49 protein-coding genes and 1 pseudogene (2 of these 50 running past the window's edge) are annotated in these 56,908 nt (G+C 70.4%); 24 read left to right on the top strand and 26 right to left on the bottom strand.

Annotated elements, in window-relative coordinates; translation table 11 throughout:
• On the top strand, positions 1-356 hold the 3' portion of the coding sequence (locus NE236_RS21665; RefSeq protein WP_252843877.1) for an amidohydrolase. The gene continues 901 nt to the left of window position 1, outside the view; 356 of the gene's 1,257 nt are visible here — the last part of the coding sequence; the start codon falls outside the window, past its left edge; its stop codon occupies positions 354-356.
• A 119-nt stretch (positions 357-475) separates the two neighbouring features.
• On the opposite strand, the gene NE236_RS21660 is transcribed toward NE236_RS21665, so the two are convergent.
• Positions 476-1,243: an IclR family transcriptional regulator gene (locus NE236_RS21660; protein ID WP_252843876.1), complete on the bottom strand. Its 768-nt coding sequence runs from the start codon at positions 1,241-1,243 to the stop codon at positions 476-478.
• A 91-nt stretch (positions 1,244-1,334) separates the two neighbouring features.
• On the opposite strand from NE236_RS21660, the gene hutH reads away from it, so the two are divergent.
• The 5 genes from hutH to NE236_RS21635 all read left to right on the top strand — a co-directional run bounded on the left by hutH (position 1,335) and on the right by NE236_RS21635 (position 8,430).
• Complete coding sequence (hutH, locus tag NE236_RS21655; protein ID WP_252843875.1) at positions 1,335-2,888, top strand: histidine ammonia-lyase; 1,554 nt, start codon at positions 1,335-1,337, stop codon at positions 2,886-2,888.
• A 177-nt stretch (positions 2,889-3,065) separates the two neighbouring features.
• Positions 3,066-4,718 carry a urocanate hydratase gene (gene hutU / locus NE236_RS21650; RefSeq protein WP_252843874.1) on the top strand — a complete coding sequence of 551 codons (1,653 nt, stop codon included), beginning with the start codon at positions 3,066-3,068 and terminating at the stop codon, positions 4,716-4,718.
• A 75-nt stretch (positions 4,719-4,793) separates the two neighbouring features.
• Positions 4,794-5,993 carry an allantoate amidohydrolase gene (locus tag NE236_RS21645; RefSeq protein WP_252843873.1) on the top strand — a complete coding sequence of 400 codons (1,200 nt, stop codon included), beginning with the start codon at positions 4,794-4,796 and terminating at the stop codon, positions 5,991-5,993.
• Positions 5,990-7,315: a formimidoylglutamate deiminase gene (locus NE236_RS21640; RefSeq protein ID WP_252843872.1), complete on the top strand. Its 1,326-nt coding sequence runs from the start codon at positions 5,990-5,992 to the stop codon at positions 7,313-7,315. Before NE236_RS21645 ends, NE236_RS21640 begins: the two co-directional genes overlap by 4 nt.
• Positions 7,316-7,374: 59 nt before the next feature.
• Positions 7,375-8,430, top strand: coding sequence for a PDDEXK nuclease domain-containing protein (locus NE236_RS21635; protein ID WP_252843871.1), 1,056 nt, complete (start codon positions 7,375-7,377; stop codon positions 8,428-8,430).
• A 27-nt stretch (positions 8,431-8,457) separates the two neighbouring features.
• Here the strand turns inward: NE236_RS21635 and NE236_RS21630 are convergent, their stop codons facing one another.
• Positions 8,458-9,324, bottom strand: a complete 867-nt coding sequence (locus NE236_RS21630; protein WP_252843870.1) for an NAD(P)H-binding protein — start codon at positions 9,322-9,324, stop codon at positions 8,458-8,460.
• A 94-nt stretch (positions 9,325-9,418) separates the two neighbouring features.
• Between NE236_RS21630 and NE236_RS21625 the strand changes: the two genes are divergently transcribed.
• Both NE236_RS21625 and NE236_RS21620 read left to right on the top strand, forming a co-directional pair.
• Positions 9,419-10,000: a TetR/AcrR family transcriptional regulator gene (locus NE236_RS21625; protein ID WP_252843869.1), complete on the top strand. Its 582-nt coding sequence runs from the start codon at positions 9,419-9,421 to the stop codon at positions 9,998-10,000.
• A 195-nt stretch (positions 10,001-10,195) separates the two neighbouring features.
• Complete coding sequence (locus NE236_RS21620; protein WP_252843868.1) at positions 10,196-10,594, top strand: nuclear transport factor 2 family protein; 399 nt, start codon at positions 10,196-10,198, stop codon at positions 10,592-10,594.
• Positions 10,595-10,710: 116 nt separating this feature from the next.
• On the opposite strand, the gene NE236_RS21615 is transcribed toward NE236_RS21620, so the two are convergent.
• On the bottom strand, positions 10,711-10,941 hold the full coding sequence (locus tag NE236_RS21615) for an FAD-dependent monooxygenase (RefSeq protein WP_252843867.1): 231 nt from the start codon (positions 10,939-10,941) through the stop codon (positions 10,711-10,713).
• Positions 10,942-11,235: 294 nt separating this feature from the next.
• Between NE236_RS21615 and NE236_RS21610 the strand changes: the two genes are divergently transcribed.
• Both NE236_RS21610 and NE236_RS21605 read left to right on the top strand, forming a co-directional pair.
• Entirely contained in the window at positions 11,236-11,856 is a 621-nt protein-coding gene (locus NE236_RS21610) for a matrixin family metalloprotease (RefSeq protein ID WP_252843866.1), read from the top strand.
• 18 nt (positions 11,857-11,874) lie between these two features.
• Positions 11,875-12,468: a hypothetical protein gene (locus NE236_RS21605; protein ID WP_252843865.1), complete on the top strand. Its 594-nt coding sequence runs from the start codon at positions 11,875-11,877 to the stop codon at positions 12,466-12,468.
• A gap of 288 nt (positions 12,469-12,756) precedes the next feature.
• On the opposite strand, the gene NE236_RS21600 is transcribed toward NE236_RS21605, so the two are convergent.
• Both NE236_RS21600 and NE236_RS21595 read right to left on the bottom strand, forming a co-directional pair.
• The gene (locus tag NE236_RS21600; protein WP_252843864.1) at positions 12,757-13,803 is read right to left on the bottom strand and encodes a nuclear transport factor 2 family protein; all 1,047 of its coding nucleotides are present in this window, start codon (positions 13,801-13,803) and stop codon (positions 12,757-12,759) included.
• Between the two features lie 160 nt (positions 13,804-13,963).
• Entirely contained in the window at positions 13,964-14,764 is an 801-nt protein-coding gene (locus NE236_RS21595; protein ID WP_252843863.1) for an alpha/beta fold hydrolase, read from the bottom strand.
• Between the two features lie 279 nt (positions 14,765-15,043).
• On the opposite strand from NE236_RS21595, the gene NE236_RS21590 reads away from it, so the two are divergent.
• From NE236_RS21590 to NE236_RS21570, 5 genes are all read left to right on the top strand, one after another.
• A complete protein-coding gene (locus NE236_RS21590) occupies positions 15,044-15,991 on the top strand; it encodes a GlxA family transcriptional regulator (RefSeq protein ID WP_252843862.1) in 948 nt (315 codons plus the stop codon).
• A 575-nt stretch (positions 15,992-16,566) separates the two neighbouring features.
• Positions 16,567-16,782 carry a DUF4190 domain-containing protein gene (locus NE236_RS21585; protein WP_252843861.1) on the top strand — a complete coding sequence of 72 codons (216 nt, stop codon included), beginning with the start codon at positions 16,567-16,569 and terminating at the stop codon, positions 16,780-16,782.
• A 56-nt stretch (positions 16,783-16,838) separates the two neighbouring features.
• A complete protein-coding gene (locus NE236_RS21580) occupies positions 16,839-17,426 on the top strand; it encodes a TetR/AcrR family transcriptional regulator (protein ID WP_252843860.1) in 588 nt (195 codons plus the stop codon).
• Positions 17,427-17,511: 85 nt separating this feature from the next.
• The gene (hutI, locus tag NE236_RS21575; protein WP_372494405.1) at positions 17,512-18,684 is read left to right on the top strand and encodes an imidazolonepropionase; all 1,173 of its coding nucleotides are present in this window, start codon (positions 17,512-17,514) and stop codon (positions 18,682-18,684) included.
• Between the two features lie 326 nt (positions 18,685-19,010).
• Positions 19,011-19,598, top strand: a complete 588-nt coding sequence (locus tag NE236_RS21570; protein WP_308209136.1) for a LuxR C-terminal-related transcriptional regulator — start codon at positions 19,011-19,013, stop codon at positions 19,596-19,598.
• Between the two features lie 240 nt (positions 19,599-19,838).
• Here the strand turns inward: NE236_RS21570 and NE236_RS21565 are convergent.
• The 7 genes and pseudogenes from NE236_RS21565 to NE236_RS21535 form a co-directional block, all read right to left on the bottom strand.
• Positions 19,839-20,660 (bottom strand): annotated as a pseudogene (locus tag NE236_RS21565) (ATP-binding cassette domain-containing protein); the annotation flags it as partial.
• 656 nt (positions 20,661-21,316) lie between these two features.
• Positions 21,317-22,954 carry an ATP-binding cassette domain-containing protein gene (locus tag NE236_RS21560; RefSeq protein ID WP_252843858.1) on the bottom strand — a complete coding sequence of 546 codons (1,638 nt, stop codon included), beginning with the start codon at positions 22,952-22,954 and terminating at the stop codon, positions 21,317-21,319.
• A gap of 55 nt (positions 22,955-23,009) precedes the next feature.
• Positions 23,010-23,123 (bottom strand): SapB/AmfS family lanthipeptide, encoded by a 114-nt coding sequence (locus NE236_RS21555; RefSeq protein ID WP_252806780.1) that lies wholly within the window; start codon positions 23,121-23,123, stop codon positions 23,010-23,012.
• Positions 23,124-23,129: 6 nt separating this feature from the next.
• A complete protein-coding gene (lanKC, locus tag NE236_RS21550; RefSeq protein WP_252843857.1) occupies positions 23,130-25,691 on the bottom strand; it encodes a class III lanthionine synthetase LanKC in 2,562 nt (853 codons plus the stop codon).
• 314 nt (positions 25,692-26,005) lie between these two features.
• On the bottom strand, positions 26,006-26,497 hold the full coding sequence (locus NE236_RS21545; RefSeq protein WP_252843856.1) for a flavin reductase family protein: 492 nt from the start codon (positions 26,495-26,497) through the stop codon (positions 26,006-26,008).
• Positions 26,498-26,540: 43 nt separating this feature from the next.
• Positions 26,541-28,250, bottom strand: coding sequence for a signal peptide peptidase SppA (gene sppA / locus NE236_RS21540; RefSeq protein WP_252843855.1), 1,710 nt, complete (start codon positions 28,248-28,250; stop codon positions 26,541-26,543).
• A 92-nt stretch (positions 28,251-28,342) separates the two neighbouring features.
• Positions 28,343-30,328 (bottom strand): glycosyl hydrolase family 18 protein, encoded by a 1,986-nt coding sequence (locus NE236_RS21535; protein ID WP_252843854.1) that lies wholly within the window; start codon positions 30,326-30,328, stop codon positions 28,343-28,345.
• Positions 30,329-30,516: 188 nt separating this feature from the next.
• Between NE236_RS21535 and NE236_RS21530 the strand changes: the two genes are divergently transcribed.
• Together NE236_RS21530 and NE236_RS21525 are read left to right on the top strand one after the other, a co-directional pair.
• Positions 30,517-31,350, top strand: coding sequence for an NUDIX domain-containing protein (locus tag NE236_RS21530; RefSeq protein WP_252843853.1), 834 nt, complete (start codon positions 30,517-30,519; stop codon positions 31,348-31,350).
• A gap of 305 nt (positions 31,351-31,655) precedes the next feature.
• Complete coding sequence (locus NE236_RS21525) at positions 31,656-32,072, top strand: PIN domain-containing protein (RefSeq protein WP_252843852.1); 417 nt, start codon at positions 31,656-31,658, stop codon at positions 32,070-32,072.
• Between the two features lie 123 nt (positions 32,073-32,195).
• Here the strand turns inward: NE236_RS21525 and NE236_RS21520 are convergent, their stop codons facing one another.
• Positions 32,196-32,918 (bottom strand): SDR family oxidoreductase, encoded by a 723-nt coding sequence (locus NE236_RS21520; protein ID WP_252843851.1) that lies wholly within the window; start codon positions 32,916-32,918, stop codon positions 32,196-32,198.
• A gap of 339 nt (positions 32,919-33,257) precedes the next feature.
• On the opposite strand from NE236_RS21520, the gene NE236_RS21510 reads away from it, so the two are divergent.
• The gene (locus tag NE236_RS21510) at positions 33,258-33,728 is read left to right on the top strand and encodes a zinc ribbon domain-containing protein (protein ID WP_308209135.1); all 471 of its coding nucleotides are present in this window, start codon (positions 33,258-33,260) and stop codon (positions 33,726-33,728) included.
• Positions 33,729-33,785: 57 nt separating this feature from the next.
• Here NE236_RS21510 and NE236_RS21505 read toward each other — a convergent pair whose 3' ends face one another.
• From NE236_RS21505 to glgB, 3 genes are all read right to left on the bottom strand, one after another.
• Positions 33,786-35,714: a Xaa-Pro dipeptidyl-peptidase gene (locus NE236_RS21505; RefSeq protein ID WP_252843850.1), complete on the bottom strand. Its 1,929-nt coding sequence runs from the start codon at positions 35,712-35,714 to the stop codon at positions 33,786-33,788.
• Positions 35,715-35,851: 137 nt separating this feature from the next.
• Positions 35,852-36,517, bottom strand: a complete 666-nt coding sequence (locus tag NE236_RS21500) for a TMEM175 family protein (protein ID WP_252843849.1) — start codon at positions 36,515-36,517, stop codon at positions 35,852-35,854.
• A 140-nt stretch (positions 36,518-36,657) separates the two neighbouring features.
• Positions 36,658-38,859: a 1,4-alpha-glucan branching protein GlgB gene (gene glgB / locus NE236_RS21495; RefSeq protein ID WP_252843848.1), complete on the bottom strand. Its 2,202-nt coding sequence runs from the start codon at positions 38,857-38,859 to the stop codon at positions 36,658-36,660.
• A gap of 230 nt (positions 38,860-39,089) precedes the next feature.
• Here glgB and NE236_RS21490 point away from each other — a divergent pair, with 230 nt between their 5' ends.
• Complete coding sequence (locus NE236_RS21490) at positions 39,090-39,986, top strand: esterase/lipase family protein (RefSeq protein ID WP_252843847.1); 897 nt, start codon at positions 39,090-39,092, stop codon at positions 39,984-39,986.
• An 87-nt stretch (positions 39,987-40,073) separates the two neighbouring features.
• On the opposite strand, the gene NE236_RS21485 is transcribed toward NE236_RS21490, so the two are convergent.
• Together NE236_RS21485 and NE236_RS21480 are read right to left on the bottom strand one after the other, a co-directional pair.
• Positions 40,074-40,877 carry an AfsR/SARP family transcriptional regulator gene (locus tag NE236_RS21485; RefSeq protein WP_252843846.1) on the bottom strand — a complete coding sequence of 268 codons (804 nt, stop codon included), beginning with the start codon at positions 40,875-40,877 and terminating at the stop codon, positions 40,074-40,076.
• A 110-nt stretch (positions 40,878-40,987) separates the two neighbouring features.
• On the bottom strand, positions 40,988-41,746 hold the full coding sequence (locus tag NE236_RS21480; RefSeq protein WP_252843845.1) for a GntR family transcriptional regulator: 759 nt from the start codon (positions 41,744-41,746) through the stop codon (positions 40,988-40,990).
• Between the two features lie 113 nt (positions 41,747-41,859).
• Between NE236_RS21480 and NE236_RS21475 the strand changes: the two genes are divergently transcribed.
• Positions 41,860-42,078 carry a hypothetical protein gene (locus NE236_RS21475; RefSeq protein WP_252843844.1) on the top strand — a complete coding sequence of 73 codons (219 nt, stop codon included), beginning with the start codon at positions 41,860-41,862 and terminating at the stop codon, positions 42,076-42,078.
• A gap of 428 nt (positions 42,079-42,506) precedes the next feature.
• Here NE236_RS21475 and NE236_RS21470 read toward each other — a convergent pair whose 3' ends face one another.
• Genes NE236_RS21470 through NE236_RS21460 form a run of 3 tightly spaced genes read right to left on the bottom strand, consistent with a single transcriptional unit; the run spans position 42,507 to position 47,669 of the window.
• Positions 42,507-43,889 (bottom strand): maltokinase N-terminal cap-like domain-containing protein, encoded by a 1,383-nt coding sequence (locus NE236_RS21470; RefSeq protein ID WP_308209134.1) that lies wholly within the window; start codon positions 43,887-43,889, stop codon positions 42,507-42,509.
• Between the two features lie 37 nt (positions 43,890-43,926).
• On the bottom strand, positions 43,927-45,666 hold the full coding sequence (gene treS / locus NE236_RS21465) for a maltose alpha-D-glucosyltransferase (protein WP_252843843.1): 1,740 nt from the start codon (positions 45,664-45,666) through the stop codon (positions 43,927-43,929).
• Entirely contained in the window at positions 45,663-47,669 is a 2,007-nt protein-coding gene (locus NE236_RS21460) for an alpha-1,4-glucan--maltose-1-phosphate maltosyltransferase (protein ID WP_252843842.1), read from the bottom strand. Before NE236_RS21460 ends, treS begins: the two co-directional genes overlap by 4 nt.
• A gap of 462 nt (positions 47,670-48,131) precedes the next feature.
• Between NE236_RS21460 and glgP the strand changes: the two genes are divergently transcribed.
• Together glgP and NE236_RS21450 are read left to right on the top strand one after the other, a co-directional pair.
• Positions 48,132-50,729: an alpha-glucan family phosphorylase gene (glgP, locus tag NE236_RS21455; RefSeq protein WP_252843841.1), complete on the top strand. Its 2,598-nt coding sequence runs from the start codon at positions 48,132-48,134 to the stop codon at positions 50,727-50,729.
• 130 nt (positions 50,730-50,859) lie between these two features.
• A complete protein-coding gene (locus NE236_RS21450; RefSeq protein WP_252843840.1) occupies positions 50,860-51,441 on the top strand; it encodes an HdeD family acid-resistance protein in 582 nt (193 codons plus the stop codon).
• 10 nt (positions 51,442-51,451) lie between these two features.
• On the opposite strand, the gene NE236_RS21445 is transcribed toward NE236_RS21450, so the two are convergent.
• The 3 genes from NE236_RS21445 to NE236_RS21435 form a co-directional block, all read right to left on the bottom strand.
• Entirely contained in the window at positions 51,452-52,825 is a 1,374-nt protein-coding gene (locus tag NE236_RS21445) for an FAD-binding oxidoreductase (RefSeq protein ID WP_252843839.1), read from the bottom strand.
• A 374-nt stretch (positions 52,826-53,199) separates the two neighbouring features.
• The gene (locus NE236_RS21440; RefSeq protein WP_252843838.1) at positions 53,200-53,304 is read right to left on the bottom strand and encodes a DUF397 domain-containing protein; all 105 of its coding nucleotides are present in this window, start codon (positions 53,302-53,304) and stop codon (positions 53,200-53,202) included.
• A complete protein-coding gene (locus NE236_RS21435; protein WP_252843837.1) occupies positions 53,301-54,080 on the bottom strand; it encodes a helix-turn-helix domain-containing protein in 780 nt (259 codons plus the stop codon). The genes NE236_RS21440 and NE236_RS21435 overlap by 4 nt, the downstream gene beginning before the upstream one ends.
• A 137-nt stretch (positions 54,081-54,217) precedes the next feature.
• Between NE236_RS21435 and NE236_RS21430 the strand changes: the two genes are divergently transcribed.
• A complete protein-coding gene (locus tag NE236_RS21430; protein WP_252843836.1) occupies positions 54,218-54,499 on the top strand; it encodes a hypothetical protein in 282 nt (93 codons plus the stop codon).
• On the top strand, positions 54,496-54,672 hold the full coding sequence (locus tag NE236_RS21425; protein ID WP_252843835.1) for a hypothetical protein: 177 nt from the start codon (positions 54,496-54,498) through the stop codon (positions 54,670-54,672). The genes NE236_RS21430 and NE236_RS21425 overlap by 4 nt, the downstream gene beginning before the upstream one ends.
• Before the next feature lie 328 nt (positions 54,673-55,000).
• On the opposite strand, the gene NE236_RS21420 is transcribed toward NE236_RS21425, so the two are convergent.
• The gene (locus tag NE236_RS21420; RefSeq protein ID WP_252843834.1) at positions 55,001-55,804 is read right to left on the bottom strand and encodes an SWIM zinc finger family protein; all 804 of its coding nucleotides are present in this window, start codon (positions 55,802-55,804) and stop codon (positions 55,001-55,003) included.
• Positions 55,804-56,908: the 3' end of a DEAD/DEAH box helicase gene (locus NE236_RS21415; RefSeq protein ID WP_252843833.1), read on the bottom strand. 1,889 nt of this gene lie beyond the right edge of the window; 1,105 of the gene's 2,994 nt are visible here — the last part of the coding sequence; its start codon lies beyond the right edge, outside the window — the gene reads right to left on this strand; its stop codon occupies positions 55,804-55,806. The genes NE236_RS21420 and NE236_RS21415 overlap by 1 nt, the downstream gene beginning before the upstream one ends.

The raw sequence follows: 56,908 nt of genomic DNA, 5'->3' as shown, positions 1-56,908 counted from the left end.
ACGACGCGCTGAAGTCCGTGGAGATCACCTACGGTGTCAAGGCGGAACTGGAGACCGAAAGCGTCGTCTGTCCCGTCGTGAACGAGTCGGCGAGCGTGCAGATGCTCCGGTCCGCGGTCGAGTGGACGGGGGCCGAGGAATACCCCGCTGAGGTGAGCCTGGGTGGGGAGACGTTCGGCGACTACCTGAACGAGGGGGTCGCGGGCGCCTTCGCCCGCCTGGGTGTGCGTCCCCTGGGATCCACGGAGGCGCTCGACCTGCACCGCGGCGACTTCGACGCTGACGAGGGAGCCATCAAGGTCGGCGTCGAACTCCTGGCGGCCACGGCGCTGACCGCGCACGGAGTGCTGGTCTGACCGTCGGCCGGCAGGCCGGTTAGCGATCAACGATCGCGCGCAATCGAAGGGCCCGGCTCATGCCGGGCCCTTCTTTTGGTGCGCCCGATGTGAGCGGTGCCGGGCATGGTCGACGGTGATCAGCCGGGGGCGTGGCCACCGAGGCGGCGGGTGAGCTCTGCCGCGGCCTCCCGTACGCGGGCGGCGAGGTCCGGCCACTCCGCCTCGTCGCGGGTCTCTCGGCGGAACGTCACGGTGATCGCGGCGGCCGGGCGGCCGACGTGGTCGAAGCTGCACGCGGCGATGCTGGCGAAGCCCTCGGTCACGTGCCCGTCCTCGAACGCCCAGCCGCGCCGCGCGTCCTCGGCGAGCAGCCGCCGCAGCTCGCGCAGCGACCGCGGCCCGGCTCCGGTGCGGTCGACGAACTCTCCGGGGAACAGCGCCCGCACCTGCGCGGCGGGAAGGTGGGCCAGCATCGACCGGCCGCTGGCGGTGAGGTACGCCGGCAGCCGTACGCCCACGTCCGTGACGAGCGTCGCGTGGTGCCGGGGCTGCTCCTTCAGCAGGTAGAGCGTCTCCGCGCCGTGCAGCACTCCGAGCTGGCCGATCTCGCCGAGCCGGTCCACCAGGCGGACGAGCAGCGGCCGGGCCAGGCGTTCGAGCGGCCCCTGCCGCAGGTACGCCGAGCCGATCTCGAACGCCGTCACGCCCAGGCCCCACAGCCGGTCCTCGGGAAGGTAGGTGACGAAACCGTCCTCGGCCATCGCGGTGAGCAGGTGGTACGTGCTCGACCGCGGCAGGGAGAGCTCCCGGGCGATGGCGGACGCGGCGAGCGGCCGGGCCGAGGACGCCAGCAGGCGCAGGACGGCCAGCGCGCGCCGCGCCGCGGGGACCTGCTCGGCGGCCATTCCCACCTCCCTCAGGTCAGAGTCTCGCATTCCAGACACCACCACCGGCCCCGGCCCCCCGGCACGCCGACCGGTCGAGTCCAATAGAAGTATGGAAACGACCAATGGTGTGGGTGTCGACGTCGGGGTGGGGCCGCTCGCCTTCGACGAGGTCGTGGCCGTCGCCCGCCACGGCGCGCGGGTCGCGCTGACCGATGAGGCCCTCAAGGCGATCGCCACCGCGCGGGCGCACGTCGACGAGCTCGCCGCCCGGCCGACGCCCGCGTACGGCATCTCGACCGGCTTCGGCGCGCTGGCCACCCGGCACATCCATGAGGACCTGCGGGCGAAACTCCAGCTCAACATCGTCCGCTCGCACGCCGCCGGCTCCGGGCCGGAGGTGGAGGCGGAGGTCGTCCGGGCGATGATGCTGCTGCGTCTCAGCACGCTCGCCACCGGGCGTACGGGCGTGCGGCCGGTGACCGCCGAGACCCTCGCCGCCCTGCTCAACGCCGGGATCACGCCCGTCGTGTACGAGTACGGCAGCCTCGGCTGCTCCGGCGACCTGGCGCCGCTCTCGCACGTGGCCCTCGCCCTGATCGGCGAGGGCGAGGTCCGCGACGCCGAGGGGCGGCTGCGTCCCGCCGCCGAGGTGCTCGCCGAGGCGGGCATCGCGCCGCTGAACCTCGTCGCCAAGGAGGGCCTCGCCCTGCTCAACGGCACCGACGGCATGCTCGGCATGCTCGTGCTGGCCATCGAGGACCTGCGCCTGCTCCTCAAGGCGGCCGACGTCGCCGCCGCGATGAGCGTCGAGGCGCAGCTCGGCACCGACCGGGTCTTCGCCGCCGACCTTCAGGAGCTGCGGCCGCACCCGGGCCAGGGCGTCAGCGCCGCCAACCTGCGGGCGCTGCTCGCCGACTCGGCCATCATGGAGTCGCACCGGGGCCCCGACTGCACGCGCGTGCAGGACGCGTACTCGCTGCGCTGCTCACCGCAGGTGCACGGCGCCGCCCGCGACACCCTCGAGCACGCCGCCCTGGTCGCCTCGCGGGAGCTGGCCTCCGCCGTCGACAACCCGGTCGTGCTGCCGGACGGGCGGGTCGAGTCCAACGGCAACTTCCACGGCGCGCCCGTCGCGTACGTCCTGGACTTCCTCGCCATCCCGGTCGCGGACGTCGGCTCGATCTCCGAACGCCGGACCGACCGGATGCTCGACCCCGCCCGGTCGCACGGGCTGCCGGCGTTCCTCGCCGACGACCCCGGTGTGGACTCCGGTCACATGATCGCGCAGTACACCCAGGCGGGCATCGTCTCGGAGCTGAAGCGGCTCGCGGTCCCGTCCAGCGTCGACTCGATCCCCAGCTCCGCCATGCAGGAGGACCACGTCTCGATGGGCTGGAACGGGGCGCGCAAGCTGCGGCGGGCCGTCGACGGCCTCACCCGCGTCGTCGCCATCGAGATCCTCACCGCCGCCCGCGCGCTCGACCTGCGGGCCCCACTGCGCCCCGGCCCGGCCACCGGCGCCGTCGTCGCCGCCCTGCGCTCCCGGGTGCCCGCCCCCGGACCGGACCGCTACCTCGCCCCCGAGATCGCCGCCGCCGTCGACCTCGTCCGCGACGGCTCCCTCGTCGCCGCCGCCGAATCCGTCACCGGCCCGCTGGCCTAGGGGGTGTCCGGTGGATCTCCGTCCGGCTGCGCGGCGTCCAGAGCGCGCCTCGCGGCGTTGTCGTCGGTCGGCAGCCAACACCAGGCTGCCTCCCTCCTCCGCCTTGCGAGGCACACTCTGGACGCCGCTCGCTACGAACAAGATCCACCGGACACCCCCTCGAAGGAGATGCACACCATGGGTCCTCGCCCCGTCCGCGCCCCGCGCGGTACGACGCTCAGCGCCAAGGGCTGGCAGCAGGAGGCCGCCCTGCGCATGCTCATGAACAACCTCGACCCGGAGGTGGCCGAGCACCCCGACGAGCTCATCGTGTACGGGGGATCCGGCCGGGCGGCGCGCTCGTGGGACGCCTTCGACGCGATGGCCCGCTCGCTGCGCTCCCTCGAGGCCGACGAGACGCTGCTCGTGCAGTCCGGCAAGCCGGTCGGTGTCATGCGCACCCACGAGTGGGCGCCGCGCGTGCTCATCGCCAACTCCAACCTCGTGCCGCAGTGGGCGACGTGGGAGGAGTTCCGGCGGCTCGAGGCGCTCGGACTCACGATGTACGGCCAGATGACCGCCGGGTCGTGGATCTACATCGGCACCCAGGGCATCCTGCAGGGCACGTACGAGACGTTCGCGGCGGTGGCCGCCAAGCGGTTCGGCGGCTCCCTCGCCGGCACCATCACGCTCACCGCCGGGCTCGGCGGCATGGGCGGCGCGCAGCCGCTCGCCGTCACCATGAACGGCGGCGTCGCGATCTGCGTCGAGTGTGACCCCTCCCGCATCGACCGCCGTGTCGAGCACCGGTACTGCGACGTGCGCGTGGACGACCTCGACGAGGCGCTGCGGCTGGCCGTGGAGGCCCGCGACGCCCGGCGTCCGCTGTCCATCGGCCTGCTCGGCAACGCCGCCGACATCGTGCCGCGGCTGCTGGAGACGGGCGCGCCGATCGACGTCGTCACGGACCAGACGTCGGCGCACGACCCGCTGAGCTACCTGCCGCGCGGCGTCGCCTTCGAGGACATGGCCGACAAGCGTGCCAAGGACCCCGAGGGCTTCACCACCCGGGCACGCGAGTCGATGGCCACGCACGTCGAGGCCATGGTCGGCTTCCAGGACGCCGGCGCGGAGGTCTTCGACTACGGCAACTCCATCCGCGGTGAGGCGCAGCTCGCCGGGTACTCCCGCGCGTTCGACTTCCCCGGCTTCGTCCCCGCCTACATCCGGCCGCTGTTCTGCGAGGGCAAGGGCCCGTTCCGCTGGGCGGCGCTGTCCGGTGACCCGAAGGACATCGCCCGTACGGACAAGGCGATCCTCGACCTGTTCCCCGAGAACGAGCCCCTCTCCCGCTGGATCCGCATGGCGCAGGAGAAGGTGCACTTCCAGGGCCTGCCCGCGCGGATCTGCTGGCTCGGCTACGGCGAACGCGACCGGGCCGGCCTGGAGTTCAACAAGCTGGTCGAGACCGGTGAGATCAGCGCCCCGATCGTCATCGGCCGCGACCACCTCGACTCCGGCAGCGTCGCCTCGCCGTACCGCGAGACCGAGGGCATGGCCGACGGCTCCGACGCGATCGCCGACTGGCCACTGCTGAACGCCCTGGTCAACGCCTCGTCGGGCGCGTCGTGGGTGTCGATCCACCACGGCGGCGGCGTCGGCATCGGCCGGTCCATCCACGCCGGGCAGGTGTCGGTCGCCGACGGCACACCGCTCGCGGCGCAGAAGCTGGAGCGGGTGCTGACCAACGACCCGGGGATGGGCGTCATCCGGCACGTCGACGCCGGGTACGACCGCGCCGCCGACGTCGCGGCCGAGCGCGGCGTCCGCGTCCCGATGAACGAGCAGTAGACCGATCCCTGCGCTCCGCTCGCCTCCCGTCGGCATGGGATGGTGAGCGGAGCGGCGCCTGCGTGAGGAGAGGCAATGCGCTATGAAGCGATGTGGCGGGACCTGCTCCCGATCGGGCATGTCTCCGGGGGTGGCCACCGGCGGTTCTCCTGGACGGCGGCCGACCGGGAGTGCCGCGCCTGGTTCACCGAGGAGGCGCACCGCCGGGGGCTGACCCTCGAGCAGGACCGCAACGGCAACCTCTTCGCCTGGTGGGACGTTCCCGGAGGCGCCGCTCGCCGGGACGCCGTGCTGACCGGCAGCCACCTGGACTCGGTGCCCGACGGCGGTGCGTTCGACGGGCCGCTCGGCGTCGTGTCGGCGCTCGCCGCGATCGACCTCCTGCGCGAGCGCGGCGTGGCCCCGGCCCGGCCGCTCGGCGTCGCCGTCTTCGCCGAGGAGGAGGGCGCCCGGTTCGGTGTCGCCTGCCTCGGCTCCCGCCTGCTGACCGGCGCCATCGACCCGGTACGGGCACGTGGCCTGCGCGACGGCGACGGCGTGACGTGGGCCGACGCCATGGCCGCCGACGGACACGACCCCGAGGCGATCGGACCCGACCCCGATCTCCTCGCCGGCATCGGCTGCTTCGTCGAGCTCCACGTCGAGCAGGGCCGGGCCCTCCAGACGCCCGTCGGGGTGGCGAGCGCGATCTGGCCGCACGGGCGCTGGCGGTTCGACTTCACCGGCCAGGGCAACCACGCGGGCACCACGCTCTTGCCGGACCGCCGGGACCCCATGCTGCCGTTCGCGCACACCGTGCTGGCCGCCCGCGACGCCGCCGCCCGGCACGAGGCGGTCGCGACCATGGGCAAGGTCCGCGTCACTCCGAACGGCGTCAACGCGATCCCGTCCGCCGTCCAGGCCTGGCTCGACACCAGGGCGCCGGACGACGCCGCCGTCCGCGCGACCGTCGCGGACATCCGCGCCGCCGCCGAGAAGGCCGCCGGCGAGCACGGCGTCGGGGTGACCCTGGCCGAGGAGTCCTACACCGAGGTCGTGGACTTCCGCACCGAACTGCGCGACCGGCTCGTCACGACGCTCGGCGGAGCGCCCGTCCTGCCGACCGGCGCCGGGCACGACGCGGGCATCCTGTCGGCGCACGTCCCCACCGCGATGCTGTTCGTCCGTAACCCCACGGGCGTCTCGCACGCGCCCGAGGAGCACGCCGAGACCGGCGACTGCCTCGCCGGGGTCGAGGCGCTCGCCGCCGTCCTGGAGAATCTGATCACCTCATGAGACTGCACGCCGAACACGCCTGGCTCGGCGACCGCGTCGCCGCCGACGTCCTCATCGAGATCGCGGGGGAGCGGCTCGTCCGGGTCACCCCCGGAGTGCCCGCGCCGCCGGACGCCGAACGCCTGCCCGGCCTCACGCTGCCCGGCATGGCCGACGTGCACTCCCACGCGTTCCACCGGGCGCTGCGCGGACGGGTACAGGCGGGCCGGGGCGACTTCTGGACCTGGCGCACCCACATGTACGAGGTCGCGGCGCGGCTCGACCCCGACTCCTACCTCGCGCTGGCCAGGGCGGTGTACGCCGAGATGGCCCTGGCCGGGATCAGCTGCGTCGGCGAGTTCCACTACCTCCACCACGGCCCGGGCGGCACCCCGTACGCCGACCCGAACGCCTTCGGCGAGGCCCTGCTGCAGGCCGCCCGCGAGGCAGGCATCCGGATCACGTTGCTCGACGCCTGCTACCTGACCGGCGGCATCGGCAAGGACCTGGAAGGCCCGCAGCTGCGCTTCGGCGACGGCACCGCCGACGCGTGGGCCGAACGAGTCTCGGAGCTGCGCGCCGACGACCACGCGCGGATCGGCGCGGCCATCCACTCCGTACGGGCCGTCCCCGGCGACCAGATCCGGACCGTCGCCCAGTGGGCCCGGCAGCGCCGCGCGCCGCTGCACGTCCACCTGTCCGAGCAGCCCGCCGAGAACGAGGCGTGCCTGGAGACGTACGGCGTGACGCCCACCCGGCTGCTGGCCGACCAACGCGCGCTCGGCGGCCGGACCGTCGCCGTCCACGCCACCCACCTCACCGCCGACGACATCGGCCTGCTCGGCGCCAGCCAGAGCGGCGTGTGCATGTGCCCGACCACCGAACGCGACCTCGCCGACGGCATCGGGCCCGCACGTGAGCTGGTCGCGGCCGGGTCTCCGCTCTCGCTCGGCTCCGACCAGCACGCGATGATCGACCTGTTCGAGGAGGCCCGCGCGGTCGAACTCGACGAACGCCTCCACACCCGCAGGCGCGGCAACTGGACGGCCGGCGAGCTCCTGGCCGCCGCGACCTGCAACGGCCACTCGGCGCTCGGCTGGCCCGAGGCGGGCCGCATCGAACCCGGCTCGTACGCCGACCTGGTGACCGTCGACCTGGACTCCGTACGCCTGGCCGGCGCCGCCCCCGGCCACCTCGCCGAGTCGGTCGTCTTCGCCGCCTCCCCGGCCGACGTCCGCCACGTCATGGTCTCCGGAAAGCAGATCGTCCGCGACGGCCACCACTGCCTCATCGACGACGTCCCCCGCGCCCTGACCGCCGCGATCGCCGGCGTGACCCGCTGACTCGCTCGTTCTTTCGAATCGCCGAGCGAGATGTCAGCGCGGATCACTACGGTGTGTACATGTCTCGTCGCGTATCGACAACGAACGGCCCGATTCCAGACGGCTACCTCGACCTGCTCGACGACATCAAGCGCGAGATCACGACGGCCCGCCTCCGCACGGCCTTGGCCGTCAACGCGGAGATGATCGAGCTTTACTGGCGCATCGGGCGCCTGATCCTCGACCGCCAACGCGACAAGGGCTGGGGAGCCAAGGTGGTGCAACGTCTCTCCGTGGACCTGAAGACCGCGTACCCGCACCTTCGCGGGTTCTCGCCGACGAACCTTCGCTACATGCGGGCGTTCGCCGCTGCGTGGCCGGAGATCTTCCAACAGGCTGTTGGAAGAATTCCGTGGGGCCATATCGTTGTGCTCCTCGACCAGGTCGATGACCGCACAGACCGGGACTTCTACGCCGCCCGGGTCGTCGAGGAGGGCTGGTCGCGGAACATCCTCATCAACATGATCAAGGCGCGGGTCCATGAGCGCGTCGGTGCGGGGCCGACGACGTTCGCCGAGACCGTGCCGCTGGAGCAGCGTGAGGCCGTCCAGCAGATGGTCCGCGACCCGTACATCATCGACTGGATCGGCGACGCGCCCAAGCACGAGCGCGACCTCGAAGACCGGCTCGTCGCGCACATCGCCAACTTCCTGCAGGAACTCGGCACGGGGTTCGCGTTCGTCGGGCGGCAGTACTGCCTGCTGGTCGATGGCGACGAGTTCTTCTGCGACCTCCTCTTCTACAACTTCCGTCTGCGCCGCTTCGTCGTCATCGAGCTGAAGATCGGCAAGTTCCTTCCGGAGGCCGCCGGCAAGCTGACGTTCTACGTCAACGCCATCGATCAGCAGCTTCGCGACCCGGTGCATGACGAGCCGACGATCGGCATCCTTCTCGTCGCCCAGCGGAATGACGCCGTCGTCGACCTGACTCTGAAGACCATGTGCTCGCCGCTGGCGGTGAGCACGTATGAGTACGGCGCACTGCCGGCGGAGGTCCGGGCAGCGTTGCCCACGGAGGCTCAGCTGGCGCATACCGTCGCCGACGCGCTGGCCGACGAAGAGGCTTCGGACTCGTGAGAGAGCGGATCGCCCGCCGTCTGGGCCTCAGGGGAGTCGAGCCTGCCGGACCGCGTCGAGGGAGGAGGTCGCCGGTCTGTGCAGCAGGTCCGCCAGGTCGGGGCGGGGTGTGCCGGCCCATCCGGAGCGGAAGGCGGCGTAGTAGGCGATCAGCATCTCGATCGCCTGCGCCGGCCACCCGGCCGCCGCCCACTGGGCGCGGCACTCTTCCTCCGAGGTCGGGCGGTAGTGGATGTCCCGACCGGCCAGCGTGCTCGCGAGAGACGCCAGATCATGCCAGTTGATCGAGTTCGGGCCGGTCAGCTCATAGGTTCGCCCGTCGTGCCCCTCCTCGATGAGGACGTTGGCGGTCGCCTCTGCGAGATCCGTGACCGCCGCCGGGGTGGCGCGGGCATCGCCGGCCGGTGCGGTGAGGGTGCCGGTGTCCTGTGCGGACCGGACGTCGCGGGCGAGGGATGCCGCCATCCCGAACGTCATGCGCAGGATCGTCCAACCGGCACCAGATGTGGCGACCAGCTTCTCGGCCGCGGTGAAGTCGCTGATGAAGTCGAGTGGACAGCGGTCGAGGTCCTGCCAGCTGGTGAACACGACGCGGCCGGCGCCGGCGGCTTGCGCGGTGTCGATGGCGGCCGCCTGCTGCCGGGCCCGCGTCTCGGATGCGGTGCCGTAGTTGGTGGCGTTGATCAAAACCGTTGAGGCCCCGGCGAAGGCGTCGCGGAGCGTCTCGGGGTGGTCGAAGTCCCCGCGCCGTACCCGGACGCCCTGGTCGGAGAGCCGGGTCGACTGGGCGGGGTCGCGGACGCTGACGGCCAGCTCGTCGGCCGGCATTCGCGCCAGGAGACGGTCGATGACGAGGCGGCCGAAGTGGCCGTTCGCACCGGTTACCACGATCATGAGCTCTCCCACATGGGTCGACTAAAGTGGGGCGTGCGCCCCGGTTAGGAATATACGGGGCGAGCGCCCCGTTTACAACGGATCTGAGGGAGTCATGCCGGACGACACATCAGCCGACGCCCGGAAACGCAGGCCGCCGCGCGCGGACGCGCTCCGGAACAGGCAGCGGGTCCTGTCCGCCGCCCGCGAGGCCTTCGCCGCCGAGGGGCCGTCGGTCAGCCTCGACGACATTGCTCGTCGTGCGGGCGTGGGCGCAGGCACGGTGCACCGTCATTTTCCGACCAAGGACGAGCTGCTCAAGGCGGTCATCGTCGACCGGTTGGAGGAGCTGACGGTGGCCGCGCGGGGGTTCGTCGACGCCGCCGATCCGGGGCAGGCGTTCTTCGCCTTCCTGCGGCAGTTGGCCGCCGAGTCGCGGCACAACCTCGCCGTCTCGGCGGCGCTGACCGACCCGTCGAACGTCGGCGACGTCCTCGAGGCCGGCCGTGGCCTGCAGGAGGCCGTGACGGTCCTCCTCTCCCGCGCGCAGGCGGCCGGAGCCGTCCGGCCGGACATCGACGCGGACGAGCTCCACGCGATCATCGCGGGGGCGCTTGCCATGGAGCAGCGTCTCCCGCCCGGTTCTCAGGGCTTGGGCCTGACGGTCATCATCGACGGCCTGCGGGTGGTTGCCTGATCGCTGATCACGTGCGGGAGGTGGCGAGTCGAAGAGGGCTGGCAGCGGCCCCCGCAGCGCGTACGTCCTCTGTCGGCCGTTCGGCCGGGCTCTGTTCGAGCCTGGGCTCGCCTCGACAAGCGGGGCGCACGCCCCGTATCTTCCTAATCGGGGCAAGCGCCCCGCTTACTGTTCGCGAGCTAAGAGGAGACGCCAATGCCCGCCATCGCCCCCCGCGCAGTCATCGAAACCCTGGTGTCCCTCACCGCCACGGGACCCACCGAGAAAATGGCCGACCTGTTCACCGAAGACGCGATCTTCGAGGCTCCGACCGCACCGCCCGGCGCGCCCGTGCGCGAGGTGGGGCGAGAGACGTTCCGGGCGCACCTGGCCGCCGGGGTGAAGATCCAGGAGTTCACCGGCATCGACCAGGTCACCATCCACGAGACGGCCGACGCCGAGGTCGTCATCACCGAATATCGGCTGCACGGCCGCAGGTTCACCACCGACGCCCTGTTCACCACCGACATCGTGATGATCACCAGAGTCCGGGACGGCCTGATCACCTGGATCCGTACCTACGCCCACGAGAATGCCGAACCGGCCGCCGCCTGACCCCGTACGGCCTGGCCGGCGCGCTCTGGCGAACGCTTCCCCGACCTTCGTTGAACAGCCGGCCTGCGACGATCTGGCTCCCACGCGCTGCGCAGTTGAGAGATCCGCCGAGCGTCTCATGCCGGCGTGCCGCGCGGCGCGGGGGGCGCCGGGGACGCCGGGGATCTATGCTCGTCCCGCCATGCGTATCCGGATATTGGGGCCGCTGCAGGTGCGGCGCGCGATCCGGTGTAGGGCTCCCGGTCGACGATCCGGAAGCCGACGCCACGGCGGGCGAGGTCACAGGCCAGGGTCAGGCCGGTCGGGCCGGCTCCGGCGATGAGCACATAGGTCTCTGTCTCATGCATGACGCCGACGATGGACCGGGCCGCTGTCATCCCACCGGCATCCCGCTGTCAGCACGCCGCCTGGAACAGTAGGCCGCTTGAGTTCCGGATTGCCATACGGTACCGTATGGTTGTCCATTCGCGCGGTACATGATTCGCTCATTCGTCCCCCTGGGAGCGAAGGTTCGGAAGAACGCACATTCTCCTTGGATTCGTTCGGGGTGTGATCCTTGCCGACCTGTGAAGGTGCATTCATTCGAACATGCGATGGTGATCATCGATCGCGTTTTCATCTAATTCTATAAAGGCGGGTAAATGCGACGACTCGCAAGCCTCGGAATGGCGGCTGCTGTGGCCGTTGCCCCCGTGGCCGTTGTAGCTATAACGGCCACACCGGCCCACGCGTACTGTCTCACCCAGATCAACCGCTGGAAGTACGACACCTACACCCTCTACGGCCGTACGACCATTCCAAGGTCCTGGGACGGCTCCATCAAGAACGCCACGCGCCAGTGGAACGGAATCAGGGGCTCCAAGCTGAAGTACGCCGGCCCCTACATGCGCAGCAATCTCCCGAACCCCGAGTACACGATCTCGCGGATCGACTTCGCCAGTGTCGGCCTTCCCGACGTGGCGGGGATTACGCTCGGGGTCAAGAAGGACAGGACGCACACCCGGCACTTCACCGCCGCCGTGGAGCTCAACAGCCGGTTCAAGTGGAACACGTCGGGCACCATGAACCAGGGGCGGCGCAAGACCGACGTCTGGACCGTCGCCGTGCACGAGATGGGTCACGCCAGCGGCCTGTCCCACCCGTGGGCATGCGACGGTGGCGCCATGACGAAGGCGGAGAAGGCCAGCGTGATGAATGTCACGTGGACGAAGAAGCGGTACCCGAATTCGGACGACAAGGCCGGAATAGCTAAGCTCTACTGAGGAGACGGGAACTCACATATGAAGCGGTTCATCATCATCGGCGGGTGCGCCGCCGTGACCGCCTTTGGCGTGGGCACCGGCTACGCGGTCGTCAGCGGTCAGCCTCCGAAGCCGGTCACGCAGACGACGACCCATATCGACGGGTTCGAATTGAGCGACGACGCCACGAGCGCCGTTCAATTCAGCGGTAACTCGGAGGTCTTCGACGCCGTCGTCAACGGCTCCGGACCGGCGCGTCACGTGGTCCGGCACCTCGCCGGCGGCAGCACAATCGACTACGTCTACACGCCGATCCAGGTTCGCGTCGAGCGCGTTTACAAGGGCACAGCCGTGAAGGCGGGCGACGTCGTCACGATCCGCGCCCTCGGAGGTGCCACGCAGACCAATAAGACGGTGAGTGAACTCGGGCCCGCACCGTCCAGCTTCACCCCTGGCCTGCGGCTCGCGCTGTTCACCCAGCCGATGGTCGACGCCGGCGACGGGCTCCGCGCCCTCACGCCGAACTTCTCCTTCGCCTACGACGCCAAGGGCCGGCAGGTCCGCAGCCTGAAGACTCCGGCGAAGGTCAGCAGCGCCACCGTTCTCCGGCAGCGGCTGGCCCGGCTCCGGTAGGAATCCGCGATCGGCCGAGGGTGGCCGCCACGCATGCCGTGGCGGCCACCCTCGACGCGTCTCGTGGTCGTCGCCGTCGACGCGCTGGTCGCGCAGCTGCCGGGTGTCGCGGCGGGCGAAAGGCCCGTCGTCTTAGCCACCTCGCGGATGGTCGCCCGCTTACGTTGCTGCTGCGCCACTCGAGCCGCCGGACCATCCCTCACAGCATCCTGAACATTGATCAGATGCCCGCTGAGCCCTGGGAGGGGCGGGCGGCCTGTGCTTCCGTGCCCAGGTCGCCCGACGCGGTCAGCTGAAGAACGGGTCGTCCACGACGTGAACCCAGCCGCCGTCCGGCTGGCGTCGGAGGATCTCGGTGGTGGTGGAGACCACCGGCTCCGGTCCGACCCCGGTGAGGATGGCGTTGTTCGACACCAGGGCGACGTCGTCGACCTGTCGGATCTCGCGCGGTTCGAGCTTGAGGCGGGCACCGCTGTCGACCATCTGCTGCATGGCCTTGCGGATGGCGTCCGTGCCCACCAGGTGGGTTCCGGGAGTGGGGACGAAGTGGGCGTTCGGCTCGTAGAGCGACACCAGACCCTCGATGTCACCGGCCTCCAGGTACTCCATGAACAAGGTCCCCACCTGCTGGGGCGTCTCGGCGCGGCGCCGGGCGGTGACGCCGACCGGCTTGTCGCCCCAGCCGGCCGCGGCGATCAGGTCGTACCAGCTGGGATAGGCACCGTAGGGCAGGTGGCGACGCAGCAGGTCGCCCAGGAAGGTCGTCGGGGGCGCCTTGTGGGGCTTGATCTTGGCCTGGGTGATGATGGCGTCGCTGAACCCGTAGGCCAGGTCCTGACGCGGCAGCAGGGCGTGCACTTCGTCGGCGAGGCCGGGCGGAAGGCTCTCACGCTGGACTCCGAGGATGTCGGTGGCGATACCCGCCTGGGCCAGCGCCACCTCCGTGCCCTTCCGCGAGGCGATGCCGTCCGAGGTGTGCAGAGCGATGGCGTCCCAGGCGACGGCGATACGCCGTTCCTCGACACCACGCTCGCGCAGGAATGCCGCTGCGATGTCGGCGCCGTCGACTTCGAAACGCTGGTCGCCGTTGCCCTCCTCGCTCAGTCCCATGTCGTGCAGGACGCAGCTGACGAACAGCAGTTCGTCGTCGTAGTCGGTACCGGCGCGCAGACCCTGGTTCTGGGCATGGGCACGGGCGAAGACGTAGCTGCGGACGCAGTGATCGTGAATGAAGGCAGGCGTGGCCTGTGCCGCATAGGCGTATGTGTCCCGGGCGAGGCTCGTGTCGGGGAGGTCGAGCTGCTCGAAGGCGGACGGGTGTGCGTCGGTGGTCATGATGTGTCTCCTTCATTTGGGCTGGGCCCCGGTCCGGGGCAGATCGGCACGGTGGCCGGGCGGCGTGCTCACGCGTGCCGGGTATGGGGGGTGCGGCTGCACGGCACGTGGAGCGACAGCCGATCGCCACACGGGGGGATGTGCGGCTGGAGTGCTGCGCTTACAGCTGGGCGACGAACGCGCCGATGTGCGCGGCCACCTGGTCGGGCACCTCAAGGGGCGAGAGGTGGCCGGTGTCCTTCAGGACGGTCAGCGTGGCGGTCGGGACCAGCGGCAGCAGGTGGTCGGCGAGCACGGTCGGCGGGTCGACCTTGTCGTGGCTGCCCGCGAGAACCAGCACCGGCACCTCGATGGCTGAGACGCCGGCCGACACGTCCTGGACCAGGCCCTGGCGCGGCCACTCGAGACGGGCCTCGTCGCCGCCGCGCAGACTGTCCTCGACCACCTGCCGGCGCAGCTCGGGAGTCAGCCCGCTGCGGGTCAGCATCAGGTCGATGCTCTGAAGAATCGCCTCCTCGTTGTCGTAGGCGTGGGAAACCGTCTCCTGCACCTGCTCGGTCACGCCGATCGGCGCGGGCGGCGCGGGCGCCACGAGGACGACTCCCCTCAGACCGGCGGGCTTGCGTGCGGCCAGCATCTGAGCCACCTTGCCGCCCATGGAATGCCCGACCAGCACATAGCGGGAGTATCCGAGCGCGTCAACGACCCGCTGCGCGTCGTCCGCGAGCTGCTCCAGGTCGTAAGGTCCCGGCACGCTCGTGGAGTCGCCCCATCCACGTTGGTCGTAGGCCACGAAGCCCTGCCCGGGATCCAGACGCTGCAGCACCGGGATCCAGGTGCGCCGTGAGCCTCCCCAGTAGTGCAGGAAGATCAGCGCCAGGCCGTCACCCTCACGGACGTGGGCGTACACCTGGCCGCCCTGCACGTCGAAGAAGCGGCCCACCACATTCTGCGAAGTCATTGCCGGCTCCTCGTCCACGGCCGGGGCTCTCGGGCCGCTCCACCGGTGTGTGGAGTCGGCTGCCCCCGCGCTCGCTCTTCGATCCTGCTCCGGGACCTCCCTTCCAGGCCACGGCTCATATGCCAGCATGCGCATCTTTTGGGCCAGAACGGTGCGGATGGGCCCTTGCTTTCCGGTCACACGATCAGCGGCTTGATCAGTGGATTTATCCCGGGAACATCCCTGGGTCAGGGCATGGCGCCTCCCTGCGACATTGGTGTCGGACGTAATATTGCGGCCATGAGCATGCACCGGGTCATGGTCCTGGCGGTCGACGGCGTGCTGCCCATGGATCTGGGGATCCCGACGCAGATCTTCAACGCCCGTCCGAACACCCCCTACGAGCTCACCGTGTGCGGCGACACCGACGAGACCGTGACCACGAGCGCCGGTTTCACCCTCGGGCTGACCGCGGGTCTCGAGGCGCTCGCCGATGCGGACACGATCATCGTCCCGGGCTTCGAGGATTTCCGGCGCCCTCCGCACCCACGAGTGAGGGCCGCTCTCAAGCTCGCCGGCCGCGCCGGGATACGCATCGCTTCCATCTGCACCGGCGCCTTCGCCGTCGCCTCGGCCGGACTGCTCGACGGCCGCACCGTCACCACCCATTGGGCCAGCGCGGATGACCTCGAAGAGCTCTACCCCCGGCTGCGCGTCGACCGCAACGTCCTCTACATCGACAACGACACCATCCTGACCTCCGCGGGCGTCACGGCCGGCATCGACCTGTGTCTGCACCTGGTCCGCAAAGACCTCGGCGCAGCCGTCGCGAACGACATCGCCCGGGAGCTCGTCGCCGCCCCGCACCGCGACGGCGGACAGGCCCAATACATCAACAGGAGCCTCCCCACCCCCCAGGCCACCACGCTCACCGACACCCGTGAGTGGGCCCTGCGCAGCTTTGAAGAAGACCTCAGCATCCCAAAGCTCGCCGACCATGCCGGCGTCTCCCCACGCACCCTGACCCGCCTATGGCGCGAGGAAACCGGCGTCAGCCCCCACCAATGGCTCCTGACCGCCCGCATCAACCGCGCGCGAGAACTCCTGGAGACCACCGACCTCCAGGTGGAACAGATCGCCATCCGGTGCGGCCTCGGCAGCGGCGCCAACATGCGCGCCCGATTCCGTGACGCCCTCGGCATCACGCCCACGGCCTATCGCCGCACCTTCCAGCACCAGGCCGCCTGACGGCGAAGGCCAGACTGCGCGGTCACAGAGTCCGTCGACCCAGGCGCGCGTCCGGTGCCGTGCGGCGGATGATGGCGACGTCGCGTCTACACGCCGATCCAGGTTCGCGTCGAGCGCGTTTACAAGGGCACGGCCGTGAAGGCGGGCGACGTCGTCACGATCCGCGCCATCGGAGGCGCCACGCAGACCAATAAGACGGTGAGCGAGGGATGGTCGCCCGCTTACGTTGCTGCTGCGCCACTCGAGCCGCCGGAGTGGGGCGGCGCGGCGTCATCGGTCGCCTGGGACAGCAGGCCACTTGGGCCCAGATTGCCATACGGTACGGTATGGCGGTCCATTCGTGCGGTACATGATTGGCTCATTCGCCAACACTGAGAGTAAAGGTTCGAAAGAACGCGCCTTCTCCTTAATTAGAGAGCTGACTCCTTATGGCATACCCGCCCAATTTCGACTCGTCCGGCGCCGGTCACCCGAATGAGAATCCGAACTGGGGTTCGCAGGGCCGGCCGCCCATGCCCACGTCCGGTGAGCAACCGTACGGACCGCCGCCCTCACGCCGTCCGACGGGCGACAAGATGAGTGGGCTGGCCGTTGCCGGCTTCATCTTCGGCCTGACCGGGTGCCTCTCCCTTTTCGGGGTGATCCTCGGCATCTCCGCGCTTCGCCAGATCAAACGGGACGGCGACCGCGGTCGTGGATTCGCGATCAGTGGAATTGTTCTGGGGGGTATTTGCAACGGGGGTGCGGCGATCCTCATCATCGTTTCCTTCGCCTCTGGTTCCGGTTCCTGACAGACGCCGGAGTGCTGGACCGGCCGCGAGGGTGGTCGCGGCGGTAGTGTGCGGCCGTGGCTAAGGAGCAGGGCAAGAGCGGCGGCCGGCGGCTGACGGCGCAGGATTGGGTGGACGCGGCGCTGACCGCCCTGGGTGAGGGCGGCCTGGCCGCGGTGGCCGTCGAGCCGCTCGCGAAGCGGCTCAAGGCCACCAAGGGCAGTTTCTACTGGCATTTCCCCAACAGGGAAGCGTTGATCGACGCCGTGCTGAAGCGCTGGGAGGACCTCAACACCGAGGGTGTCATCAAGGCGGTGGACGACGAGCCCGACCCGGAACGCCGACTGCGGAATCTGTTCAAGACGGTCCCCGCGGCGACCGACGGGGACCCGGTCGAAGTCATGCTGCTGGGCCATGTAAGGCATCCGCAGGTCGCTGCCGCACTGCGGCGGGTCACCGAGCGCCGTATCGATTACGTGACGCAGATCCTCGTCGACTTCGGTTTCCCGCCCGACGAGGCGCGCCGCCGTGGCGTCCTGATCTACACCAGCCACTTGGGCCAGACCCATCTGATGTACGCCGCTCCTGACGTGCTCCCCGCCGACAGGGCCGACCGCAAGCGTTATCTCGACACGCTGCTGCACATCCTGCTGCACCGCGAGTGAATCGTGGAGCTCGGACCATCTCGGATGTCAGACGGTGTCGCGCTCCATGCGCGGTCGGCGATCGGCTTCGGGTGCGATGCTGGCGATGCACGGACCGAGGGAGCCGGAGGCGTGTGTGAGCATCGTGATCACGAATATCGGGGAGCTGGCCGGTGCGGACGAGGAGCGCTGGCTGATGCGCGACGCCGCGCTGGTCATCGACGGCGAGCGGATCGCGTGGGCGGGACCTGCCGCTGAAGCGCCGGCCGCCGATGAGATGCACGACGCGGGCGGGCGGGCGGTGCTGCCCGGGTTCGTCGACTCGCACGCGCACCTGGTGTTCGCGGGGGAGCGCGCGGAGGAGTTCGCCGCGCGGATGAGCGGGCGGCCGTACGCCGCCGGGGGCATCCGCACGACGGTCGCGAAGACCCGCGCGGCCTCCGACGACGAGCTGCGCGGCAACGTTCGGCGGCTGGTGACGGAGATGGCCCGGCAGGGCACGACGACCGTGGAGTGCAAGTCCGGGTACGGCCTGACCGTCGCCGACGAGGAGCGCGCGGTGCGGATCGCGGCCGAGCTCGTCGACGAGGTCACCTACCTCGGCGCGCACGTCGTTCCGGCGGGGACGGACGCCGGCGAGTACGTCCGGCTCGTCACGGGCGAGATGCTGGAGGCGTGCGCCCCGTACGCGCGGTGGATCGACGTGTTCTGTGAGCGGGGGGCGTTCGACGCCGACCAGACCCGGGAGATCCTGGCCGCGGGCCGGGCCGCCGGGCTGACCCCGCGCCTGCACGCCAACCAGCTCGGTCACGGCCCCGGTGTCCAGATCGCGGTGGAGTACGACGCCGCGTCCGCCGACCACTGCACGTACCTGTCGGACGCCGACGTCGCCGCGCTGGCGGACTCCGACACGGTGGCGACCCTGCTGCCCGGCGTGGAGTTCTCCACGCGCCAGCCCTATCCCGACGCCCGCCGGCTCATCGACGCCGGGGTGAGCGTCGCGCTCGCCACCGACTGCAATCCGGGCTCCTGCTACACCTCCAGCATGGCGTTCTGCGTCGCCGTGGCGGTGCGGGAGATGCGCATGACGCCGGAGGAGGCCGTACGGGCGGCCACCGAGGGCGGCGCGCGGGCGCTGCGCCGGACCGACGTGGGCCATCTGCGGCCCGGCGCGCGGGCCGATGTGCTCCTGCTCGACGCTCCGTCGCACATCCATCTGGCGTACCGGCCCGGTGTGCCGCAGGTGGCGAGGGTATGGAGATCCGGACTCCCCGTATGACAGTCGAGAAATGATACCGGTCAATATTTTTATTAATTGATCTTGCCGGGCAAGTATTCACTGACGCTCCCGGCCCGAGGCGGCCACGATCCGGGATTGACTGTTAACCGTTCGTCATCCACTCTGGAAGGGATCGCCCCCAGCCCCTCGGGAGCCCTCTGATGTACACGCACGGCCGCTTGCTGCCTGACGTCCGTCTCTCATGCGTGGTCGCCGACGACACGATCGCCTGATCCGGCGTGGAAGAGATTTCACGAGTGCGCGGAGAAATGCTGCTCGACGAAATCGAAAAATGCCGAGAGGCGGAGATGATACGCGTTCTCATCGTGGAGAATACGAACCTCGTCCGCGGCGGGCTCGTCGCCCTGCTCGACGCTCAACCCGAGATGTCGGTCGCCGCCGTCTTAGAATCAGCCGACAAGGCGGTGCCCACCGCCCTCGAAATCGACCCGGACGTCGCCCTGATCGGCGCCGGCCTGGTGGGCGGGGACGGCTTCGAGGTCGCGCGCGCGCTGCACGACGAGCTGCCCTCGTGCGGCATCGTCATCATGGCGGACCGCCGCCGACCGGGCGACCTGCGCCGCGCGGTGGCCGCCGGGGTGACGGGCTACCTCATGATCGACACGCCGCCCAAGGACCTCGCCGACGCGGTGCGGCGGGTGGCCCAGGGCGAGCGCGTCATCGACGCGGAGCTGGCCTTCGCCGCCCTGGAGACGGTCGAGAGCCCCCTGACCGACCGCGAGCTGGACGTCCTGCGGCTGGCCGCGCAGGGGGCGTCATCCGCCGAGATCGCGAACCATCTGTTCCTCTCGGTCCGTACCGTCCGGAACCACGTGTCGCGGATCATCCGCAAGATCGGGGCCCGCAACCGCGTCGACGCCATCCGCATCGCCGACGACGCGGGGTGGCTCTGAGCGGCCTGGCGCCGCGTCCGCCGCCCAGTGCCCGTGCAGGTCCCGGTACGGCCCACAGCGGGTCAGCAGTTCGTCGTGGCGGCCGAGCCAGGCGCGTGTGCCGTCGAGCACGAGCACGCGCCGGGCACGCCGGGCGGAGGTCATCCGGTGCGCGATGACGATGACGGCGCCCGGCCGCGCGGCGAAGGCCCGTTCGGCGCGCTCCTCGGCCGCGGCGTCGAGGTGGCAGGTCGCCTCGTCCAGCACGACGAGCCGCGCCGGGGACAGGTAGGCACGGGTCAGCGCGACGAGCTGGCGTTCCCCGGCCGACAGCGCGGCGGGGTCGAATTCGGCGCCGTACCCGCCGAGGCGTTCGACGAGGGCCGTCAGGCCGACGGCCGCCGCCGCGGCGTCGAGCACGGGGTCGCCGGTGCCCGGTTCGCCGTTCCCCGCGTCCGGGCGCAGGTAGCACAGGTTCTCCCGCAGCGTGCCGCCGAAGACGTACGCCTCCTGCGGGATCAGCGCGCGGGCGTCCGGGGTGACCTCCGAGGCGGGCGTGCCGCCCAGGCGTACGATGCCGCGCGCCGGCGTGAGCAGCCCGGCGATGAGCAGGGCCAGAGTCGACTTGCCGATGCCGCTCGGGCCGACGACCGCCAGGTGGTCGCCGTCGGGCACCGTCAGGGACAGGTCGTCGATCACCGGCGCGGCCTCCGGCCCGTACGCGAACGTCACGCCGGACAGCCGCAACTCGCCGCCGGGCCCGGTGGGACGCGGCACGGCCGGGACGTCACCGGCCTCGATCAGGCGGTCGAGTGTCACCGCCAGGCGCAGCCCGCTGCCGCCCAGGCCACGGATGGCGGCGTGCAGCGCCGGGGTCAGCCCCTGCAGGACGTAGGTGAGCGCGCCGAGCACCGCGCCGGGGGTCGCGCCGTGGCGCAGCAGCCACGGCGAGGCCGCGACGATGGCCAGCAGCGGCAGCCGGCCGCCGACGGCCAGCGCGATCGTCCGGGCGGCGGCCAGGCGCGCCACGGACCGGGCGGCGGCGGCCTGAGCATCGATCAGCCGCCCGATCTCGGCCGCCATGACGTCCTCGGCGCCGCAGGCGACGATGTCCCGTAGCCCGGCGGCCAGCGCGGTCGCCGACCCGGCGATCCGCTCCTCGGCGAGGATCAGCTCGCGCTGGCGGGTCATCGCCCGGGACACCATGCAGAGGAACAGGCCGAGCCCGGCCGCGACCGGCGGCACCACGAGGAGGAGCGTCACCGGCATCAGGGCCGTCAGCCCGATCAGCGCGCTCGCCAGCGTGAACACGAAGCCGCGGACCACCACCAGCAGCCCCGCGAACGTGTCGCGGACGATCTCCACATGCTGGGTGAGCCGGGCGACGGCGGCGTCGCCCTGACGCCCCGTACGGACGGCCTCGTGGACGGCGCCGCGAACGACGTGCCGGACCAGCCCGTCCCGCAGCGGCTCGACGATCCCGGCCAGCGGCCGGTATGCCCCCGCGCTGCCGACGGCACCGGCCGCCGCGGCGACGGCGAGCGCGGCCAGCCAGGCCAGCCCCGCCCCCATGCGGTGGGCCAGGAACGCGTCGGTGGCGCCCGCGACGGACCGGCCGAAGACGAGGACGGGCGCCGCCTCGACCGCCGACCACGCCGCGAGCAGCGCCGTCTCGCGGGGATGGCGGCGTACGGCGGCGACCAGCACCCGCATGCCGCCGACACGTCCCCGCCCCGCCATCAGCGGAACACCTCCCGGTACTCCGGGTCGGCCCACAGCTCGTGGTGCGGGGCGCAGGCGCGGATCCGGCCGCCGTCGAGCCAGGCCACCAGGTCGGCACGGGCCGCCGTCGCCGCCCGGTGCGCGATGATCAGGCGGGTGCGCGGGTCGCGCGTGAGGACGTCGGCGATCTCGACCTCGGTCACGGTGTCGAGGCTCGACGTGGCGTCGTCGAGGATCAGTATCCGTCCAGGGTGGGCGAACGCCCGGGCCAGGCCGAGCCGCTGCAGTTCGCCGCCGGAGAGGGGGGCGGCATCGGGAGGGGTCCGGTAGCCGTCGGGCAGGCGGCGGATGAAGCCGTCCGCCCGGGCGGCACGCGCCGCCGCGGCGGCGTCCCCGCCGATCGCCTCGGCGATCGTCGCCCCGAAGAGGACGGGCCGCGCGAACGCGTATCCGACCGCGTTCCGTAGTGCCGCGCGGCTCAGGTCGCGCAGCGGGACGCCGTCGAGGAGGATCTCGCCCGCGTCCGGTTCGGTGAGGCGGCCGGCCAGCGCGGCCAGCAGCGACTTGCCCGACCCCGATCGGCCGACGACGGCGACGGCCCGGCCGCCGGGGACGGCCAGGTCCAGTCGGTTCAGCACCGGGGCGGCCGACACCCCGCGGAACTCCAGGCGGCCGGCGCCTGTCGGCAGTGGAGCGGAGCCATGGGCCGGCGGCCTCCGTTCGAGCACCGGGAACAGGCGGGCCGCTCCGGCGCGGGCGCGGGCCAGCCGGCCGAGCTGGGTGATCACGGGCCCGATGTCGGCGCCCAGCCCGGCGTACTGGGTGGCGGCGAGCAGGCCGCCCGCGCTCAGCCGCCCGGCGGCCAGCTCGTACCCGGCGACGGCGAGGACCGCGAGTTGCAGCAGGGGAACGGCGAGTGTGCCCCGCCCGGCGGTCGCCGCCTGTATCCGCCACGTCATGTGGCCGTGTTCGGCGAGCTCGGGAAGGGGCGCGAGGATCCGGGCGGTCTCGCGGTCGGCCGTTCCGGCGGCCGCGACCGTCCGGTTGCCGGCCAGGGCCTCCACGAGCCGGGCGGCGATGGTGCCCTGGACGGTCAGATAGCGGCCGACGACGGCGGAGGTGTTCCGGACGAACGCGTTCAGCACCGCGATGATCGCCGGCAGGCCCAGCGCGAACGTCAGCGCGAGCCAGGGGTCGAGCAGGAGGAGGGCGATCACCCCGCCGACGGGGGGCAGGACGGCGGTGACCGCGAGGATGAGGGCGGACGGGGCGAGGCCCGTGTCCGCGGTCGCCGTGACGGCGCGGCTGGTCACGTCGCCCGCCGCGAGACCGGGCGACGACGGCCCGGTGGCCGGGCCGAGGGCCAGCAGGCGGCGTACGAAGCGGTGCCGCATCCGTGCGGTGGCGGCGGCCGCGCTGGTCCCGATCGCGAGTTCGGTCAGGACGTCCCCGGTCATGGCGGCGGCCACCAGGGCGGCATAGCCGAGCGGCCAGGCGGACGTCCCGCCATCGTGCAGGACACCGTCCACGGCGCGGCCGAGGACGGCCGGCAGGAGCGTCTCGGCCCCCGCCCGCAGCAAAGAGGTGACGGCGAGCAGGCTCGCCCAGACGCCGCCGTCGCGGACCGCCCGAATCACGAGCCTGCTCGCCGTCATCGGTCTCCCTGCCTTCATGACCCGGGCCATGGATCCCGGAACCATGAGTCGATCATCAGAGGCAGATGGTGATGCTGTGCGAGCTGTGGCACAGCAGGCTCAGGCTGCTGTTGGTCTCGCCGCCACCACCCGGGGTGGACTCCATGCCCTGCATGTCGAGAAGCGTCATCGTGTTTCACCTCCTCGCCGTGGTCGTGTCTCCGACGCCCGCGAGGGTTCTCGCGGGGTGCTCTGGTGCCGCCAGGAACGGCAGGTGGACCGGCCGGTCGTGCAGTGCCGCGCCGAGCGCGAGCAGGACGCCGGCGGTCCCGGTGCCCAGGTCCATCGAGAGCCGGAGCAGGTGCTCTCCGGGGAAGGCCAGGCCGCCCTCGCATGAGACGGCGTGCCAGGCCAGGTCGCGGATGTGCGCCGCCGCCCGCGGATCGCCCTGCCGGGCGAGGTGCAGCAGCATCCCCGCGCGCCCGCTGAACAGCCCGGACTGGGCGTAGTAGACCGACAGGGCGGCGCGCCGGATCGCCTCACGGGCGTCGCTGAACCGCTCGTCCTCACGATGGGCGAGGTAGTCGTCGATGACGAGGCCGATTCCGACGCTTCCCCGGCCGAGGTACGGCAGGATGCGCGAGCGCTCGTCGACGTGGAGGGCGCCGTTCTTGTCGGTGACGCACCGGTCGAGGTCCAGCCGGATGGCCGTGGCGGCCAGGTCGAGGAGGTTCGAGTCGCCGGTGCCCTCGTAGAGGCGGATGAACATCAGGGCCGGGCCGGACATGCCCCGCAGCAGACCGGGCCGGGCGTGGGCGCCCGTCGCGGCCACGACCTGGTCGGCGACGAGCTGTGCCGCCCGCGCCCCCGCGTCCCGCAGGGCCGGGGCCGCCAGCGGGCCGGCGAGGTGCTCGAGGGCCAGTGCCACCCCGGGCAGCCCGCCGTACAGGTCGATGCCGAGACGCTCCCACCGTTCACTGAGGCAGATGTCGACGACGGTGGCCGCCGCGTCCAGGTGACCGAGATGGGCCAGCGTGAAGGCCGCGCCGTACAGGCCGTCGTAGAGGCCGAGGCCGGTGCCGGGCTCCGGGTTCTCGGCGTGCTCGATCAGCCAGTCCTGGTGGTCGACCGGGCAGCCGGTGACGTCCAGGGCGTACAGGACGCCCGCCGCGCCGTACGCCAGGCCGAGCGCGCCGTCGCCGAACTGCTGGATGTCGCCGGGGAAGAGCCGGTCGTCGCGATCGGGCGTGGCGCTGGCGAGGATCGCCGTGCTCAGCGCCGAGCGCGCGTCCTCCCAGCCGGCCGGGTCGGCCGTGATCCGCGGGCTGGGGCCGACGAGCCGGGTTCCTGTGGCCGCGTCGCGGGAGATCTCCGCGACGGCCGACTCGAGGAATCCCTCGGGCAGCGGGAACCGTTCGGCGATCACCTGGGCCAGGTGGGCGGCCTTCGTACGGTCGAGCTGGAACAACGTGGTCAGCGGCGCGAACAGCGCCAGTTTGAGGCACGCGAGGCAGTACCGGTCGACGGCGGTGCCCCGGCGGTCGGGTGGGGCGAGGAAGCCGGGGTTGGCGAGGATCTGCCGGCCCTCGTCGGCAGCCGGGGCGGCCGTCTCGAAGTCGATCAGTGCGGCCGTGTCGTCCGGGCGCACCATGATGTTGAACATGTGCAGGTCGTTGAAGACGACCCCGCGTGCGTGGACGGCCTCGACGACGCGTTCGGTGGTCTCGTAGACCTTGAGCGCCCACGCGGTGTACTCGGCGATCCGTTCCGCATCGGGCTCGGGATCGAGCAGCGGGTGCCGTTCGGCGAAGAACGTGTTGAGCGGGCGCCCCTCCACGAACTCCTGGACGAGGAAGTGGTGGTCGCCGAGGGTGAAGTAGTCGCGTACCGCGGGCACACCGTCGATCCCGGACAGTCGCTGCAGCATGTCGCGCTCGCGGCGGAGCCGGGTGACGGCGTCGGCGCCGTCGGCGGCCAGTCCGGCGTGCGGCCGGCCCTCCTTCAGCACGACGCGCTCGCCCGTACGGGTGTCCTCGGCGGCGTAGACGCCCCCGCCGTTGGAGAAGTGCAGGGCCTCAGTGATCCGGTACGGCAGGTCGGCCATGGTCACGGCGTTGCGCGCGTCCAGGTGCGGCCGCAGGCAGGCGGGGACGGTCACCCAGTCGGGCACCCGGAACACCGGATCGCGGCGGTCGGGCACGAGCCGGCCGTCGGCGTCCTCGATGGCCGAGACGAGCCGCCCGTCCTCGTCCATGCAGTGGCGCTCGGTGAAGCCGCCGTAGCGTACGTACAGCGGGCCGTCACCGATCCGGAGGTCGGTGAGAATGTACGGCCCGGCCTCGCCCGCCAGGATCTCGCCGAGAGAATGGAGAATCCGTTCGAGTTCGGCCTCATCGCGCGGATAGATGGTGACGAGTTTCCCGCTTCCACCGCGCGCCGCGTATTTCGCGTTCCGCATCAGCAGGACGTCAGGACTGCGCAGATGCTTGAAGGAAACGCCCTGGGGAACGCAGTGATCCCGCACTCGGATCAGCACGTCCTCGGCGTTGTCGTGACACGCCGAAACGTGGATCTTCCAGCCCTGCTGGGGAATCTTCTGTGCCGGCGGGACGTAGACGAGCCATTCGTTTCGGCGGATCCGCTGCCATCCCTCGGGAAGAGGCTCATCGGCGATGGCGAAAGCCGGGCGCTCCCGTCCGTCCAGGACGTCATAGAAGAGCCTGTCTTTCCGGCAATACGACTCGTACTGCTTTTCCACCGGTGCGTCCCTTGCTCGGGAGTGGCCTGGTCGGGAGATTTCCCGGGTGTTACGAGAAGGAGAATGTCAGGGCACTCGATGGGCCGCCTAGGGACAAGTGTCACGAATAACTCGTGAACATGTCCTACGGTGACATGTGACAAGGAAAGGATGACAAGTCGCCGTAAACGGCATCTGCGCAGATAGGTGGCTTTTGGGAATGGATACCCGGCGGTACAGAAGGGCTGCGGCCGATGCCCGGGGCCGCCTGCCGTTGGTCCCGTTCGCGCCCTGGGAACGCGGACTGTCGCGCTGCTCGCCGTGATCCGTTCTTGTCAGCGGTATCGGCGGTTGACGCGGATCAGCGGCGGCCGCCCGGTGTCGACGTAGTCGACCGTGAGGACCTCGGCGATGAACAGCGCATGGTCACCCCCGGTGACGCGCTGCCGGGTCTCGCACTCCAGGGCGGCCGATCCGCCGTCGATCACGAGCGCACCGGATCGCGGGCCGCGGTGGTGGGCCTCCCCGGCGATCAGCAACCGGGCGCTCGGCCGGCCCGCCGCGGCGAACCGGCCAGCGATCGCCCGCTGGCCCGCGGACAACACGGTCACGGCCCAGCGGTCGCACCGGTGCAGGACCTCGCTGAGGTATGAGGCGGCGCCGACCCCGATCAGCACCATCGGCGGGTCGAGGGAGACGGACGAGAAGGCGGTCAGCGTCGTGCCGATGTCGTCGCGCCCGTCGCGCACGGTGACGATCACCACGCCGGTCGCGAACGTCGCCAGTGCGTCGGTGACGTCGGCTCCCGGAACCTCCCCCTCGGTCACTGCGCGGCCGGCGCGGACGGCCGGGTCCTCCGGCCGGCTCCCATCAGTGGATCTCCCAGGCGCCGGTGAGCATGAGCGGGCCGCCGGAGGGCAGGCCCAGACGCGTCGCGACCCCGGTGATCGGTCCCCAGGCGTCCACGCGCGCGCTCGCCGCCGTACGGTCGTCGCTGGACTCCGCCGGGCGCAGGCGGTCGAGCGGCGAGACACGGGGGTACGCGCGCACCGGCGCGTCCACGGGCAGCCCCGCCTTCTTCCTGGCCAGGTCGATCGCGTGCGCCAGCCCGCCGAGTTCGTCGACCAGGCCGCGCTCGTGGGCGTCCGCACCGGTCCACACGCGGCCACGGGCCAGTTCGTGCACGCGCTCGCGGGACAGCGCACGGCCCTCGGCGACCTTGCCGACGAAGTCGTCGTACACCCGGTCGAGGAACGTGTTGACCCGCGCCCATTCCTCGTCGGTGAAGTCACGTGTCGGCGCGTACATCCGGGCGTGCGCGCCGTGCTCGACGCTGCCGAGCCCGATCCCGAGCCGGCCGAGCAGGTCGCCGACGACCGGCTTGCCGAAGACGACCCCGATCGACCCGGTCAGCGTGCCCGGCTGGGCGACGATGGTGTCGGCGGGGGCCGCGACGAAGTAGCCGCCCGACGCGGCGACGTTGCCCATCGACACGATGACGGGCTTACCCGTCTTGCGGGCGAGGACGACCTCGCGCCAGATCGCGTCCGAGGCGACGTACGAACCACCGGGGCTGTCGATCCGGAAGACGATCGCCTTGACCTTCTCGTCCCCGGCCGCCGCCCGGAACGCCGCCGAGACCGTGTCCGAGCCGATCGACGCGCTCTGACCGGGCAGGACACTGCGGCCGCTGCGGCCCAGCCGGATCGGTCCGTGCCCCTGGATGAGGGCGACGACGTCCTGCTGCGGGCGCGGAATCCGCTTGGTCACCCCCTGGCCGCGGTTGTAGCGCGCGACGTAGCGCAGCCGGACCTCCCCGCCGGAGCCGCCGGCCGCCTCGCGCACCTCGGCGTAGACCTCGTCGCGGTAGGCCAGCCGGTCGACCAGCCCGGCCTCGAGGGCCTCGGCGCCCAGCAGCGGCGCCTGGTCGATCAGCTCGCGGACGCGCTCCTCCGGCAGACCGCGCCCGGCGGCCACGCCCGCGACCACCTGCTCGCCGACGGAGGAGACGATCCGGTCGGACATCTCCCGGTGCTCGGGGGTGTACGAGCGCTCCGTGAAGGTGTTCGCGGCCGTCTTGTACTCGTGCCGCTTGGCGAAGCGCGGGGTGATCCCGGCCTTCTCGAGCGCCTCGTTGAAGAAGGGCTCTTCGAGCGCGACGCCGGTCAGCGCCAGGTCCCCGGACGGCTGCAGGTAGATCCGCTCGAAGGCGGTCGCGAGGTAGTAGGGGACGGTGCCGCGGCCGACCTCGCCGAAGGACTCGGCCCAGGCCACGGTCAGCTTCCCCGCGTCGCGGAAGGCCTGGACGGCCGCCCGCAGCTCCTGGGCGACGGCGAGACCGAGCCGGTTGCCGCCGATCCGGACGAGGAGTGCCTTCACCCGCGGGTCCGAACGGCCCTTCCGCAGCCCCTCGAGCACGTCGCGCAAGTGCGCCCGGCGCATCGACAGCACCGCGGACACCGGGTCGGCGGGCGGCCCTTCGACGATCCCGTCGGTGAGGTCGAGTTCGAGGATCAACGGCGCGGTGCGCCGATCACGCGCGTCCTTCAGCAGGTCGACCACTGCTCCGGCATCCACCATGAGCCAACCCTATGCCGCTCACCGATGGACGTGCCGCATCGATCCCGTACGGCCGGGTGGGCCGGTGCCTCTGAGGCACCGGCCCACGGGAGTCAGCCCAATCCTCCGGACAGGGCGGTCATCAGGGTGCCGGTGTCGCCGGACATCTCCCAGATCATCGCGCCGAGCAGGTTCTTGGACTTGATGTAGTCGGTCTTCTTGCCGATCGACCAGGGGTCGTCGAAGGACCACCACTGGCCGTTCGCGCCCGTGTAGCAGTACGTCGCGACGGCCTGCTCGTCATGCTGGACGGTGCAGTTCGGGACGTTCGCCGCGATGTTCTTGTAGCCCCGGGTGCCCGCCTCCTCGGCGAAGTCGCCGGGCGCCGCGCCGTTCGCCGCCTGCCACTCGCCGTTCTTGCCGCCGTCGGCCACCTGCTGCCAGCCCCGGCCGTAGAACGGGATCCCAATGGTGATCTTGCGGGTGCTCACCCCGGCGTCGGTGTAGACCTTGACGGCCGAGTCGACGCTGAAGTGGGTGGAGTACGGATCATCGGTGTCGACGTACAGGTTCGCCTGGTGGCCGGTGCGGTTCGGCTCCCAGGAGTTGTCGCTGCCCGCGCCGTGGAAGTCGTAGCCCTGCACGTTGGCGAAGTCGAGGGAGCTGAAGATCTTGGATAGATCCCAGCCGGCGTTCACCTTGACCGGGTCGGCCGGCGTGAAGGCGGTCAGCAGGTGCCCGCCGCCGAGCGCGTCCAACTGGCTGCGGAACTCCGCGAGCAGCGCGGTGAGGTTCGCCTTGTCGCTCGCGTCGTAGTGGTTGCCGGGATGCCCGTCCGGGCTGCCCGGCCACTCCCAGTCGACGTCGATGCCGTCGAACACGCCCGCGCCGGTCCCCGTACCGCCGGTCCCGTCGGACGACACCGGCAGGTTGCCCTTCATGAACATGTCGATGCAGGAGCTGACGAGCTTCTTGCGCCCTGCGTCCGTCTTGGCGGCGTCGGAGAAGAACTTGGAGTACGTCCATCCGCCGATCGACACGAGCACCTTGAGGTTCGGGTACTTCGCCTTGAGCTTCTTGATCTGGTTGAAGTTGCCCTTGAGCTTCTGGTCCCACGTGTCGCCGACGCCGTCGACGCTGTTGGCCGCCGACACCGAGGCCCCGTAGTCGGCGTACGCGTCACCGGCCCCGGTGCCCTGGTCGGGGTCCGCCGGGTTGGTTGACGTGCTCTTGGTGGTCTCGAGGCAGGTCAGGTTGGTCGGGTCGAGATTCTCGAACGCGTAGTTGAGCACGGTCAGCTTCCCGGCCGCGCCGGTCGTGTCGAGGTTCTTCATCCAGAAGTTGCGGCCGTAGATGCCCCACTGCGGGTAGTAGCCGACCTTCTGGTAGGTGCCGCCGCCACCGCCGCCGGGCTGCGTCGTGCCGGTCACGGTGGCGCTCTTGGCGGACTCGTTCCCCGCCGCGTCCCTCGCGGTGACGGCGTAGGTGTGGCTGCTGCTCCCGGCCAGCCCGCTGATCGTGGCGCCGGTCGTCGTTGTCGTGGCGACCACCGTGGACCCCTCGTACACCCGGTAGTCCGTGACGCCGACGTTGTCGGTGGACGCGGTCCAGGCGAGGCTGATCGAGCCGGACGTCGTGGCGCTGACGCGCAGGCCGGTCGGCGTCGTCGGCGGTGAGGTGTCGCTCCCGCCGCCTCCGCCGCCGGTGCAGGGCTGCCCGTTCAGCGTGCAGTTCAGCGGGGTCGCCGACTCGGGCGCCCCGAGCCAGCCGAAGCTCGCCGACGCGCCCGGTGCCAGTGTGCCGTTGTAGTCGCGGTTGGTGAACGTGTAGTGGGTGCCGCTCTGGGTCATCAGCGCGTCCCAGTACGAGCCGACGGAGCCACCGGCGGGCACGTCGAACTCGACCTTCCAGCCGTTGAGGGTCGTGGACCCGCCGTTGGTGATCGTGTACTTGCCCTGGTAGCCGGTGCCCCAGCCGGAGTCCTTGGTGAAGGTGGCGGTGGGGGTGGTGGCCGCGTGGGCGTACGGAGTGGAGTGGGGCAGGGCGAGAAGGGCCGTCGCCGCGAACGCGACGACGAGCCGGAGGATGGTCCGTCTCAAGTTCGGCTCCTCAGAGTGGCGGGGAGGAGCACGGCGCCGTACCGACTGAAAAGAAGGTTTCTTTTCAGTTGCCCGGAAGCTAACCCCCCGGGCGGGCCGCGTCAATGCCCGAAAAACCGATGGTCAGCCCGGTCGTAGGCGTGGTTTTCGGCCTGGCCCGTCCCCACCTGCCCGTTACTCTCACTGGTATGGGTGACGGGGACGGCTGGGCCGAGTGCGACGAGGGTCATCGCCACTGGGGAAGGCACGGCGCCGCCGGCCTGCTCCTGTACCACCGGGATCCCGAGCCGCACGTGCTCCTGCAGAAGCGCGCCCTCCTGTCCATCGGCGGCGGCACGTGGGGACTCCTCGGCGGCGCGCGGCACAGCCACGAGGACGCGGTCGCGGGCGCGCTGCGGGAGGCCGGGGAGGAGAGCACCCTGGACCCGTCCGTCGTCCGGGTGCACGGGATCATCGGCGAGCACCACGGCGGCTGGTCGTACGAGACGGTGATCGCGTCGGTCGCCGAGCGGCCCGCCGTCCGCCGGGCGTCGTTCGAGACCGCCGCCGTCGCCTGGGTGCACGTCGACGAGGTGCCGCGCAAGAAGCTCTTCCCGCCGTTCGCCGACGGCTGGTCCCGGCTCCGCGCCGCGCTCGTCCGGCCCGTGCTCGTCGTGGACGCCGCCGGTCTCGACGGGCCGGACGCCGACCGGCCGACCGACGGCACGGCCGACCTGGCCCGGCTGCGCGACCGGCTCACCGCCCTCGGTCCCGTCACGAATCTCCCCGGCGCGGCCGCCGACCTGTCCTACCCGGAGATCGTCATCGCCGCCGACGGCGCCGCCCCGGCCGTCGAGGGCGTGGACGGCGTGCGGGTCGTGACGGTGCCGAAAGACCCGGAGGAGTGGGCGCGGTTCGCCATCCCGGGCGCCCCGGACGAGCACCGCGTCATCGTCACCGGCGACCCGGCGCTGCGAGACCGCGCGAAGGCGGCGGGCGCGTCGGTCGCCGACCCCCGCTGGCTCCTCGATCTCCTCGCCTGAGCCTCGGCCGCCGGCCGCACGCGGCAGCGACGTGCGGAATGCTCGGCGATCGCGACCGCGAACCGGTACAACCGCCTCAGATCCTTTTCCGCTGTGGCGCTTCACCGAGCGTTTCGTCCAGACCGCTGACAACCGGTCGCGGCCGCCTGCGGCCGTGGCACGGGGCGTACGGGCGCTCCGGTCCGCCCTGGCGACGGCCGGAACGAGCCGAGATCGTCCGCCGCGGGCCGGTCCGGCTCGGCTCGGCGTGGCGTGGCCGCCGATTTCCGGTTCGCGGGGTCGCGATGGGGCATGGTGGCCATGTGATGGATCGGGACGAGGACCCCGCGGCCACTAGGCCGGTGCTCATCGTCGACGCGGCCAATGTCGTCGGCAGCCGGCCCGACGGCTGGTGGCGGGACCGGGCCGGGGCCGCCGCGCGGCTGCGCGACCGGCTCGCGGCCCTTCAGCGCGTCGAGGGCCTGCCGGGGGACGACGCCGGTGTGGCGCACCCGGAGATCATCCTGGTCGTCGAGGGCGCCGCCCGGGGTGTGGAGGGCGTGCCCGGCGTACGGGTCGTGGCCGCGCCGGGCAGCGGCGACGACACGATCGCCGTGCTCGCCGCGCCCGAGGCCGGCGAGCGCCGGACCGTCGTCACCGCCGACCGTGAACTGCGCCGCCGTGCCGAGTCGGCCGGCGCGTCCGTCGTCGGCCCCCGCTGGCTCCTGGACCGCCTCGGCTGAGACCGTCCCCTCCGAGGACGCGCGCGGACTGCTCGGCCATCGCGGTCGCGAAACGCCATTAACGCCGGAGAACGCCGCCCAGAGCGGCTGTTCACCGAACATTCCGCGCGGCTCCCTTGGTCCTCACCAGGGCAGCGCGCCGTTCTCGTCGAAGTAGCCGCCCGTGGGCCCGTCCTCGCCGACCATGGCCAGGTCGATGACGACCCTGGCGCCCTGCGCGGGCGTACGGTGGCCCTGGTGAGCGTTGAGGTCGGTGGCGCAGAAGCCGGGCGCGCACGCGTTGACCTTGATCGCGGTGTCCCGCAGCTCACGGGCGTACTGCACGGTGATCGCGTTCAGGGCCGACTTGGACGATCCGTAGGCGAGGTAGTACGGCAACGGCGAGTCGGGAGCCGCGTGCCCGGTGATCGACGCCAGGCCGCTGGAGAGATTGACGATCCGAGCCGCCGGCGAACGCTTCAGCAGCGGCAGCATCGCGTTCGTGACGGCCACCACGCCGAACACGTTGGTCTCGTAGACGGCCCGCATCGCCGGTACGCCCGTCTCACTGGGCGGCCTGCTCTCGGCGTGATCGGTGATGCCGGCGTTGTTGATCAGAATGTCGAGCCTGCCGAAGCGATCGCCGATCGATCGCGCGGCCTCGGCGATCGACGACTCCTCCGTGACGTCGAGCCGTACGTAATGGACCTCGCCGCCTTCGGCGCCCAAGGCGGCGACCGCCTGCTGCCCGCGCGTCCGATCGCGCGAGGACACCGCCACCCCGCAGCCGAGCCGGGCCAGTCCGCGGGCGATCTCCAGCCCGATGCCCTTGTTCGCCCCGGTGACCAGGGCCACTTTCGCTGTCATGGGAAGATCCAACGACTTAGAGCGCGCTCTAAGTCAAGCCCGCCGCTCCCGGATCATGCGAGCGACAGGGGGCTTGAGCCATGCCGGGCCGGGTGACCTGGCTCCCCACCACCCGGCGGGGACGTGAAAAAGGTAACGGGGAGGGGGCGGCAAGCCGCCACGGCCCGATCCGTCGAAAACGTCCTCGACTGAGGGCCAGCCGAACGTGAGCGGGCCTCGGGACGATCGTCCTGAGGCCCGCTTCATCTGCTTCGCGGGCATGGAGCCCCCGGTCTTCAGGCCGGGGAGGAAACGCCGCTCCCGCCTCAGATTGTCAGTGGTGGTGGTTAGCGTGCTGGCATGCGGTTCCGGCTTGCGCCCACGCCCGCTCAAGAGCAGGCGCTGCTGGAGCACTGCGCGCAAGCCCGATATGTGTGGAATCTCGCGGTTGAGCAGCATCAGCACTGGCGGCCGGGCCGGGCGTCCGCGCCGGGCACGAACGTGCGAGCCAAAGCCGGGCTCAACCGTTCTATCCATGCGGCCGGCTGGGGTCTGCTGGTGAACCGCCTGGAGCAGAAGGCGCCGGGCCGGGTGGAAAAGATCAATCCCGCGTACACATCTCAGATCTGTCATGCCTGTGGGCACTGCGCAGCGGAGAGCCGTGAGAGCCAAGCGGTCTTTCGCTGTCGCGCCTGCGGGCACACCGATCACGCTGATGTGAACGCGGCCAAGAACATCGCGGCAGGACGTGCCGTGACAGCGCGGGGAGCCCTCCAGCCACCAGGCGGGGCCGTGAACCGCGAACCTCAACCTGCTCTCACCTCCGGGTAGAGACCGGGTTGAAATCCCCCGCCTTCACTGAAGGCGGGGGATGACGTCAAGTGGTGATCAGTGGAACTGGTGGGGCTGCTCGGGCAGTACGACGTGGGTCGGGCCGCGCCACTTCTGTTCGGCGGAGAAGGCCGACTCCGACGGCGTGCCGCCGACGATCACCGGGAGGGTGATCCTGCTGCCGGCCAGGTCGACCGTCACGGCGGCGCCGGTGGCGTCGTCGTCCTGGGTGTCGGCGTCGGTGCCGATGAGGACGAGGGCGAGCCGGTGCCCGGCCTTGAAGCGGTAGTCCTGCGGCAGGGTGTCCCACCGGACCGCGTAGCTCGTCCCCGGCGTCAGCGGCGACGGGTGGCTGAGCGAGTGCCGGTTCTGCGCGTCGAGGTAGCCGCGGGTCACGACGTTGACGTCCGACGTCACGGTGTCCGTGACCACCTTCTTGTAGCAGGAGTCGTCGTCGGCCGTGCTCTCACCGTGGCAGTCCTCCGTGGCCAGCGTCTTCACGCCCGACCCGGCGCCGAGGTAGTTCACCCGCGTATCGGTGCCGTAGTCGACGAGCAGCGCGCCCAGGTTCGCCGTCGGCTTGTCGAGCTTGAGCTTCAGGCTCACCTCCGGCGTGCCGGACAGGCGTACTTCCCGCTTCAGCGGCGGGGTGGTGTACGCCAGCCGGTACGGCTTGGCCGTGGTCGGGTCGGACACGTCGTCGCTCTCGGCCTGCTTGCTGTCGGTGTACGTGCCGGCCCCGGCCCCGGCCTTCACGCCGAGCGTGCCGTCCGCCTGCGGGCGCAGACCGAGCTGCCGGGTGCGCGGCGCGGGCCAGTCCGCCTGGGTGGCCCACTGGTCGGGCCCGACCTCGACGTCGGCGCGGGGCTGCTTCATGACGTCGTTGGGGAGCTTCCACAGCCAGTGGTCGAACCACTGGTGGAGGGTGTCCACCCAGGCGTCGCGGCGGAAGTCGAACGGGTCGACGTGGCCGTACTGCGACAGCCACACCTTGCGCGGCACCCCGCGCTTGGCCAGCGCCGCCCACCAGGTGGAGAACTGGCTGGGCTTGACGTTGAGGTCGTTCAGCCCGTGGACGGCGAACACGCTGGCGTGCACGTTGCCCGCGTCGGCGATCGGCCCGACCCGGTAGTCGCGTTCGTGCCAGAACGCGTTGTAGTTGCCGGTGGCGTCGTCCTGACCCTGGGCCAGCTTCTGGCGGACGGCGGCGCACTTGGCCGGCGGGTCGGTGTCGACGAACTCGGCGAGGCCGTCCTCTTCGCCCTTGAACCAGATGACACCGTTCATCCGGCTGTAGTCGTACCAGGAGCTGATCGCGGAGATCGGCACGATGGTGTCCAGGCCCTTGACGCCGGTGGCCGCCACGGCGTTGGCGAGCGTGCCGTCGTACGACTTGCCGATCATGCCGGCGTGGCCGGTGGCCCAGGTGGCCTTCACCGGCTTGCCCTGGGCGTCGAACGCCTTCGCCCGGCCGCCCAGCCAGTCGATGACGGCCTTGCCGCCGAGCACGTCGGAGGCGCCCCCGGAGGTGGGGCAGCCGTCGGACTTCGTGGTGCCGTCCATGTCGACGTTCAGGACGGCGTAGCCGCGCGGCACGAAGTAGTTGTCGTAGAACAGCGGGAACTTCACCGGGTTCCCGCTGGCGTCGTACTTCTTGCGCTCGGACTCGTTGCCCCGGCCCGCGTTGTCGTAGTACGGGCTCTCGTCGATGATGGCGGGCACCCTGAGCCCGGCGTCGCTCTCCTTGGGCCGGATGATGTCGACTCGGATCAGGTCCTTCTTGCCGTCACCGTCGGCGTCGACGCTCGACTGCACCCGGACGAACTCCCGGATGGCGTTCTGGTACGAGAAGACGGGCTGGGTCTGCCCGCCCGACACCTTGATCGTCGGTTTCTTCGCCGCGTGGGCGGCGGGGGTCCCGGTCGCCGCGAGGGCGGCCGCGACTGCGATCGTGGCGAGGGTTCCTCGCCGTGCTGAGATCCGCACGCGCTACCTCCTGAGGTTGCGCGCGAAATCTCTCGCAGTGCACCGCCGCACCACAAGCACCATTGCCACATGTGGCCCCACTCACTGCGGCGGCTTGGAACGACGACCGACCGCTCCTGGTCGGCGGGCACGGCGGGTCAGAACCGGTTGAGCGGCCGGATGTTCGGGGCGATCGCCGAGTTGAGCTGCAGGAGCACGACCAGCGCGATGCTCAGGTAGGTGTTGACCACGCACAGCGCGAACGCGGTGGCGTACAGGACCTGGGGGATCACGATCCGGCGCTCGAACGCCCGCTGGAACCCGGGTGTCCGCTCGGTGTCGAGTAGCCCGGCGGCCCGTGCGTACCGGACGCCGGCCAGCAGCAACAGGCCCAGCGCCAGCAGGTTGACCCAGTACACGGCCACGGCGATCCGGAAGGTCATGAACTTCGCCAGCAGGGCGGTGGTGAAGGGAAGGAGGGAGACGCCGAGCAGGAAGGTCAGATGCAGCCAGGTGAAGTTCCGGTCGCTGCCCCGCAGGTGGTTGAACAGCGTCTGCGCGCCGACGTAGAACATCCCCAGCGTCAGGAAGCTCATCAGATACGTGAGCAGGTTGGGCGCGACCTCCCCGAGGAGATGCCACAGCTCGCCCTCGGAGGACAGCGCGTCGCCGCTCCAGAGCGGCCGCTGCCGGTGGATCACCCTTGCCGCCGGTACGTGCAGATCCAGCACGAGCAACGTGAGCACGATCGCGAACACGCCGTCGTTCAGGGCCGACAGACGTTCCAGGCTCGCGCCCGCGACGCGGTGGTACAGCGACGTCACCGGTCACCGTCCGGCCACGGGGGCGTAACGGGCAGGGATGCTCCCGGCGAGGGCGGCGGACACCGGTGATCATCGAACATCGCCCCATCATGGCGGCGTCGCCGCCCTCCTCACAACGGCCTTTTCGGGAGGAAGAAGGGTCACTCCAGGGCGAGCCAGACGGCGCCGAGCGGGGGGACCCGGAGGCGAGCCGAGGCCGGCAGTCCGTGGCTGGGCTCGTCGACCGCCTCGACCTGACCGAGGTTGCCGACGCCGCTGCCGCCGTAGTCGTACGCGTCGGTGTTGACCACCTCGCGCCAGCGTCCCGCGCGCGGCAGGCCGAGCCGGTAGTCCTCGTGGGGCAGGCCGGAGAAGTTGACGACGCACGCGAGCGGCGAACCGTCGGGGGCGTAGCGGAGGAAGGAGATGACGTTGCCCGCGACGTCGTCCGCGGCGATCCAGCGGAAGCCCTCCGGGTCGGCGTCCATCGTCCACAACTGGGGTGAGGCCGTGTAGGCGCGGTTCATGTCGCGGACCAGCCGCCGTACGCCGACGTGGTAGTTGTTCTCGGCCTCGTCCAGCAGCCACCAGTCGAGGGAACGGGACTCGGCCCATTCGGCGCCCTGGCCGAACTCCTGCCCCATGAACAGCAGCTGCTTGCCCGGATGCGCCCACATGAACGCCAGCAGCGTCCGGAGGTTCGCGAACCGCTGCCACTCGTCACCGGGCATCTTGCCCAGCAGGGAGCCCTTGCCGTGCACGACCTCGTCGTGCGACAGCGGCAGCACGTAGTTCTCCGAGTAGGCGTACACCATCGAGAACGTGATCTCGTGGTGGTGGTAGCCGCGGTAGAGCGGGTCGCGCTGGAGGTAGGCCAGCGTGTCGTGCATCCAGCCCATGTTCCACTTGAACCCGAAGCCGAGCCCGCCCAGGTGGGTGGGGCGCGAGACGCCGGGCCAGGCGGTGGACTCCTCGGCGATCGTCATGATGCCGGGGGAGCGCTTGTAGACGGTGGCGTTCATCTCCTTGAGGAAGTCGATCGCCTCGAGGTTCTCCCGGCCGCCGTAGATGTTCGGTGTCCACTCGCCCTCGGCGCGGGAGTAGTCGAGGTAGAGCATCGAGGCCACGGCGTCCACGCGCAGCCCGTCGATGTGGAACTCCTCCAGCCAGTAGTTGGCGTTGGCGACGAGGAAGTTGCGGACCTCCGCGCGGCCGAAGTCGAAGATGAGGGTGCCCCAGTCCTTCTGCTCGCCCCTGCGCGGGTCGGCGTGCTCGTACAGCGGCGTGCCGTCGAAGCGGGCGAGGGCCCATTCGTCCTTGGGGAAATGGCCCGGGACCCAGTCGATGATGACGCCGATGCCGGCCTGGTGAAACCGGTCCACGAGGTGGCGGAAGTCGTCGGGGTTCCCGAAGCGCGACGTGGGGGCGTAATAGGACGTGACCTGGTAGCCCCACGAGCCCCCGAACGGGTGCTCGGACACCGGCAGGAACTCCACGTGCGTGAAGCCCATGTCGGTGACGTAGCCGACCAGCTGGTCGGCGAGCTCCCGGTAGCCCAGGTGCGCGCGCCACGAGCCGAGGTGCACCTCGTACGTGCTCACCGGCGAGTGCAGCGCGTCGTACGACTTGCGGCGTGTCATCCATTCGTCGTCCTCCCACTCGTAGGAGGACGTGAAGACCGTGGACGCGGTGGCGGGCGGCTTCTCGGCGTACCGCGCCATCGGGTCGGCCTTGCGCCGCCAGACCCGGTCGGCGCCGAGGATCTCGAACTTGTAGTTCGTGCCGTCGCCGATCCCCGGGATGAACAGCTCCCAGACGCCCGTGGAGCCGAGCGAGCGCATCGGGTGCGCCCGGCCGTCCCAGTGGTTGACGTCGCCGATGACCCGGACCCCGCGGGCGTTCGGGGCCCAGACCGCGAAGGACGTGCCGGACACCGTGCCGAAGACGGAGGCGTACGTGCGGGTGTGCGCGCCCAGGACCTTCCAGAGCTCCTCGTGGCGGCCCTCGCCGATCAGGTGGAGGTCGAGCTCGCCGAGGCTCGGCAGGTGCCGGTACGGGTCGTCCTGCAGGAGCTCGGGCCCGTCGTCGTAGGCGACCGCGAGCCGGTAGTCCGGCACCGCCTGGGGCTCCCCGCCGGCCAGGGTGGCGCCGGCCGGCAGCGTGACCGCGAAGACGCCTTCGTGCACGTGACGCATCGGGTGCCGGGCACCGCCGGAGAGGACCACCTCCACGCTCGAGGCCAGCGGCCGCAACGCCCGCACGGTGACGCCGTCACGCCCCGGATGGGCGCCGAGCACGCTGTGGGGGTCGTGGTGATCTCCGCCGATCAACCGGTCGATCTCATCGTGGGTGACCCGCGCCATGACGCTCCTCAGGTGGTTCTCGTGTGCCACGTCTTCCTAAGCCTGCCCGACCACCGGTGACTAATCCTCCGGCGGGGTCGGATCTCCACCCGGCCGCCGCCCCGTGGGCGGCCTGGCTCTGTATCCGGACTGTACGGCCAATGTATGAGCCCCGGCCATGATCGCCGCGCGAGCGCGGAGACAGCCGCCATACCGGACGCGGCTGCGCATGGCCGGAGGTAGTGGCGTAGATGCGACGAATCATGCGGGGCCTGACCGCGGCGGCTGCCGCCGGAACGCTGCTCGCGGGGACCCAGGGAGTCGCGAGCGCCGCCACGCCGCCGCGGAACAACAGCAGGAACGAGGCGGTGTACTTCGTCCACGGCAGCGACCTCGTGCACAGCGACGTCAATGGCGGCGGCGACGACTGCACGTCGGCCTGGGGAGCCGCGCAGTCCGCCATGCGCAAGAAGGGCTGGACCGGGGACTTCGTCACGTGGGGCTACTACAAAGGGGACACCCACTGCACCCGAAAGTTCGACGGCGACCTGAACAGCAGGATCCAGGAGCTCGGCCGCCGGCTCGCCTGGGACATCTACGACCACTACTCCAAGTACGGCAAGTCGGTCGACGTGGTCGCGCACTCGATGGGCGGCCTGGTGGTCCGCGCGGCCATCACCGGGGTCCGCAGGTACGGCGCGGCGTCCGACCACGCGTGGCCGAAGTACCTGTACATCGAGGACGTCGCGACGCTCAGCACCCCGTTCACCGGGACCAACTGGGCCACGACCTGCACGGTCGCCTACCGCTGGAAACAGTGCAGCGACATGCGCCCCGGCAGCGGCTTCCTCAAGTGGTCGGGGCAGAACCCCCAGTCCGACCAGGGCACCGACTGGACGCTGATCGGCGCCAGTGACGATGACATGGTCACCAGTGGCGCGGCCACCGGGATGGACGCCAAGCACAAGGTCATCTACGCCTCCGGTCAGGCACTGGAGCACGGCGCGCTCCCGCACAAGGGCCCGGAGATGACCGGCTGGAAGATGAGGTACTCCCACGACAACGGGAAGACCTGGAAGAGCACCACGAACGGTGCCGGCCCGATCGGCCTCATCGGCAACGCCCTCTACTACTGGTCGGCCTCCTGACGGGAGACCGGCCGGGTGCCGAGGGCCTCTTGCCGGCGCCCGGCTCGGGCCGGCCTTCGTCGACCGAACGCCCCGCCCGTCAGGGCGTCATCCCGCCTCGAGGAGGCTCTCGGCGCCGCACCTTCCGTGGCACGGCGACGGGTCGTCCCGGCCGTCGAAGTCACCCCGCAGCATCCGGTCGTACAGCCGGCGCAGGTCGCCACCCGGCTCGACGCCCAGCTCGTCGATCAGCCTCAGGCGCAGCACGTGGTAGACGGTGAAGGCGTCGGCCTGGCGGCCCGAGCGGTACAGCGCCAGCATGAGCTGCGCGTGGAGCCGCTCGTGCAGCGGCTGCTCGACCATCAGCCGCCGCAGCTCACCGATCAGCTCCGCGTGCCGGCCGAGCGCGAGCCAGGCGTCCCCGAGCTGGACCGCGGCTCTGAGGCGTTGCTCGGTGAGCCGGAGGACCTCCGCGGTCAGCGCCCCCCACGGCGGAACGTCCTCGCACACCTCGCCCCGCCACAGGGCCAGGGCATGGACGAGGGCCTCCGCCGCGCGTTGCGTCTCACCGCGGCGCAGCGCCGCGTCCCCCTCACGGGCGAGGGCGGTGAACTCCAGGGCGTCCACCTCGGCCGGTCCGACGGAGAGCAGGTAGCCGCCCGCCCTCGTCTCCAGCCGGGACGCGGCGGAACCGAGGAATCCCCGCAGTTCACGGACGTACGTGCGGATGTTGGCGACCCCGGATGCCGGCGGGCCGGCCGGCCACAGCGCCGCGGCCAGCGAGTCCAGCCGTACGAGGCTGCCCGGTCGCAGGAGCAGCGCGGTGAGGAGCGTGCGGTGCTTGGAAGCCCGGACGTATGTGGTTCGGCCGTCGGCCCGCAACTCCAGCTGGCCCAGGATGTTGAAACGCATGGCGCCTCCCCGCTTCACTCGAATGACTGTCGCGGTTCGCCGCCGAGGTCGGCTAGAGACCGGGGTCCTAATAATGGGGTGCGCTTCGTGGGTCCGGGGTACTAGTCGGTTCACAGATCGATGGAGTAGTCGAGGATGACGCGGTCCGCGGGCAGGACGATGTCGTGGCATACCTCGAGGACCCGGTCCCCGGAGAACATGCGGCGGGTGATGGCCAGCACGGGGACGCCGGGGGCCATGCGCAACGTGTCGGCCTCCTCCGGGGTGGGCATCCGCGACCGCACCGACTCCTCCACCCGGGTGGCCGGATGTCCCAGGTAGGCGAGCTGGGCGGGCGTGCCGCCCGGCCACGGCTCACGGTCCGGGTCGGACACCGGCGTCCCGGCCACCAGGCTCCAGGGCAGGTAGTTGGTGGAGATCTGCTGGGGTTCGCCGCGCGCCCAGAACACGAAGTAGCGGCGCAGCAGTAAGGCTCCCGGCTCCACCTCGAACAGCGCGGCAAGGTCCTTGTCGGCGCGCCGCCGGGAGTAGGACCGGTCCAGACGGTAGTCGCGCCAGGTGATGTGGTGGTCGACGGTGAATGAGGTGGCGGGAACCGCGCCGGGGTCCGTCTCGACGCGGTAGCGCTCCATGGCCAGCCGCCGTGCCGGCGGGCGACCGCGCACGAGCGTGCCGCCGCCCCGGCGCGTCTCGATGAGTCCCTCCGTGCGCAGGAGGGTGAAGGCGTTGCGGACGACGATCTCCGAGACGCCGTGCAGTTCGCACAGCCGGCTGATGGTGGGCAGCCGCGATCCGGGCGGGTACGTGCCGTCGCGGATGAGCTCGCGGAGTTCGCCGGCGATGCGGACGTAAGCGGGGAGGATCGCCACCTTGCCTCCTCATAGCCATACAGAGACGTTCCGCTTACGGGCGGGTTGACACCTTCACGTATCAGACCCACTTTCGTATACAGAAGGCGGTGTTTCCAGCGCGAAGGGGCAAAATGGCGGATTTCGCCGTTGTCAAGGCCACATTAGAGACCGACTTTCCCGACTGGGTCGTCTGGCGCAGCGACGCGGGCCACTGGTACGCGACCCGGTCGGGGAGCCTCACCGACCAGCAGATACAGGCCGGTCACGCGATGACCGTGGCCGCCGAGGCGCCGGAGACGCTCCGGCTCCTGCTCGCCGAACAGGAACATCCCGGCGAGGGCGCGGGATGACGGGTCACCCCGTAGGGTTTCCACCCGACCGAAACCCTACGGGGTGACCCGCATATCCAGAAATGAAGGTGCGGTACCGCAAATCTCGATGCAGGCGTACCTTACGGTCGCCTTTTCTCCGCGATTCAGCTGTCCTTGCGAGGAGCCCCGGGCATTTGGCCCCCGGGCCGCGCGGCGGTCCGGTAGCCTCCTCACATCCGTTCGCGAGCCTGCAAGGCACGAACCGGCTTGCCGGGGATACGGCTCAGATGGTGCTGACCGGACGGATGTCGCCGGGGGATTCCCCGGCGTGGGGCCCTGTCAACGGTCCCGCGCTGCACACATGTGGCGGATGTGACTCCGGACGCGGCAGCCAGTCGCGCCGGAGAGCATGAATCGGTGTGGCCGACTGAGCCAACAAGCTCGGTCGTTCACGGCCGAGAAGTTGGCTAGGTCAGGTAGCCCGATTCGGGGCGGGTGCTGAGGGCGGCGATGGAGTCGAGCGGGATCGGCAGCCAGGAGGGCCGGTTGCGCGCCTCGTACAGGACCTCGTAGACGGCCTTGTCGAACTCGAACGCGCGCAGGACGACCTCGTGCGAGGCCGGGTCGATGCCACCCGCCTCGGCGTAGCCGCGGCAGAAGGCGGCCCGGTTGCGGTCGGCCCACTCCTGGGCGCGGAACTCCAGCTGGTCGCGGTCGCCGCCCATGACCTGCCCGTTGACCAGCAGGTGACGGGCCGCGTAGTCGAACGAGCGCAGCATCCCCGCGACGTCGCGCAGCGGGTGGGCGCGCGCTCGGCGCTCCTCCAGGGGCTTGGCGGGCTCGCCCTCGAAGTCGAGCAGCATCCAGCCGGAGTCGGTGCGCATCACCTGGCCGAGGTGGTAGTCCCCGTGCACACGCTGCACGACCAAGGGGGCGTCCAGCTCGGCCAGCGCGTCGAAGGCGTCGGTGAGCCGCCCGGCGTACGGCGTGAGCTGTGGGACGGCGGCGCAGGTCTCGTCGAGGCGGGCGCCCATCTGTTCGGAGACCGCGCGTACCTCCGCGGGCATCATCTCGCCGGTGCCGAATGCGCCGGCCAGGTCGCGGTGGACCTCGGCGGTCGCGGCGCCGAGCCGTTCGGACTCACCGGCGAAGTCGCCGCCGACCTCGTCGGCGCGCAGGTCGGCCTCGGCGTACAGGTCGCGGACGCTGGTGCCCGCCAGTTGCCAGCCGTCGGTCCCACTGCGCAGGAACTCCGACATCATCGCGAGCGTGGACAGCGTGCCGTCGAGGTCGCTGGAGAACCAGCCGTACAGCTCCGGGACGTGCTTGCTGCCGGCCCGCACCAGGCCGAGGCTGAGTTCGAGGTCGGGGTTGATGCCGGGTGTGAGCCGGCGGAACAGCTTGCAGATGTAGGCGTCGCCGTAGATCAGGGAGGTGTTGCTCTGCTCGGCGGGGCTGGCGAAGCTGTCGAGTTCGGTGTCGATGCCGGTGATCGAGCGGAACGCCAGGGGGCCGACGTCGACGTTGCCGGCCATGTTCTCCAGCCAGGCCCGGGTCAGCTCGGGGTCGTGCACGGCGTCGTACAGGTGTGTCTCGTCGTCGAGCTGCCCGATCGCGGCGTACTCCAATCGGCCGGGCAGCTCGCTGCGCACTCCCAGGGGCACCTGGTAACGGTCGGTGCCCCCGTCCTGGTGCACGGCGATGACGACATGGTGCAGCGCGGGGTCACCCTCGACCAGTTCCGTGTCGGACAGGACCGAGATCCCGTTGATCCCTCGATCCTTGCCCGCGAACCAGCGCTGGCGCGGAAGCCAGTCCATCAACAGGTCGTCGAGTCGTTCCAGCCGCACTGACTATGTCACCTCGCCTGTGCCTCCTGTGTCGGCGTCATGGCTGTTCGCCATCACCCCCGGGGTTCGGGGACAGGAGGAACCAGTAGAAACCATGCCCAGGAAGTGTCAGAAGATACGGGAGCTCCCCAATTGGGGGGAATTGCACCCCTCCCATGCACTCGACGGGGTTGACACCCTTGAATCGCCGCAGGTCGAGCTCGACCGGCTGGGGGAAGCGCGAGAGGTTGTTGACGCACAGCACGCGGTCCTCTCCGTACTCCCGCACGAACGCCAGCACGCTGGGGTTCGAGGCGGTCAGCTCGGTGTAGTCGCCGACGCCGAAGACCGGGTGCCGCTTGCGGATCTCGATCATCTTGCGCGTCCAGTGCAGCAGCGACCCGGTGTTGTTCTGCTGCGACTCGATGTTGATCGCCTGGTATCCGTAGATCGGATCCATGATGACCGGCAGGTAGAGCCGGGCCGGGTCGCACGCCGAGAAGCCGGCGTTGCGGTCCGGGGTCCACTGCATGGGCGTACGCACGCCGTCGCGGTCGCCGAGCCAGATGTTGTCGCCCATGCCGATCTCGTCACCGTAGTAGATGACGGGCGAACCGGGCAGTGACATCAGCAGGGCGGTGAACAGCTCCAGCTGGTTGCGGTCGTTGTCCAGGAGCGGCGCCAGGCGCCGGCGGATGCCGATGTTGGCCTTCATCCGCGGGTCCTTGGCGTACTCGGAGTACATGTAGTCGCGCTCTTCGTCCGTCACCATCTCGAGCGTGAGCTCGTCGTGGTTGCGCAGGAAGATGCTCCACTGGGCGTTCTCCGGGATCTTCGGCGTCTGCGCCATGATCTCGGAGATGGGGTAGCGCTGCTCCCGGCGCACCGCCATGAAGATGCGCGGCATGACCGGGAAGTGGAACGCCATGTGGCACTCGTCGCCACCCGTCGCCGGGTCGCCGAAGTACTCCACGACGTCGGCGGGCCACTGGTTCGCCTCGGCCAGCAGCACCCGGTCGGGGTACAGCCGGTCGACCTCCTTGCGGACCTTTTTCAGGTAGTCGTGGGTCTCTTTGAGGTTCTCGCAGTTGGTGCCCTCGCGCTCGTACAGGTAGGGCACGGCGTCCAGGCGGAACCCGTCGATGCCGAGGTCCAGCCAGAACCGCAGGACCTCCAGCATGGCCTCCTGAACCGCGGGGTTGTCGAAGTTCAGATCGGGCTGGTGGTTGAAGAAACGGTGCCAGTAGTACTGGCCGCGCACCGGGTCGTACGTCCAGTTCGACGTCTCGGTGTCGACGAAGATGATCCGGGCGTCCTTGTAGCTGTCGTCCGTGTCGGACCACACGTAGAAGTCGCCGAACGGCCCGTCCGGGTCCTCCTGGGACGCCTTGAACCACGGGTGCTGGTCGCTGGTGTGGTTCATGACCAGGTCGGCGATGACGCGGATGCCGCGCTTGTGCGCCTCGTCCACGAGCTCCACGAAGTCGCCGAGATCGCCGAACTCGGGGAGGATCTTCATGAAGTCGCTGATGTCGTACCCGCCGTCGCGCAGCGGCGACTGGTAGATCGGCAGCAGCCAGATGCAGTCGATGCCGAGCCACTGCAGATAGTCGAGTTTCTGGGTGAGTCCCCGGATGTCACCCGTGCCGTCGCCGGTGGAATCGTAGAAACCCCGGATCAGCACCTCGTAGAACACGGCGTGCTTGTACCAACGAGGCTCGTTCGGAGCCTCACGCGTGAACGTGTCGGGAACCGGCTCAACGGGGCCGACTCCGGACAGGGGATCGAGCTGGGTCAACTCTCGCCTCTCGAGACCGTGAAGATGTGGGCAGGCCGGGTGTGGGGGTCCAGGCGCACGTAGTTCGCCTGCCGCCAGGGGTACGACTCGCCGGACAGCTCGTCGGTGACGACGAACTCGTCTTCCCAGTCGAGGCCGAGCGCGGGCAGGTCGAGGTGAACGGTCGCCTCGCGAACCTGATGTGGATTGAGATTCACGACGACCAGCACGACGTCTCCGAGGCGGTCGGGGCTGTCCGACACGCGTTTGGAGTAGCAGATCAGCTCGGGCTGGTCGACATGATGGAATCTAAGATTACGCAGCCTGCGCAACGCAAGGTGCGTTCTTCGCAGAGAGTTGAGCTTTCCGATGAAGGGCGCCAGGCTGCGCCCCTCGCGTTCGGCCGCCTCCCAGTCCCGCGGCCGGTACTGGAACTTCTCCGAGTCGCGGTACTCCTCGCTGCCCGGCCGGACCGGGGTGTTCTCATACAGCTCGTAACCCGAGTACACCCCCCACGTCGGCGACAGCGTCGACGCGAGCACCGCGCGGATCCTGAACGCCGGTGGCCCGCCGTGCTGGAGGTACTCGTGGAGGATGTCGGGCGTGTTGACGAAGAAGTTGGGCCGCATGTAGGCCGCGGCCCCGCCCGACAGCTCCCGGAGGTACTCCTCCAGTTCGTCCTTGCTGTTGCGCCACGTGAAGTAGGTGTACGACTGGTGGAAGCCGATCTTGCCGAGCGTGTGCATCATCGCCGGCCGCGTGAACGCCTCGGCGAGGAACAGCACGTCCGGGTCGGTCGCGGCGATGGACGCCAGCAGCCGCTCCCAGAACGCCACCGGCTTGGTGTGCGGGTTGTCCACCCGGAAGATCCGCACCCCGTGGTCCATCCAGTGCCGGACGACCCGCTCGACCTCCTCGTAGATGCCCTCGGGGTCGTTGTCGAAGTTGACCGGGTAGATGTCCTGGTACTTCTTCGGCGGGTTCTCCGCGAAGGCGATCGTGCCGTCGGCGCGCGTGGTGAACCACTCGGGGTGCTTGGCGACCCACGGGTGGTCGGGCGAGCACTGCAGGGCCAGGTCGAGTGCGACCTCCATGCCGAGCTCGCGGGTGCGGGCGACGAACGCGTCGAAGTCGTCGATCGTTCCAAGCTCGGGGTGGACCGCGTCGTGGCCGCCCTCCTCCGAGCCGATCGCCCAGGGTGAGCCGGGGTCGTGCGGCTCGGCGTGCAGCGTGTTGTTCGGGCCCTTGCGGAACTGCCGGCCGATCGGGTGGATGGGCGGCAGGTAGACGACGTCGAAGGCCATCTCGGCGATGGCGGGGAGCCGCTTCATCGCCGTTCGGAACGTTCCCGACTGCGGTGCCCGGCGACCCATCGGGTCGTACGTCGCGCCCTCCGACCGGGGGAAGAACTCGTACCAGGAGCCGAACAGCGCCCGCTCGCGCTGCACGACCAGCGGATGCCACGCCGACGTGGTCACGTGATCGCGCAGCGGGTGCGCGTCGAGGACCTCGCGCACCTCCGGGGCATCGGCCGCCTCGAACCGCGCCATCGGCGGGATCGTCCTGTCCCGGAGCGTACGGGCGAGGGTGGTCAGCACCGCCCGCTTCTTCGGCACGCCGGCGGTCTTCTTCGGCAGGCCGGCCGCGGCGCGCTCGAACAGCCGGGCGCCCTCCTCGAGCATCAGCTCGGTGTCCTGGCCGCGGGGGATCTTGATGGCCGCGTCGTGGTGCCAGTGTGCGATCGGGTCGCCCCACGCCTCGACGCGGAAGTGCCACAGCCCGGTGGTGGTCGCCGCCACCCGCGCGGTGTGCCGGTCGGTGCCGGGGGTGACCTCGGACATGCGGACGAGAGGCCCGGCTCGGCCCTCCGGATCCCGCAGGACGACGCCGGCGCCGAGTTGCTCGTGGCCCTCGCGGAACACGGTGGCGCCGACCTCGAAGTCCTCATCGGGAACGGCCTTGGCGGGCCAGTGTCCGCAGTCGATCACTGGCTGCACGTCGAGGATGGGAATGCGTCCGATCATCGCAGGCGAGCGTACAGACGCGGGTACGCGATCACCCTGATCTTCGGAAAGAAACGATCTTTCTTGAGGGTGGCTGTCGCCGGGTTGGGTGGGGGTGCTCGGCGAGGGTTGGCGCATAACGTCTCCGTTGCCGGTATCCGGTTGGTGAAACGGGGTGTTTGTCGCGTTCTGGTGGTGACAGTGCCGCCGCGTCCGACGCCGCACGCACCGGCGCTCCGTCCGCGCTCGGATTCTTGCATCGCGTCGGGTGGGGCGTCCTGCACGACGCGTATCCGGATGACCTCGCTCGGAGACGTGGGAGGCACCCTCGCCGCGCTTCCGGTTCCATCCTCGCACTCGGGGACCGAATTCGCATTTCCGGCCTGGCTGGGGGGCTCTCGGGGCCAAACAGAGATCAAGATGTCGGTCGCTGAGCGGGTTCCGGTCGCGAGCACCGGCCCGGACCGATTAGTGTCGCCGCACGTGAAGGCGATCCGCAGATTCACCGTACGCTCCGTTCTGCCCGAGCCGCTGCAGCCGCTCGAGGAGCTCGTTCTCAACCTGCGCTGGTCATGGCATCCGGAGACACTCGACCTGTTCGAGTCGGTCGATCCGGACCTGTGGGAGGCGACCCGGCACGACCCGGTCCGGCTCCTCGGGGAGGTATCGCCCGAGCGGCTGGCCGCGCTCACCGGTGACCGGCGCTTCCTGCGTGCTCTCGGCGACGCCGTCGAGGACCTCCGGGAGTACGTCACCGCACCGCGCTGGTACCAGGCACTGTCCGACGCTCCCTCGGCGATCGCCTACTTCTCCCCGGAGTACGGCATCACCGCGGCGCTCCCCCAATACTCCGGTGGCCTGGGGATTCTCGCCGGCGATCACCTCAAGACCGCCAGCGATCTCGGCGTGCCGATCGTCGGGGTAGGACTCCTGTACCGCCACGGTTACTTCTCCCAGTCCCTCTCGCCCGACGGCTGGCAACTCGAGCGCTACCCGCCGATCGACCCGGCCGGGCTTCCCCTGACGCTCCTGCGCGAGACCGACGGCACCCCCGCGCGGGTCGGCGTCGACCTCCCCGAGGGCCGGTCCCTGTGGGCGCAGGTCTGGGTGGCCCAGGTCGGCCGCGTGCCGCTGCTCCTCCTCGACTCCGACGTCGAGGAGAACGACCCGGCCGCCCGTGACGTCACCGACCGCCTCTACGGCGGCGGCACCGACCACCGCCTGCTCCAGGAGATGCTGCTCGGCATCGGCGGCGTCCGCGCGATCCGCGCCTACTCCCGGATCACCGGGCACGCCGCCCCGGAGGTCTTCCACACCAACGAGGGCCACGCCGGCTTCCTCGGCCTCGAGCGGATCCGCGAGTACATCGACGAGCAGGGCCTGTCCTTCGACGAGGCGCTCGAGGCGACCCGCTCGGGCACGGTCTTCACCACCCACACCCCCGTCCCGGCCGGCATCGACCGGTTCCCCCGCGAGCTGATCGAGCGGACGTTCGGCGGCTCCAACGAGGACAACGGCCTGCCCGCCGAGCGCATCCTCGCCCTCGGCGCCGAGACGTACGAGGACGGCGACCCCTCCGTCTTCAACATGGCCGTGATGGGCATGCGCCTGGCCCAGCGCGTCAACGGCGTCTCCGAGCTGCACGGCAAGGTCAGCCGGGAGATGTTCGGCGGCCTGTGGCCCGGGTTCGACACCGACGCGGTGCCCATCGGCTCGATCACCAACGGCGTCCACGCGTCGACGTGGGTGGCTCCCGAGGTCATCGACCTCGCCCGGCGTGAGCTGCCCGACGTCGTCGAGCTCGGCCGCGGCTGGGAGGGCGTGGAGCGGGTCTCCGCGTCCGAGATCTGGCGCATTCGCCGTACGCTCCGCGCGCGCCTCGTCGAGGACGCCCGGCGTCGGCTGCGGGAGTCCTGGCGGCAGCGCGGCGCGAGCGAGGCCGAGCTGTCCTGGATCGACGACGCGCTCGACCCGGACGTGCTGACGATCGGCTTCGCCCGGCGCGTGCCGTCGTACAAGCGGCTCACCCTGATGCTGCGCGACCCCGAGCGGCTCAAGGCGATCCTGCTCGACCCCGAGCGGCCGGTGCAGATCATCATCGCCGGCAAGGCGCACCCCGCCGACGAGGGCGGCAAGCGGCTGATCCAGGACATCGTCCGGTTCACCGACGACCCCGCCGTCCGGCACCGCATCGTCTTCCTGCCGGACTACGACATGGCGCTCGGGCAGTCGCTCGTCCAGGGCTGCGACGTCTGGATGAACAACCCGCTGCGCCCGCTGGAGGCCTGCGGCACCTCCGGCATGAAGGTGGCCCTCAACGGCGGGCTGAACCTCTCCATCCGCGACGGCTGGTGGGACGAGTGGTTCGACGGCAACAACGGCTGGGCGATCCCGTCCGCCGACCGCGCCGCTGACCCCGACCGCCGCGACGACATCGAGGCGCAGGCCCTCTACGAGCTGGTCGAGGACCACGTCGCCGCGCTGTTCTACGACCGCGCGGGCGACGACCTGCCCCGCCGCTGGCTGGAGATGGTCAAGCACACGCTGGCCTCCCTCGGCCCGAAGGTGCTCGCCGGGCGCATGGTCCGCGACTACGTCGTCGACCTGTACGCCCCGGCCGCGGTCTCGGCGCGACGGCTGTCCGCCGACGGCAACGCCGCCGCGAAGGCGCTCGCCGCCTGGAAGCACCGCGTGGTCAAGGCCTGGCCGTCCGTCGTGGTCGAGCACGTCGAGTCCACGGGAGCGGGGGAGAGCCCGCATCTGGGCGCCCGGCTGACCGTGCGGGCCACGGTCCAGCTCGGTGAGCTGAACCCGGAGGACGTCGCGGTCGAGGTGGCGTACGGCAGGGTCGACGAAAGCGACTCCCTGGTCGACCCGTCCTACCTGGAGCTCAACCAGGCCGAGGACCTCGGCGAAGGCCGATGGCGCTTCGCCGGCGAGGTCCCCCTCGACCGGACCGGCGCGTTCGGGTACAGCGTGCGCGTGGTGCCCCGGCACGACCTGCTGGCCTCCCGCGCGGAGACCGGCCTGATCGCCCTGCCGCCGGCGCCGATCGGCATGACCAACGGCGACCTGCGCTGAACGCCGCGAACGTCCCCGGATCAGCCTGATCCGGGGACGTTCGTCCCAGCCGGTGGGACCTTTTCCGGGCGTCCCGCCGCAAAGAGGGGGGCAGGACGCCCTGCGACCTATTCGTTCGCAGGAGGTCCTCATGCTGCTGGACCATGTCGCCCGTTACTGGTGGCTCCTCGCGTTGCGCGGGGCGCTCGCGGTTCTCTTCGGAGTGATGGCCGTGATCTGGCCGGGCATCACGCTTCTCGTCCTGGCCGTCGTCTTCGGGGCCTACGCCCTCGTCGATGGGATCTTCGCCGTCGTCGGCGCCTTCCGCGCTCCTCGGGGCGGCCGGTCGCCGCTCGTCTTCGAAGCCGCCGTCGGGATCATCTTCGGGTTGATCGCGCTCTTGTGGCCCGGCATCACCGTCCTGGCCATCGCCATCCTCGTCGGCCTCTGGGCCATCATCAGGGGCGTCGGCGAGATCGTCACCGCGATTCAGCTGCGCAAGGAGATCCACGGCGAGTGGATGTACGTCCTGTTCGGCCTGGTATCGGTGCTCTTCGGACTTCTGGTGCTGTTCTCCCCGGTCTCCGGCGTCCTCGCGGTGGCCTGGCTGATCGGCTTCTCCGCGATCGTGTTCGGCGCGTCGATGATCGCAGCGGGTTTCCGGCTGCGGAAACTCCGCGGTGGTCACCGTCCCGGCGTCGCCCCGGGCGGTGCCGCGCCGTCACCCGTCTGAGCCGCTCGCGTCATCCGGCCGGCGGGATGTTCTGGTTGACGTGGAACAGGTTGCCGGGGTCGTACGACTTCTTGATCAGCGCCAGCCGAGCGTAGTTGTCACGGTAGTCGTCCCGGATGTGGTCGCGATCGTCCTCGGCCATGAAGTTGATGTAGCCGCCGGTGGCCGAGTGCGGCCGTAGCGCCTCGTAGTAGTTCCGCACCCAGGCGATGTTGTCCCGGTTCGCCGCCGGATCGGGCCACATGCCGGCGATCACGGTGGCGAACGTCATGTCGCGACCGGCGAACGCGGTGGCGCCCGCGGGCACGCGGTGGCAGGCACCGTTGATCGGGTAGACGTGCACCGTGGAGTTCACCGCGGGCAGCCGCGGGCCGTGTTCGAGATGGGCCGCGATCGCGCCGTCGGTCAGCTCCGTCGCGAACGACGTCTTCCAGTAGTGCTGCAGACCGGGCGGGACCAGCGCGTCGAGCGCGCTGTTGAGCATGGGGTACGGCATCGGCGTGACCAACTCGGCGACCGTGGGCGCGGCCGTGCGGATCGGCTCCAGCGCCCGCTCACCCCGCTCCAGGGGCCCGGACCAGCACGCGACGAAGGCGCAGAGGGGCTTGCCCTGCTCGGACTCGGGGATGAACGGCAGCGGCGGCGCGATCTGGAAGGCAGGGAAGCCGCCCAGTTCCTCCGGTGCCTCCCTGATGTGGTCCCGGTAGAACTCCAGCACGTCGCGTGCGCGGTCGAGGGGAAAGAAGAAGATCCCCGCGAAGACGTCCCGGACGGGATGCAGCCGGTACTCGAAGGACGTCACCACGCCGAAGTTCCCGCCTCCGCCGCGCAGCGCCCAGAAGAGGTCCTCGTTCTCCTTCTCGGTGGCCACGAGGAAGCGCCCGTCGGCGGTGACGACGTCCGCCGAGATCAGGTTGTCGATCGACAGGCCGCAGCCGCGGCTGAGGTAGCCGATGCCGCCGCCGAGCGTCAGCCCGCCGATCCCCGTCGTGGAGATGATCCCACCCGTCGTGGCCAGGCCGAACGCGTACGTCGCGTGGTTGAAGTCGCCCCACGTGCATCCGCCGTCGGCGCGGGCCGTGCGGGTGCGCGGATCGACGCGGACGCCGCGCATCGGCGACAGGTCGAGCACCACGCCGCCGTCATTCGTGCCATACCCCGGCACACTGTGCGAACCGCCGCGCACCGACAGGTCGAGGTCGTTCTCGCGGGCGAAATCCACGGTGGCCATGGCATCGCCCGCGTCGACGCACCGCACGATGACGAGCGGCCGGCGGTCGATCATGGCGTTGTACACCCGGCGCGCCGGGTCGTACCCGGCGTCGTCCGCGGTGATCACCCGGCCGCGTACGCGTTCCCGCAGACTTTCGATCGGCTGTCCCATGGCGCCCCCCTCGGCCACGGGGGAGGCGCAGTCCGGTCGGCCGACGAGCGTCGACGTGTCCCCCCAGGTCAGCCCTACCCCCGATGATCCGGGATGAGACCCGGATACCGGCCCAGGGGGCGGATACACCGCCGAGCCGGAGCGTGGACCCAGTGCCCGGTGCGGTCATCGCCGGCCGACGCGGGTGTGCGCGCCCGGTGGAGGGCGGTGTGTGCGGAACGCTCGGTGAACAGCCCGGAAGCGGCCCGGTTCACCCGACTTTGCCCCCTGGCGAGGCGGGCCGTGCGTGGCCTTCACCGAGCGTTCCGCGGCGGCACCGTCGCGTGAGCGGGATGCGGCCATCCACGCGACCGGTACCGCTACCGGGTAGGGGATTACTTCTGGTCGCCGTCGCGCTCGATCCGGGCGACCTCGACGCATGTGTCGCCGCCGTTTCCGCTGTGGGACGACTTCCGCCAGGTTGCGCTGGTCAGGTTCATTGCTTCGCCACTTCCGCCAGCAAATCGACCGATTGCTTGCCTGGGAGTGCCTCTACCCGCAAAGCCTCCCAGACCCGCTTCATCGTAGCGATGTCGTCCACGGCGTCGATGATGTCGCCGCTGAAGGCGTCGTCCACATAGACGGCCTCCCGCCCGTCGAAGCCGAGGATGAGGAATCCGCCGGCCAGCCCGGGATAGGCGCCTACATCGCTCGGAACGATCTGGATTACGGCGTCTGGCCGATCAGCGACTTCGATCAGGTGCGCGAGCTGTTCGCGCATCACTCCTGGACCGCCGACCGGCCGGCGAAGGACGGACTCGTCCATGATCGCGACGAGCAGGGGAGGGTTGTCCGTGGTGAGGATCGACTGCCGTTCCAGACGCGCCTGGATCAGCTCGTCGACGTCCGGATAGTGCCTGCCGGACCGGTGCAGCACCTCCCGCGCGTAGTCCTCGGTCTGCAGCAGACCCGGCACGAGGAGCGGCTGGTAGGTGGACAGCGAGGACGACCGCCCCTCGAGCTCCAGCAGCCTGCCAAGCCATTCCGGAGCGTCGCTGGTCACGAGCTCGCTGATCATTCGGGCGAGGATCGCGTCGATCCCCAGGATCTCGACGAGCGGAGCGACGTATTTCGGCTTGGGGACCCGTCTGCCGGACTCCCATGCCGCGACGAGCGAGTCCGACGCGAAGATCGCTTTGGCAAGGGCCGCCTGCGTCATTCCCATCTGTTCACGTGCCCGGCGCAGCTCTTTGGCGACGAACGCACGCGGTGTCATGTGGTTTCCGGTCATCGCTGCCGCACGCCTCCGTACCAGCCGATGCGTCTCCGTACAGGTCGTTGTGTAGCTATTGAGTGTTCCACGGATATGCGGATGGCGTCATTCTGTTCGAGGAATCGACGGAAGGATTATTCGTGGAGATCAACGATCAAGAAGACGTTCACACACTCGCGACACGGCTGGCCGAGGAATGCGGCAAGGCGGGCCTGAATGCGACGGTTCTCAGTCCGACCCGCGTCCACGTCAGCTCGGGTGTCCACTCGCGTCTCGCCGAGACCGTTCGCTGCCGGCCGGACGATGACGAGAGGCTGATGTGGTGGTGGAGCTGGGGAGAGCCGATCTGCCCGGCCGTCAGCATCGACCTCGCCGTACGGTTCATCGCCCACGTGGTCGCCCCGGAAAGAGTGGATCGATGAACGAACTCCAGCGCGCTATCGACGACTTCTATGCGACACTCGACGCGCTACGCTTCCAGGGCGTATCGCAAGTCGCCGAGGTGCAGCAGCTGGAAATCCTAATCCGGAAATATCCGGAATCGACGCAGCGTCTTCTGGAGCGGCTGGGGCGACACCATCGCGGCTCCGAATGAGCCATATTCGGCGGCAAGGCAAGTCGTTCCATGGCATCTACTGAGCCGGGAAAATTCCCGGCTCAGTAGATGCCATGGAATTCGCCAGCCCTCCATCGTCGTCCGCTGTGGCCGGATATGCCGAGAATGGGGCTGGTTCGTCATTCGGGCTGGTCGAGGAGGCGGAGCAGCAGGGCCGGGCGGGATCGCGCAGCTGCAGGCGGCCGTCTCAACGCCGCCGTCGCCATACGCCCTGTCGCGTGTAATACGGCTCTGCGTGCAGGCCGGGCGTGCCGACGGTAACGGCGGTATGTCGGTAACGGCGGTATGTCGGGAAGGGGGCGGAGCGTCATTCAGGCTGGTCGAGGTCGGGGAGGGCCTCGTAGGCGGGCTTGAGGACGTCGACGAGGTCCTTGCGGCGGACCTTGACCCGGGGCGGGTCGAGGAGGCGGAGCAGGAGGCCGGGCGGCACTGGGGGAGCGGGCGGGCGGTCGCGGACGACGGCGGGGGCCCAGAAGTCGTCCATGCGCTCGGCCAGCGCGGTCTCCTCGATCTCCAGGGGGTCGGCCTCGGCGGGCTCCAGGCGGCGCAGCCCGGCCAGCAGGTCGTCCTTCGTGCGGCCGTGCCAGGCGAGGATCAGGAACGGGTCGTCGTCGAACGCCTCCGCCAGCAGGTAGAGCACGGCGGCGGTGTGCTTGCACGGCTCGCCCCAGTCGGGGCAGCTGCACATCAGGTGCATGTCCGCCGACGACCTCGGGAACAGCGAGACGCCGAAGATCGCGAAGACGTCCTCGATCTCCGGCGGCATCTCGCCGGCGAGCAGTCGGGCCCGGAACACCGCCTGGGAGGCGAGGGCCTCCTCGATGGACGCCCACACGGTGTCCTTGACCGGGTCGATGCCGATCGACACCTCGTACGGCTCGGGGTCGGAGCCCTGCACGAGGGCGGTCACCTCGTACGCCCCGATCCGCAGGTCGATCACCTGGCCCTTGCGGGCGTACGTGCGGCCGCGGGTCAGCCGGCCGCGGTCGGCGAAGGACTCCAGCACGTCGATGAAGCGGCGTGACCACCACTGCTCGCCGATGGATCCGCGCCCGCCGGCCTTGGCCTTGAGGCCGCCCTCGACCGGCCGGGCCTTTCCGTAGATCGGCATCAGTCGCTCACCGCCTCAGGGTCGAGCCGGATGATCTCGCGCAGGTCGGCGACGGACAGCTCGGTGAGCCAGCTCTCGCCGGTGCCGACGATGCGCTCGGCGAGGGCCTTCTTGCGCTCGATCATCTCGTCGACGCGCTCCTCGATGGTGCCGACGCAGATGAACTTGCGCACCTGGACGTTCTTGGTCTGCCCGATGCGGAACGCGCGGTCGGTCGCCTGGTCCTCGACGGCGGGGTTCCACCAGCGGTCGACGTGGACGACGTGGTTGGCGGCCGTGAGGTTCAGCCCGGTGCCGGCCGCCTTCAGCGACAGCAGGAAGATCGCAGGGTCGGAGTCCTCCTGGAAGCGCCGGATCAGCTCGTCGCGCTGCTTCTTGGAGACGCCGCCGTGCAGCCACAGCACCGGGCGGTCCAGCTTCGTCTCCAGGTGCGGTCGCAACATGGCGCCGAACTCGGCGTACTGGGTGAAGACCAGCGCCTTCTCGCCCTGCTCGACGACCTCGGCGCAGATCTCCTCCAGCCGCTCCAGCTTGCCGGAGCGTCCGGGCAGCCGGGAACCGTCCTTGAGCAGGTGGGCGGGGTGGTTGCAGACCTGCTTCAGCTTGGCCATGGTCGCCAGCACGAGGCCGCGCCGCTCGATGCCCTCACTGCCCGCGATCTGCTCGAGCATGTCCTCGACGGTCGCCTGGTACAGCGACGCCTGCTCGGGCGTCAGGTTGCACCAGACCTTGATCTCCTGCTTCTCCGGCAGGTCCGTGATGATCGACTTGTCGGTCTTCAGGCGGCGCAGGATGAACGGGCCGGTCGCCCGGTGCAGCGCGGCGGCCGCCTCCTCGTCGGCGTACGCCTCGATCGGCACGGCGAACCGCTCCCGGAACGCCTGACGCGGCCCCAACATGCCGGGGTTGGCGAACTCCATGATCGACCACAGCTCGGTCAGGTGGTTCTCCACGGGCGTGCCGGTGAGCGCGATCCTGCTCCGGGCCGGGATGCTCCGCACGGCACGCGCCTGCCGGGTGCCGCTGTTCTTCAGCGCCTGTGCCTCGTCGCAGATGACGCGGTCCCACGCGATCTCGGCGAGCGCCTCGTGGTCGCGGGCGGCG

This window comes from Actinoallomurus purpureus (genome assembly GCF_024055795.1).
GTDB lineage: Bacteria > Actinomycetota > Actinomycetes > Streptosporangiales > Streptosporangiaceae > Actinoallomurus > Actinoallomurus purpureus.
The sequence above is the reverse complement of the archived record's forward strand: the minus strand, read 5'-3'. Positions and strand labels throughout refer to the sequence as shown.

Excerpts from the sequence above, each read along its gene's own strand:
- NE236_RS21615 (WP_252843867.1), bottom strand. The coding sequence starts at position 10,941 with ATGCATGAGACAGAGACCTATGTGCTCATCGCCGGAGCCGGCCCGACC.
- NE236_RS21585 (WP_252843861.1), top strand. The coding sequence starts at position 16,567 with ATGAGTGGGCTGGCCGTTGCCGGCTTCATCTTCGGCCTGACCGGGTGC.
- NE236_RS21530 (WP_252843853.1), top strand. The coding sequence starts at position 30,517 with ATGGGTGACGGGGACGGCTGGGCCGAGTGCGACGAGGGTCATCGCCAC.
- NE236_RS21555 (WP_252806780.1), bottom strand. The coding sequence starts at position 23,123 with ATGACGCTTCTCGACATGCAGGGCATGGAGTCCACCCCGGGTGGTGGC.
- NE236_RS21640 (WP_252843872.1), top strand. The coding sequence starts at position 5,990 with ATGAGACTGCACGCCGAACACGCCTGGCTCGGCGACCGCGTCGCCGCC.
- NE236_RS21460 (WP_252843842.1), bottom strand. The coding sequence starts at position 47,669 with ATGATCGGACGCATTCCCATCCTCGACGTGCAGCCAGTGATCGACTGC.
- NE236_RS21590 (WP_252843862.1), top strand. The coding sequence starts at position 15,044 with ATGAGCATGCACCGGGTCATGGTCCTGGCGGTCGACGGCGTGCTGCCC.
- hutU (WP_252843874.1), top strand. The coding sequence starts at position 3,066 with ATGGGTCCTCGCCCCGTCCGCGCCCCGCGCGGTACGACGCTCAGCGCC.
- NE236_RS21435 (WP_252843837.1), bottom strand. The coding sequence starts at position 54,080 with ATGACACCGCGTGCGTTCGTCGCCAAAGAGCTGCGCCGGGCACGTGAA.
- glgB (WP_252843848.1), bottom strand. The coding sequence starts at position 38,859 with ATGGCGCGGGTCACCCACGATGAGATCGACCGGTTGATCGGCGGAGAT.
- NE236_RS21420 (WP_252843834.1), bottom strand. The coding sequence starts at position 55,804 with ATGCCGATCTACGGAAAGGCCCGGCCGGTCGAGGGCGGCCTCAAGGCC.
- NE236_RS21635 (WP_252843871.1), top strand. The coding sequence starts at position 7,375 with ATGTCTCGTCGCGTATCGACAACGAACGGCCCGATTCCAGACGGCTAC.
- NE236_RS21645 (WP_252843873.1), top strand. The coding sequence starts at position 4,794 with ATGCGCTATGAAGCGATGTGGCGGGACCTGCTCCCGATCGGGCATGTC.
- NE236_RS21625 (WP_252843869.1), top strand. The coding sequence starts at position 9,419 with ATGCCGGACGACACATCAGCCGACGCCCGGAAACGCAGGCCGCCGCGC.
- NE236_RS21440 (WP_252843838.1), bottom strand. The coding sequence starts at position 53,304 with ATGAACCTGACCAGCGCAACCTGGCGGAAGTCGTCCCACAGCGGAAAC.
- NE236_RS21610 (WP_252843866.1), top strand. The coding sequence starts at position 11,236 with ATGCGACGACTCGCAAGCCTCGGAATGGCGGCTGCTGTGGCCGTTGCC.
- NE236_RS21595 (WP_252843863.1), bottom strand. The coding sequence starts at position 14,764 with ATGACTTCGCAGAATGTGGTGGGCCGCTTCTTCGACGTGCAGGGCGGC.
- NE236_RS21490 (WP_252843847.1), top strand. The coding sequence starts at position 39,090 with ATGCGACGAATCATGCGGGGCCTGACCGCGGCGGCTGCCGCCGGAACG.
- NE236_RS21510 (WP_308209135.1), top strand. The coding sequence starts at position 33,258 with ATGCGGTTCCGGCTTGCGCCCACGCCCGCTCAAGAGCAGGCGCTGCTG.
- NE236_RS21525 (WP_252843852.1), top strand. The coding sequence starts at position 31,656 with ATGGATCGGGACGAGGACCCCGCGGCCACTAGGCCGGTGCTCATCGTC.
- NE236_RS21620 (WP_252843868.1), top strand. The coding sequence starts at position 10,196 with ATGCCCGCCATCGCCCCCCGCGCAGTCATCGAAACCCTGGTGTCCCTC.
- NE236_RS21560 (WP_252843858.1), bottom strand. The coding sequence starts at position 22,954 with ATGACGGCGAGCAGGCTCGTGATTCGGGCGGTCCGCGACGGCGGCGTC.
- NE236_RS21660 (WP_252843876.1), bottom strand. The coding sequence starts at position 1,243 with ATGGCCGCCGAGCAGGTCCCCGCGGCGCGGCGCGCGCTGGCCGTCCTG.
- hutI (WP_372494405.1), top strand. The coding sequence starts at position 17,512 with ATGCACGGACCGAGGGAGCCGGAGGCGTGTGTGAGCATCGTGATCACG.
- NE236_RS21485 (WP_252843846.1), bottom strand. The coding sequence starts at position 40,877 with ATGCGTTTCAACATCCTGGGCCAGCTGGAGTTGCGGGCCGACGGCCGA.
- NE236_RS21445 (WP_252843839.1), bottom strand. The coding sequence starts at position 52,825 with ATGGGACAGCCGATCGAAAGTCTGCGGGAACGCGTACGCGGCCGGGTG.
- hutH (WP_252843875.1), top strand. The coding sequence starts at position 1,335 with ATGGAAACGACCAATGGTGTGGGTGTCGACGTCGGGGTGGGGCCGCTC.
- NE236_RS21425 (WP_252843835.1), top strand. The coding sequence starts at position 54,496 with ATGAACGAACTCCAGCGCGCTATCGACGACTTCTATGCGACACTCGAC.
- NE236_RS21630 (WP_252843870.1), bottom strand. The coding sequence starts at position 9,324 with ATGATCGTGGTAACCGGTGCGAACGGCCACTTCGGCCGCCTCGTCATC.
- NE236_RS21475 (WP_252843844.1), top strand. The coding sequence starts at position 41,860 with ATGGCGGATTTCGCCGTTGTCAAGGCCACATTAGAGACCGACTTTCCC.
- NE236_RS21600 (WP_252843864.1), bottom strand. The coding sequence starts at position 13,803 with ATGACCACCGACGCACACCCGTCCGCCTTCGAGCAGCTCGACCTCCCC.
- NE236_RS21520 (WP_252843851.1), bottom strand. The coding sequence starts at position 32,918 with ATGACAGCGAAAGTGGCCCTGGTCACCGGGGCGAACAAGGGCATCGGG.
- sppA (WP_252843855.1), bottom strand. The coding sequence starts at position 28,250 with ATGGTGGATGCCGGAGCAGTGGTCGACCTGCTGAAGGACGCGCGTGAT.
- NE236_RS21605 (WP_252843865.1), top strand. The coding sequence starts at position 11,875 with ATGAAGCGGTTCATCATCATCGGCGGGTGCGCCGCCGTGACCGCCTTT.
- NE236_RS21450 (WP_252843840.1), top strand. The coding sequence starts at position 50,860 with ATGCTGCTGGACCATGTCGCCCGTTACTGGTGGCTCCTCGCGTTGCGC.